The following is a 55482-nucleotide window of genomic DNA, read 5'->3' on the forward strand; positions in this document are numbered from 1 at the left end:
TTGGCAAAGGTCAGCTTCACCGCGCTCTTATAGGTCTCGCCGGTGCAGATGATGCCGGAACGTTCCCACACCGGAACCCCTCGCCACTTCCATTCCTCCACCACCTCCGGCTCGGCCTGCTTGATGAGCGCACGGACCCGGGCGAGCAGCTCGCCGCGCCAATCGCCGAGTTCCGTGATCCTCATGTCGATCAGCTGAGACGGGGAGGCTCCCGCGTTTGCTTCCCCGGAATCGTTCTTCTTCATGGCTGCTGTCGCTTTCTTCATGGTTCCTCCCGCCCGTCATTCGAGGGTCATTGGTTGCTACATCCGTTCGCCGGGCAATTGGCTTGCCTGCTCCACCCAGGCGGCAAGCTGGGCTTCATCGATTTCGTCGTCCTCGCGGATGTCGAGGTAGCGGACTTCCTTCTGCTTGGAATGGCCGGGCGGCAGAGGCTGCAGCGACGCACCCCGGAAGAATGCCACCTTGACGTATTTGGTGAAGCAATGAATGCCGAGGAACCAGCCCTCCCCTTCGATGCCGTAGAAGGGCGAGTTCCATTTGACCGCCTTGTACACATTGGGCACGGTGCGCGTGATCAGTACATCGAGGCGGCGCCCGACGTCGCTTTTCCAGCCCGGCATCGCGGCGATATAGGCCTGCACCGGAGCGTCGCCGTAGCCCTTGGGGATTTGCGGGTTGCCGCCCGAGAGAAGCTTCGCCTCTGCCGCGGTCGGCTCGGCGGCTATCTTCTGTCCGACCTTCGCTGCGGTCTTGGAGGTCTTGCCGGCCATTGCCTTCACTCCTATCTCCCGCCCCACCTGACGGCATAGCGCAGCGCCTCGGTAGACCGGTCGCGAGAAGCACGCCGAGCGGCAGCAGCGCCAAGAGGCCTGCCCAGACGGCCAATTGCTATAGCACCGCGATCATATTGAGAATGACCGCCATGGTAAAGGCAAGGGACGGCCAGTGGATCTGCCGCGACCCTTTGTTGAAGTTCAATCGGACCTTCCCGTTAAAGTCAGTCCGGGCGTGGGCAGGCTCACTCTATCCGCGCCAACACCTGCTCCAGATTTGCAAAGAACCGCGGCCACCCGGCCTTGGCGCCACCGTAAGCCAGCCGCTGACCGGGCTGGAAGCCCGACTGCTCCATCCGCAAATGCGTGCCCTCGCTGGTCGGGGTGAGTGTCCAGGTGACGACACTTTCGAGGCCATGGGCTCCCCACGTGTAGGACAGTGTCCTATTCGGCTCGACCTCCAGGACCTGGCACTCGACGGAGCCCCAGTCGGCGCTGAAATTGAAGCGATGGTCGACCGCAGGCTTGAAGTCGTTCTTCATCAGCCACTCCTCGATCAGGTGTGGTTGGGTAAGCGCGCGCCAGATCTTTTCCGTGGGATAGGCGATCTCGCGCTCGACGACTACGGAGCGCATTTCGGTCGGGGTATCAGTCATTGATCCATCCTTTTCAGCAAATCTTCGAGGTCGTCGAAGCGGCTTTGCCAGAAGTGTGCCATCTCTCTCGTCCAGTCGATCAGCGGGGCAAGCGCGCCGAGCTGCGCACTATAATGCGTCTGCCGCCCCTCATGACGATCGCGCACCAAGCCGGCTTGCTTCAATATTCCGAGATGTTTCGATACAACCGGTTGCGAAACCCCGGCCCGAGCCGTCAAAGCCCCGACCGTCTTTTCCCCTTCCCGGCACAACCGCTCGAACAAAGCCCGCCGCGTCGGATCGGCGAGTGTTTTGAAGAGCGCGTCTTGGGCGTCGGACATTCGGTATTCATACCCCATTGACTATGGATCTACGTATAGCCACAGAGGTATACGTACGTCAAGCGGCGAACGGATGGTGAAAGGACAAGTTTGCCCAGGCATTGGCGAACGAGGAACGTGCGTCGCTCTCGCGAGGTCCTTGCTTGAAGTCAGCATAGCTCATTGGCTATGCATGGATGCGTTTCCGTCTCGATGGTCGCAGGGGCAAGATTGTGATCAAAGCCCACCAACGGCTTGGATCAATGCCCGCCGTCGGTACCGAGGATTGCAGCAAGCAGGCGGCCTTCTAGCTCGGCCAGGCCGGGATGGCCGTGCCGGCGTGGATGCGGATAGGGAATGGAAAGATCGAGCGCGATCCGTCCCTCGTCGAGCACGATGACCCGGTCCGCGAGATGCACCGCCTCGCTGACATCGTGGGTGACGAGCACGGCGGTGAAGCCAAGTTCACGCCAGACGCGGTTGATGAGTTCCTGCATGCTGATCCGCGTCAGCGCATCGAGCGCGCCTAGCGGCTCATCGAGCGCCAGCACGCCCGGACGGCTCACCAACGCGCGCGCCAGCGCCACCCGCTGCCGCTGCCCGCCGGACAGCCGCGCCGGCCATTCGCCAGCCTTTTCGCCAAGCTGGACTTCGGAAAGCACGGCCTCGGCCGCCTTCATTGCGCTTCGCCTGTCGATGCCGTCGCCGAGGCCGACCACGACATTGTCGGCGACGCTGAGCCAGGGCAGCAGCCGCGGCTCCTGGAAAACGATGCGCGCATTCGGGCTGGCCTCAACACCGTCGGCATCCTCGAAACGCAGGTCGCCGGCGTTCGGCTCGTCGAGGCCCATCACGATGCGCAACAGCGTGCTCTTGCCGCAGCCGCTCTTGCCGATCACGGCGACGAACTGGCCGGCTGGAATATGCAGGTTGATGCCGCGGAGCACGCGGTTGGCGCCGAAGCTCTTTTCGAGCCCGGTCAGGCTGATTGCCGCAGCGCCCGCTCCGGCCGTCGGCGCGGTGTCGCGCTCGTAAACGAGTTCCTCAGCGACGGCGTGAAAACGCTCACGGGTGTTCACGGTCATGCGCGTCTCTCCTATTTCTGGTAGACCGGGTTCCAGGCGAGCAGCCGCTGCTCCAGAACCCTGGCGATGACATCGGCAAGCTTGCCGAGCACGGCATAGATGACGAGCGCGAGCACGACTATGTCAGTCATCATGAATTCGCGGGCATTGTTGGCCATGTGGCCGATGCCTGAGGACGCGGCGATCGATTCCGATACGATCAAGGTCAGCCACATGATACCGAGCGCATAGCGGAGGCCGACGAAGATCGACGGCAGCGCACCCGGAAAGATCACCTTGCGGAACAGCGTCCAGTTCCCCATGCCATAGACTCTTCCCATCTCGATAAGATCGCGGTCGACATTGCGCACGCCGTGATAGGTGTTGAGATAAACGGGAAAGAGCACACCGAGCGAGGTCAGGAACAGCTTCGATTCCTCGCCGATCCCAAACCACAGGATGACGAGCGGGATCATCGCCAGATGTGGAATGGTGCGCAGCATTTGCAGCGTCGTATCTGTCAGCTGCTCCGAAATGCGCGACACGCCATTGGCGATACCGAGCAGGAATCCGATCGAGCCGCCGACGAGAAGGCCGGCAAAAGCGCGGCCGGCGCTGACCAGCACGTCGTTCGGCAGCTGGCCGGAAACGGTCGTCGACCAGAAGGCGAGAGCGACATCGGCCGGTGATGGCATGATGCGCGAGGAGATCAATCCGGCCGAGGAGGCAAGCTGCCAGAACGCCACGATCGCCATCGGCACCAGATAGGGTATCAGCTTCTCCCGGCGGGGCAGCGGCAGGCGGAAACCCGTCTTTGCGGCCTCCTCGGCAGCGACCGATCGTACGAACGGAGTATCGAAAGTCGACATGCATTGTCCTCGCGCTTATCAGGAGCAGGATACCGAAAGCCGTGTACGGCTTTCGGCGGTTTCACGCTCTTTGCTCGGGCTTAGGAGCCGGAGACGACTTTCAGATTGCCGCCATGGCTGCCGCCCGCAAAGACCTGCTTGCGGCCGAACTCGTTGTGGAAGCCCAGGCGCTGCTGCTCACGAGTGATGCCTAGTTCGGGGAAAAGCAGTTCGGCGACGCGATAGGCCTCTTCGAGATGCGGATAGCCGGAGCCGATCACGGTATCGATGCCGATCTCCTGATATTCGCGAAGGCGCGCAGCCACCGTCTGCGGCGAACCGACCAGCGCCGTGCCAGCGCCGGCGCGCACCAGGCCGACGCCGGCCCAGAGGTTCGGCGAAACTTCGAGCTTGTCGCGACGGCCGCCGTGAAGGGCAGCCATACGCTTCTGACCAACCGAGTCGGATTCGTGGACGAAACGCTCCTGCGCCTCACGGATCGTATCGTCGTCGAGATGGCGGATCAGCCGTTCGGCGGCCTCCCATGCTTCCTCGTCAGTCTCGCGCACGATGAAGTGCAGGCGGATGCCGAAGCTCACTTCGCGGTCGCGCTCGGCAGCGGCATTGCGCACCTTGGCGATCTTTTCGGCCACCTGCGCCGGCGGTTCACCCCAGGTCAGGTACTTGTCGACGCGGCCGACCGAGAAATCGATGCCGGCATCCGACGAGCCGCCGAAATAGAGCGGCGGGCGCGGGTTCTGCACGGAGGGAAAGCCGAGCCGCGCATTGGTCGCCTTGATGTATTTGCCGTCGAAGCTCGCCCTGCCCTTCTCCAGCAGTTCCTCGAAGACTGTGAAGAATTCCTCGGCATGGGCGTAACGTTCGTCATGCTCGAGATGGATGCCGTCCCCGGCAAGCTCCGCCGGGCTGCCGCCGACGACGATGTTGAGTAGCAGACGGCCGTTGGAGATCCGGTCCAGCGTCGTTGCCAGACGCGCGTAGTAGGCAGGCGAGGCCGTGCCGGGGCGGATCGCCACCAGGAACTGCAGCTTCTCGGTCTTGGCCGCGAGCGCCGCCGCAGTCACGAAAGACTCCTCGCAGGCAACGCCCGTCGGCAGCAGCACTCCGGAATAACCGAGCCGGTCGACCGCCTGGGCGATCTGCGTGAGATAGCCGATTTCCGGCGCGCGATTGAGATCGGCTGAGCCGAGATAGGTGCCATCGCCCGAGGTCGGGATGAACCAGAGGAAGTTGATGGGATCGGAAGTGGCGGTCATGGAAGACGGTCCTTTGCTGCGGAATTCAAAAATCTGAGTAGCTCGGGTAGCTGACAACGTCAGCTTTTCCAGAACTAGCTGGCCTTGGGGTGCCAGACGATGTCGCTGATCTTGAGTTTCTTCGGCACGATGCCGTGCGCGTGGAAATCGTCGGCAAGTCCCTGCTGGTAGGTGAGTGCCTGGTCGGGGAAGAGCGAGATTTTGCCGAGATCGGCCTGGCTACGCGTCAGTGTCACCCGCGTGATGGTTTCCGGCACGCCCGTTATCTCGGACAGCGCTTTCACAGTGCCGTCGAGATCGGCCTGGGCAGCGGCGCCTACCTTGGCGAGTTCGTCGATCACCTCGGCGATCACCTCAGGATTGGCTCCGGTGTAGGCACCATTGCCGAGGAAATAACCCCAATTATCGAGCAGGCCTTCGGAAGTCGTCAGTAGCCGCGTCTGAGGATCTGCCTCGGCGACGGCAAAGAACGGATCCCAGATCGCCCAGGCATCGATGCTGCCGGTCTTGAAGGCGGCACCCGCATCCGGCGGAGGCAGATCGATCTCGGAAATGTCGGAGCGCGACAGCCCGGCCTTAGCGAGAACCTTCAGGGCGAAATTATGCGCACTCGAACCGCGCTTGTAGGCCAATTTTTTGCCCTTCAGATCCTGAAGCGTCTGGATCGGCGAATCCTTCTGCACCAGCAGTCCATGGAAAGCCGCCGGGCCTCGATAGGCCCCGACATAGAGCAGGTCGCCGCCGGCCGCCTGGGCAAAAAGCGGCGGTACGTCACCGGAAACGCCGAAATCAAGCGCGCCGGCGCCGACCGCCTCGAGCAAAGGTGGGCCTGATGTGAACTCGTTCCATTCGACACTGACACCCTTGGCTGAAAGCCGTTTCTCCAGCGCGCCCGATGCCTTGGCAAGCGGCAGCACCCCGAACTTCTGCCAGCCGATACGCAGCGTCGTCGCTGCTCGTGCCGGGCGAATGCTTGGGAGGATCGCGGTGGCGGCGGAGGCTGTAAGAAGGCCGAGTGTCTGTCTGCGCGTGAACATCTGAAATATCCCTGTCGATCGAATGGCGATTGGTGTCCGCCTCCTGTTGAGGATATTGACATAGACTACCAATTAGATCGACAATATCAATTTGCCATTCTAATCCGCTTCGGAGAATAATTTTTCGCGCGAGGCGGCATGGAGGCCCTCCCCATGCCGCCTCGCGCAAATCATGGCCCAAGCTGAAAAATCAACTTGCCCCGGCAACTAATGCATGTCGCCCGGAAGTGTGCAGCGTTTCCGGGGTTACAACATGCATCAGAACAAGAAGCTAAAATGCGTCGCATGGATCAAGTTTGATGCGACGCGCTTTAGCTGGCCTTGGGACGCCAGATGATATCGCCGGTCACCAGCTTCTTCGGCACGATGCCGAGATTATAGAATTCGTCGGCGAGACCCTGCTGATAGGCGGCGGCAGCGTCGGTGATCGTCGAGACGCTACCAAGATCGGTGCCCTTGCGCGTCGCCGTCACGCGCGTCACTTCGACCGGCACGCCGGTGATCTCGGAAAGTTCCTTCACCGTCTCGTCGAGATTGCTCTGTGCCGACTTGCCGACCTTGGCAAGCTCGTCGATGACATCGACAATCACCTGACCGTTGGCATCGGTGAAATTGCGGTTGGCGAGGAAGAAACTGTAGGAGTCGACGATGCCTTCGGCGGTCGTAAGGACACGCGTCTCCGGATCGGCTTCTGCAATCGCCAGATAGGGGTCCCAGATCGACCATGCATCGATGCTGCCGTTCTTGAATGCGGCCGCCGCATCCGGGGGTGAAAGATCGATCTGCTCGACATCCTCGGGCTTGAGACCCGCGTGGCGTAAGACCTTGATTGCAACGTTGTGGGCGCTCGAGCCGCGCTTGAAGACGACCTTCTTGCCCTTGAGGTCCTCAAGTGTCTTGATGGGCGAATCCTTGCGCACCAGGATGGCCGACGCCGCAGGGCTGCCGCGGTAGAGGCCGACATAATAGAGCTGCGCCCCCGCGGCCTGGGCAAAGAGCGGCGGCACATCGCCGGTCGCGCCGAAATCGAGAGCGCCGGCGCCGAGCGCTTCGAGAAGCGGTGGGCCTGAGGTGAATTCCGACCAACTGACGGTAATGCCGCGATCGGCAAGCCGCTTTTCAAGGGCGCCGCGACGCTTGGCAAGCGCCAGCACACCGTTCTTCTGCCAGCCGATACGAAATTCCGTGGCGGCGGCGCGTGCCGGCTTCATGGCGGGCAACAACCCTACGGCGGCGGCCGCACCGAAAAGTCCAAGCGTCTGTCGACGTGAAATCATGATTATCCCCTACTTGAACGGTGCCGGAACTGCTTTCGGTTGGCCGGTTTGTCCGTTGTGACAATTCATGATGATGAAATCTATATTTTATATCGACAATTTTATTTGTGAGATTCCGCCTTTGATGAAATTTTGCCGACCGGAAATTGCCCCTTAAGCGGAATTTTTTTCCACGCGGCCACTATTCTGTCTTCACCGTCCCTGCCGGGGCTCGGCGGCCAGCCGCTCCGGGATGCGGCTGGGGCCGCCAGCGAGCCGCGTCGCAAGCGGATCGACCATGCGCCAATAGGGCGTCACCGTCGACACAGGCTCCCCCTTCTCCAACACGCCAAAGGCAAGCTCGACGATCGCGCGCAAATGCCGCTGCACGGTCACCGGGCAGCAGGCGCCAGCTCCGTATTGAACAGCGAGACGGCGGCGGAGAACGCCAAGTTCCGTGCTGCCCCTGCCGGTGCCGATCGAATCAGCTCGGTGACCATCTGCTGCGATGTAATAAGCTTCGACTGCATTCCACTGCGGCCCTTGCGCCGCGGCTCGATCGTCGGAACGTCGCGCACATCACCCCCCCGGAAACATTTGCCTGGTTCTCATCTAGGGTTGAGGCCAACGGTGACCAGCCTCATATCCATCTGTCGCAAGGAAGTCCGTCTTCACGGCTTTTCTGCCCCGGCCGTTTCGGTTAATCCTCAGGGCCTCGCACTCCGGATAAGGACAGGACATATGGCTAAAGTCGCATTCATCGGTCTCGGCGTCATGGGCTTTCCCATGGCCGGTCATCTGAAGACGAAGGGCGGCCACGACGTCACCGTCTACAATCGTACGGCCGAAAAAGCCGCTGCCTGGGCGGAGAAATTCTCCGGCAAATCCGCCCCCACCCCGGCCGAAGCCGCCGCGGGCGCCGATTTCGTCTTCGTCTGCGTCGGCAATGACGAAGATCTCCGGTCCGTGACATCGGGCAAGGGCGGCGCTTTGCATGGCATGAAGCCGGGTTCGGTGCTGATCGACAACACCACCGCTAGCGCCGAGGTCGCCCGCGAACTTTATGCCGCGGCAAAAGAAAAAGGCGTCGACTTCATCGATGCTCCGGTCTCGGGCGGCCAGGCCGGTGCTGAAAACGGCGCCCTGACCGTGATGTGCGGCGGCGACGAGACCGTTTTCGAACGCGCCAGGCCAGTCATCGACGCCTATGCCCGAATGGTCGGTTTGATGGGGCCGGCAGGTTCTGGCCAACTGACCAAGATGGTCAACCAGATCTGCATCGCCGGGCTCGTCCAGGGGCTTGCCGAAGGGCTGCATTTCGGCAAGCGCGCCGGTCTCGATATCGAAAAGGTCGTCGAGGTGATTTCCAAGGGGGCCGCCGGCTCCTGGCAGATGGAAAACCGCCACAAGACCATGAACGCCGGAAAATATGATTTCGGCTTCGCGGTCGACTGGATGCGCAAGGATCTCGGTATCGTGCTCACCGAAGCCCGCCGCAACGGCGCCAAGCTGCCGGTCACCGCGGTCGTTGACCAGTTCTACGGCGACGTCCAGGCGATGGGAGGCAACCGCTGGGATACATCCTCGTTGCTCGCCCGCCTCGAAAAATGATCACGTCAGCCTCCGACGCAGCCGAACTGATCGCCCATCTCGAAACGCTGCGTTCAGAGGAAAATGTCGCCGGCATGGCGCGCTTCGGCATTGTCACGAACCGCGCCCTCGGAATCTCCAATTCCGATATCAGGGCAATCGCCCGACTGGCGAAGAAGAATCACGCCAGAGCGGTCGAACTCTGGCAAAGCGATATCCGTGAAGCCCGCCTGCTCGCACTCTGCACTGCCGAGCCGAAGCGGTTGACGGCGGAAGAAGCCCGCAATTGGGCCAATGATTTCAGTTCGTGGGAGATCGTCGATTGCGCCGCCGATCTCTTCGTCGAGGCCCGGCTGGACGATCTCATCTCAGAATTCGCCGCCGACGAGCGCGAATTTGTCAGGCGCACTGCCTTCGCCATGATTGCCGGCGCCGCCGTGCATCGGAAGAAGGAGCCCGACGCAACCATCTTTGCGTGGCTGCCGCTGATCAAGGCCTATTCCCGCGACCCGCGAAACTTCGTGCGCAAGGCGGTCAATTGGGCGCTGCGCAGTATCGGCAAGCGCAATCTCGCCTGCCATGCACCGGCGCTCGCCCTCGCAAGAGCTCTGGCCGAAAGCCCCGACAAAACGGCCCGCTGGATCGGCAAGGATGCAGTCAAGGAACTGGCCGGCGAAAAGCTGCTGGCACGGCTGAAATAAACGCATGCCCGGTTCCCTTCTCCGTCTATGCTGCTTCTTCAATGCTGCCGGGATTTTTCGACCAGGAAATCGATCAGCACCCGCACTGCCGGCGGCATGCCCTTGGCTGTGGTGAAGACGATATAGAACTGGCTCTCCTCCGACTGCCAATCCGGCAGCACCCGCACCAGCTTGCCGGCCTGGAGATCGGCTTCGCAGGCGCTTTCGAGCAAAAGCCCGAAGCCGAGACCGGCACGGGCCGCGTCGAGGATGGCGGTCATGCTGCGGCAGGTGAGCCGCGGCTGATGCCGAATGACTCGTTTGGCGTCATTCGGACCGATCAATTCCCAGCTGTGAAAAGACACCCATGAAGTCATCGCCAGCGTCGGAAGGTCGGCCAGTTCGTCCACACAATTCAGGCCACCGGTGCGCTCCACCAGCGCCGGACTTGCGACGAGAATACGCCGTACCCGGTCGAGCTTGCGCATCGTCAGGCTCGTCTGCGTCTCCGGCTCATTGGTCGCTCTCACTTCAAGATCGATCCGTTCATTGATGAGGTCGGCGCGCCGGTCGGAGCCGATGATCTGCAATTTGATCTTCGGATAACGCTCCAGGAATTCAGGCAGGATTCCGCCGACCGAGATGTCGACGAGACCGAGCGGGCAGCCCATCCGCACGACGCCTTGCGGATCGGATTGAGCCTCGCTGACGATTGACTTGGCGCGATCGGCCTCCTGCAAGATGGTCTGGCATCTTTCGTAGAAAGCCTGGCCGATCTCCGTCACCCGGAAGTGACGAGTCGAGCGTTCTATGAGCCTTGCGCCAAGCCCGTCCTCAAGCCGGCTGACCCGCCTGCTCAACTTCGAACGCGGTATCTTGAGATCGCGACTTGCAGAAGCAAAACCGCCGCTGGAGACGACAGCGGCGAAATAATAGTAATCGTTGAGATCGTCCATAAGAACAACCTGTCCGCGAGAAGGAATGAAAGCCCAGCCCCTGCAAGGGTTGTATCCCCTCTCCAAAAAAGCTGTAATCACATTGTCGGCATTGGATTTGCTTTTCGCACCCTGTTGCGACAAAGCCAGCCGGCGGCAAATACGGCTCGCGCGACGCAGCTGATCGACAGACAAGCTCGCTTGAAAATAGAAATAGGGGTGCCTCGATAACAAGGCTGGCAAGAAGCCCGGGTGCGATCAGCAACGAACCGGTTCGGTTACCTGAAAAGGTTTTTGAGAGACTGCCCGGAGGACTGTGCGTTAAAAACGCTGCAAGGACGGTCCGGCAGGGAAGACCGGACCCGTCCCCGTAGCTGATCGGAGGTCACTCGGATCAGAAACTGATTTGAAGCGCCCCCGGTCCGAAGACCGGGAGCATCCAGTATTTGGATTAGAACGAACGCTGCAGACGGAAGTAGCCCGTCGTGGAGTCGTCGCCATCATCCGGATCGAGGTACTGAACCGAAGCCTTGGCGTAGAAGTTGTCGACGATCTGGTAATCAACCGTCAGACCGACCTTCCAAGCATCGCCGAGACCGTCGAAGTCATCCGGAACAGCCTTGCCACCGCCGAAGTAGTTGCCGTAGTACTGAACGGCCGGGGTGATCTTCAGCTTGTCGGTTGCCTTGATGGCGTATTCGGCAGCGATAGCCCATTCAGCCGACGAGTAGTAGGAGTTCGGGCCGGAAGAATATACGCCAGCGAGGCCGAGCGTGCCGGGGCCGATGTCAACCGTACCCATTGCGCGGATTGCGCCGTCTTCATTGTCGAAGTCCCAGCCGCCGGTAACCTGGTAGCTGAATGCACCTGCCGTGCCGCCGACGCCGAAGGCAACGCCAACGTTGTTGGCTTCTTCATCAGCCTTGTAAACGCCGTCTTCCAGTTCGTCGACGCTGAGGCCAGCGTAGAAGGTGCCGCTTTCATACTGATAGCGCATGGAGTTGTGCAGCGTTACAACCGAGCCGATGTCGTCGGTTTCGCCGGAGAGGCCATCGTCCCACCAGCTGTAGAAGAGACCAGCGCGGAAGCCCGCGATGTCGAGGTAAGCGGAGTCGAGAATGGCTTCCTGATCGGTGGCATTGTCAGCATTGAACTGCATGACGATGACGCCGGTCAGCGGACCATACTCGGTGTCGCTCTTGGCCGTGAACTGAACCTGACCGCGGGTAACTGCATCCCAATCAGAATCGTTGTCACCACCTGGCTGGTCGCCAACGTTGACCTGGAAACGGATGTAGCCTTCGATCTTGAGGCAGGTTTCGGTGCCCGGGATGTAGAAGTAGCCGGTGCCGTAAGCGTCGCAGACGCGAACATATTCAACCGGTTCCGGCTCGGCAGCAACGATAGCGTCAGCTGCAAGAACCGGCGTCGATGCAGCAAATGCTGCTGCTGATGCAAGCAAAACCATTCTGATGTTCATTTACCAATCCATTCCTTTGTCGATCGGGGCTGGCTTCCAATCGGGTAGTCGATTTGAAGCCGGCCCAGTTTGAACAGCCATCTCGGCGTGCGGATCGATCGAACCGCCAAACCGTCATCCCATACACCGGCTTATCAAGCAATTCTCGATACACGTGAGATGGGCCCACCGAAGCTACTTTCCCCGTAGGCGTGATTTTTATACAACAATTTCAATTATCTAGGCCAAAAACAAGCCAAGCGGCCCCGCGACGGAAATCCTCCACCGCAAGCCGCAAACGCTATACCCCATCTGTCGAATTCTCCACCGTTCGACCCCCGTCGAACATTATTGGTGAAGTGTATAAACTCTACCGCCGGCCAATCAACACATACAAGGCAGCGGTTTAGAACATAGTGTCCTGAATTCGATACCAATGAGACGAAATGATGACACAACGCTCACGGGTTCTCGGTCAACATAGCCCCGCATTCGTTACCAGGCTATTTATTTTTTTGAATTTGGTGAGATTCGAGCGTTTTTTCGCTATTTCCAGGGCCTTTCTGCAGTTGCGACCACTTTCGCCCACTCCACGCGCCGCGATCGGCGCACTCAAATGTGGCCGGATTGCCTCAGACACTCAATCCTGGCGCGATTTGCGTGCGGCTGCAGGCCGCACGGCGGTTCAGTCCTCGTTGGATTTGGCGTTGTCGAGAATCATGTAGTCGAGCGGCAGTTGCGTCGAATACTTGATTTGCTCCATCGCAAAGGCGGAGGAGACGTCGCGAATCTCGATCTTGGCGATCATCCGCTTATAAAAAGCGTCATAGGCGGCGATATCGGGCACGACGACTCGCAGGAGATAGTCGACATCACCGCTCATCCGGTAGAATTCCACCACTTCGGGGAACTCGGCAACCACCTCGGAAAAGCGGCGCAGCCATTCGATCGAGTGGGTGGCAGTGCGAATCGACACGAAGACGGTGACTTTCGTGTTGACCTTCTCCGGATCAAGGATGGCGACTCGCCGCTTGATGACGCCGTCTTCTTCCATTTTCTGGATACGCCGCCAGCATGGCGTCGTCGAAAGCCCCACTTTCTTGGCAAGATCGGCAACGGCAAGGGTCGAATCTTCTTGCAGCAGACGCAGTATTTTGCGGTCGAGGCGGTCCATGCGCACAACAGTCCTTTCGAATTATTTTTCTTTGTATAGCGCGATTCCGCGCAACGAAAAGAATTTTGTTTCAGGAAAGCAGTATTTTCGTCCGCTCTCGCAGGACCGGGAGCAGTTCCTTTTCGAACCAGGGATTACGCTTCAGCCAGCCGCTGTTGCGCCAGCTCGGATGCGGCAGCGGCAGCACCGCCGGCGACCGGTTCGACAGAAGGCTGTCCCGCCATGCCCGTACCGTCTCTGTCATATTATCCAACCGCTCGCCCGCCATATGCCAGGCCTGCGCATATTGGCCGATGACCAGCAGCAGTTCGATCTGCGGCATGGCGGCAATCACCCTTTGCCGCCAGAACGGCGCGCATTCGCGACGCGGCGGCAGATCCGCACCCTTGTCGTCATAGCCGGGAAAGCAGAACCCCATCGGCACGATGGCGAATCGGTCGCGGTCATAGAAGCTTTCCCTGTCAACGCCGAGCCAGGACCGCAGCCGGTCGCCTGAAGTATCGTCGAACGGCAGGCCGCTCTCATGCACCCGAAGCCCGGGCGCCTGCCCGGCGATCAGGATGCGCGCGGTGGACGAAATCACGGCCACCGGCCGCGGCTCGTGCGGCAGCCGATATGCGAGACCTTTCGCCGGCGCGTCACGACAGATGCGGCAGGCGGCGATCTCCAGTCGCAACATCTCCAGCGTGGCTTCGTCGGTCATGGCTTCACTCCCATCCGACGATTCGTCTGATGAAGCGCAACGGGCCGCCGGAGTCGGAACTCTGGCGCGCATGGTCGCGCACATCGCGCGGCCGCTCGAAAGTGCCGGCCCAGAGGCCCGCCTTCGCAGCCCTCGCCTCGGCCTCCTCCCTGCCATAACCGCCATAGGAGATCGCCATGCCCCGGCGCACCATGGCGGCGTTGATGTCGCCGGCCATCCCGCTCCGGCAGATGACAAGCAGCCTGTCGTAGCGGTCGCGCCGGCTGCCCTGGCAAAGCGTTCCCGATGCCAGGACCATGCCCTGCAGCGCCTCGCGCGCCGCGCGCCCGCAGGCCCAGGCATGTCCCGCCCGCTCGCAGCTCTGGTTAAGTTCCGGTGCATCGATACCTTCGAGGCGCAAGCGTGCGGCTCCCAACGTCAGACTGTCGCCATCGGCAGCATGGAAAGCGCCCGCATGCTCAATTCTTGCTGCATCGTTGAATTTGGCGGCAATCAGCGCCAGGAGCACCAGCAGGGCAAAAGCGGTCACGCCGTCGCGAATCAGGCGCAGGCTCCGTGTCACGCTTTCGCCTCCTTAAAAAACAAATCCTTGGCAAAGATGGCAAACATCTTCTTAAGAATTGCCGGTTAAGCTCTTATCCACCCTGGGATGAAGTTTCAACGTGCACATGAGTACCGGCGTAAGCACATCGACCGACAAGATTATCGTCGACAGGTCGCGCAGCCACCGCAACAAGGCCGTTTCCAAGGCCGTGCGGCAAACGCGCGAACGTCTGCAGTCCGGCCATGCCTCCAATTCCTCCTTTGATCGTGACGTGCTCAAGATGTATGTGGCGTCGATGCTGCAGGGCGCGACGATCATGCCGCTCTTCATTGTCATCATCACCGCGCTTGGCGTTTATTTCACTCAAGATACGCGATTGCTTTTCTGGGCGCTGCTGACGCTCACCTGCCACACCGGCAATATCCTGCTTGCGCGGCGGGCCCGCAGGCAGGAAATCACCGCCGAGAGCGCCCGCAAATGGCGCCGCCTGTTGCTGCTCGGCCAGTTCATGATCGGCTGCTGCTGGGCGGTGTTCGCGCTGCAGGGCTGCGACACCTGCGAGCCTTCGAGCTTCATCCTTTATAAGGGTGCGACGCTGCTGATCGCGCTCTCCGTCACGGCGATGTCCAATTTCATGCTGACGCCGGCCGTGCTCGTCGCCTTCGCGCCGGCGATCCTGGCGCTCGCCGCCAAGAGCGGCCTGTCGCGCGACCTGCTCGAAATCAGCCTGACGGGCCTCTTCACCAGCACCCTTGTCTTCTTCAACTATATCAGCGACCGGCTGTTCAAGTCGAACCTCAAGATCCTTTCCTACCAGTCGGAGAAGGACGACCTGATCGCCGAGCTTGAAGTGGCGAAATCGATGTCGGACGAGGCGCGCCGCCGCGCCGAAGAGGCAAACCTCGCCAAGTCCCGCTTCCTCGCCTCCATGTCGCACGAGCTCAGGACCCCGCTCAACGCCATCCTCGGCTTCTCCGAGGTTATGTCAGCCGAAGTCATGGGGCCGCTCGCCAATCCGACTTATAAGGAATATGCCGGCGACATTCACCGCTCCGGCCAGCATCTGCTCGATCTCATCAACGAGATCCTCGACCTCTCCCGCATCGAGGCCGGCAAATACGAACTGAGCGAGGAAGCGATTTCGCTGCTCGATATCACCGAAGATTGCATCGGCATGGTCCAACTGCGCGCCCGCGCCAAGAACATCGCCATTTCGGATCAATTCGAGCGGCAGTTGCCGGCCATCTGGGCGGACGAGAAATCGATGCGCCAAGTGGTGCTCAACCTTCTCTCCAATGCCGTCAAGTTCACGCCGCAGGGCGGCGAAATTCACGTCAAGGTCGGCTGGACTGCCGGCGGCGGTCAGTACATCTCTATCAAGGACAATGGCCCCGGCATTCCGGAAGAGGAAATTCCCGTCGTCCTGTCGGCCTTCGGCCAGGGCTCGATCGCCATCAAGAGCGCTGAACAGGGCACCGGTCTCGGGCTGCCAATTGTCCAGGCGATCCTTGCCAAGCATGACGGACAATTCCTGCTGAAATCGAAGCTGCGCGAGGGCACTGAGGTCATCGCAATCCTGCCAGCCAAACGCGTGCTGCAGAGCCTGCCGGCTGTGGAAGAGGCTCAGGCGGTCGCGCGCAAGCGTAAGAGTTTTGCCTGATTCAGCGCAAGCAGGCTGACATCATGCTTCAATTTGTTGGAGCCGTGGCTGAGCCGGATCGGCCTAAGTCATGCGAGGGTGAAAAACAGGTGCTTGGCGAGGACGAAGCCCAGATAGAGGCAGCAGGCGGCAATCATGCAGCTCACCGCGAAAGAGCCGAGATCCTTGGCATGTTTGCCGACGATCGAAATCTCCGGCGAAATCCGGTCGATGACCTCCTCGACGGCGGTATTCATCGCCTCCATCGAAAACAGCCCGAGAAACAGGACCACCGCAACGACGATCTCGCCGGCGCTCGCCCCCACTAACGCCAGCGCTGCGATCGAAACGACGAAGAAACCAAGTTCCTGGCGGAAGGCTGCCTCTCTCAGAACGCGCAGGAAGCCTGCCCAGGAATAGCTGGCGGCGGCGGTGAAATGCCGAAATCCGGTCTCTTTCGTCACCGCAGGCTTCGTCAAGGCGCCCTCCCTCTTGCAGACCGGGAAAGGCTTTGCCGCCCCGTTTGATGACCGAATACGCAGATACCGAATCCACCCGGGCGGCGCAAGCAAAGCCGCGCGGGCTCAGTCTTTGTTGGTCACACCGGCCTGGGCGAAGGTCGCCATGCCGGAATGGCAGGCGGCGGCGGCTTTGACGATGCCGGCGGCGAGCGCCGCCCCGGTGCCTTCGCCGAGCCGCATGCCAAGCGCCAGAAGCGGCGTCTTGCCGAGCATCTCGATTGCGCGCAGATGTCCGGGCTCGGCCGAAACGTGGCCGATCAGGCAATGGTCGAGCGCAGAGGGATTGGCAGCCTTGAGGATCGCCGCCGCGGCGGTCGCGACATAACCATCGATCAGCACCGGGATCCGCTCCATGCGGGCGGCAAGCATGGCTCCGGCCATCGCCGCAATCTCGCGGCCGCCGAGCCGGCGCATGATTTCCAGGGGATCGTCGAGATGGTCGCTATGCAGCGCCACCGCCTTTTCCACCGCCGCGACCTTGCGCTCCAGCATCTCGCCTTCCGAACCGGTGCCGGGTCCGACCCAGTCGCGCGCCGAACCGCCGTAGAGCGCGTAGTTGATCGCAGCCGCAATCGTCGTATTGCCGATGCCCATTTCGCCGATGCAGAGCAGGTCGGTGCCGCCGGCGATCGCCTCCATGCCGAAGGCCATGGTCGCGGCGCAATCGCGCTCGGAAAGCGCTGCTTCCTCGGTAATGTCGCCGGTGGGGTAATCGAGCGCCAGATCGAAGACTTTCAGCCCGAGATCATAGGCGACACAAATCTGGTTGATCGCGGCCCCCCCGGCGGCAAAATTCTCGACCATCTGCTGCGTTACCGCCGGCGGAAAAGGCGTAATGCCTTGCCTGGTGACGCCGTGATTGCCGGCAAAGATCGCCACCAGCGGCCGGTTGACGGCAGGTGTGCGGCCCGTCCAGGCGGCAAGCCAGAAGGCGATTTCCTCGAGCCGTCCGAGCGCGCCCGGCGGCTTGGTCAGTTGCGCGTCGCGTTCGCGCGCCGCCACCAGCGCAAGGGCATCCGGCCCCGGCAGATCGCGGAGCAGGGTACGGAAATCGTCGAACGGCAGGCCTGAAACGCTCATCTGTGCGGTTTTCCTATGAATCCGGGTATTCTTGTTTTCACGCAAACCACTTGTTTGCGTCGAGCAAATCAGCTTCTTTGCGGGTCGCACTCTCTTAAAGCGGGCCGACGGGGCGAACAACACCAAAAGCGCCGCCGCGACCATAAGCCGGGCCGTAAGCGGAAACCTTGGGCAGAACGAAGCAGAATGAAGATCAAGGACCATGCGGTCGATACCGCCCGCGCCGTCGCCTTCCTCAGCCGCATTCCCATGCCGCACTCGCTGTTCAAAACCTATGACGGCCGGCTCGGCCGGCTGGTGCGCGCCTTTCCTTTCGCCGGCATCGTCATCGGCTTTGTTCCCGCGCTCGCCTTGCTCCTGCTTTTGGGGCTGCGCGCCGATCCGCTGATGGCGGCCCTCATCGCCCTTTGCATCCAGGTTGTCGTCACCGGCGCGCTGCACGAGGACGGCCTGGCCGATACCGCCGACGGCATCGGCGGCGGCAAGAGCCGCGAGCAGAGCCTCGACATCATGAAGGACAGCCGGATCGGCACCTATGGCGCGATAGCGCTGATCCTCTCCTTCGCGATCCGAGCCGCAGCACTTGCCGCCATCGCCCGCCACGCCTCGCCGCTCACGTCAGCCCTTGCCATTCCGGCCGTCGCAGCACTCAGCCGCGGCGCCATCGCCTGGCACTGGCAGCGGCTGCCGCCGGCCAAGGCCGATGGCGTCGCCGCCTCGACCGGCCAGCCGGACGAGGCGGCGATGCAGTTTGCGCTCGCCGCGGCCGGGCTCGTCGCAGCGCTTCTGATCTGGCCGGCCTTCGGCCTGCGGCCGCTGGTCGCAAGCCTGCTCGCCGCCGGCATCACAGCACTTGCCTTTACCGCCTTCATCCGCCGCAAGCTTGCCGGCCACACCGGCGACACGCTGGGCGCGACGCAGCAAATTTGCGAGATTGCCGCGCTTTGCGCCCTTGCCACGGCTCTTTGAAACTCCGATATGTCCTGCATGCAAACACCCTGCATTCACCTCTGCTCGCTGGTTTCAGCCACCGGATTTTGCGCCGGATGCGGCCGGACTCTTGAGGAAATCGGCAGCTGGGTGAGCTACTCCGACATTGAACGAAGACGGATCATGGCCCTGCTGCCGGCAAGGCTTGCAAGCGCTGTAGCGGTATCGAACCACATGGAAACAGGCTCCGCCAGCGGGCCGGAGCAGGCTTTATGATCCGTTTGACCGTCTTCCTCGTCGTGATCGGCATCGGCCTTGCGGTGCTGATCGTCAACCATGACAAAGGCAGTATCCTCGGCCTGCAGAGCGACGACTTCGTCCGCGTCGTCTATCTGCTGCCGATCGCGCTGATGCTGTCGGCCGGCATCTGGGCGAGCCGGCGCAGCCCTGGTGAGACGATGCGCCAGATGATGATCTGGCTGGTGATCATCCTGGCGCTCGTGACCGTCTATCTCTATCGTCAGGACGCGCTCGGCGTCGGCAACCGGCTGCTTGCCGGCCTCGTTCCCGGCCGCGCCATCGTCGTCACCACAAGCGAAGGCGGCCAGGAGATCATCCTGCACAAACTGCTGAACGGCCATTTCGAGGCCGATGTCGCCGTCAACGGTCAGACGATCGAAATGCTCGTCGATACCGGCGCCAGCATGGTGGCGCTGTCCCGCGAAGACGCCGAGCGGATCGGCATCGACCTCTCCCGCCTCACCTATTCCATGACCGTCATGACCGCCAACGGCCGCGGCCGCGCAGCACCCGTCACGCTCGACCAGGTGGCGATCGGCCCGATCGTCCGCAACAATGTCGCAGCCAGCGTCGCCGAGGACGGCCGGCTCGACCAGAGTCTACTCGGCATGAGCTTCCTGGAAACGCTGGGTTCGCTGCAGATGCAGACCGACGAACTGCGCATACGCGATTGAACCCGGCGCAGCTTTACGCCGGCATTCGGATCTGTCACCTTCAAGCGCAAAAACAAGACCACAAAGAGCAAAAAGAAACTCCTAGTCTGGTGGCACCGCATGTTCGACCGGCTTTCGCCCAAGGCGAAGCCTTGCCCCATGGGTGCGACAGGAGTTTCGCGATGAATTCACTCTGGCCGATCGTCATCGGCGGCATTTTGCCCGCCATGTTCTGGGGCATCACCGCCATCTTCCAGAAGCAGAGCGCCACGGCTGCCACCGGCTCTGCCATCTATCTGATCGCCTTCGGCGCCGCCTGTGCGCTGGCCGGCCTGATCGTCGCACTGATCTGGCGCCCGGCCCCCTGGACGGCCGAAGGTATCGGATTTGCCGCCACCGCAGGCGCCTGCTTCGCTCTCGGCACCGGCCTGATCAGCTTCGCGCTTTTCGCCTATGGCGTCCCGGTCTCCAAACTCGCCCCGATCTGGAGCTGCAACGTGCTGGTGACGCTGGCAATCAGCGCTGTCTTCCTCGGCGAAGCCTCCGAGGTCAACCTGATGCAGCTTGCCGCGGGCACCCTCCTCATCCTGTCGGGCGCCCTGCTCGTCAGCAGTGCATGAGGGGGGAAACTGGCCCAACACAGACTGGCCCTTCGTCGCCAAACGCTCCTGCATTGCAGCACGTTCTGCTTTGTTGATATCCTGCGTCAAGGCGCCTGCGCGCCCACCGGAGCTCGAGATGAATCCACGACAATTGAAGACATTCCTTGCGGTCATCCGGCATGAAAATCTCACGCGCGCCGCGGCCGAGGTCAATCTCGCCCAGTCGAGCCTCAGCGATCAGATACAGGCGCTGGAAGAAGAGCTTGGCGCAGAACTCTTCCTCCGCTCCCGGCAGGGCGTTGCCCTGACAGCGGCGGGTGCGGCGCTGAAGACCTATGCGGAAGAAATCCTGGCGCTGAACGACGAGGCGAAGGGCGCCGTTCGTGCCGCCGCCGGCAACGCCGACCAGTCCGTCAGCGTGGGCACGCTTGAAACCATCGCCGCCGAAACTCTGGCGCCCTGGCTGTCGCTCTTTGGCAAGCAGAACCCGGGTCTTGGCCTGAAGCTCAAGATCGGCGGCAGCGGCGAATTGCGTACCCAATTGCATGACGGCTCGATCGACGTCGCCTTCACCTTCGATCGCGGGCAACAGGATGAGCGCTTCGCCACGCGCCGTGTCTCCAGCGAGCCGCTGGTGCTGATCGCCGGCCGTAATGCGCACGCCCGGCCACCCGAAAGCCTCGCGGCATTGAGCACTGCGCCCTTCATCGCCACCGAATCCGGCTGCGTTTACCGCCACTTGTTTGAGACTGCCTTTGCCGAGGCGGGTGTGCCCGCACCGCCTATCGTTACGGAAGCCGACAGTATCGCGACGATCATCCGGCTCGTTGCCTCAGGCGCCGGTTACGGGCTGGTCCCGGGTCTTGCTCTCGGGCCGTCCACGGCACGCGGCGATGTCATCGCGCTGCCATGGCCGGGTGAACCACCCACCGCCGCGCTGCTGATGATGTGGCGGCGCCGGCGCGTGCAGCCGCCGGCGCTCGCCCTCCTGCTGCAATCGGCAAGCAACAAACTCTTGCCGGCGGCAAGCGACGAACTGTCGCCGGTCAGACCAGCCGATGCCCGCCTTCGACATGCAGGATAGTGCCGGTGGTGAAGCCGTTGCCGATCAGGAAACGGATCGCGTCGGCAATATCCTCCGGCTGGCCGACACGGCCGGCCGGCAGGCGCTGCGCCATCGCCTCCAGTGTCGCCTGCTTGGCATCCCCGGCAACAAAGTTCCAGATCGATGTATCCACCCACCCCGGCGATACGGCATTGATGCGGATCGGCGCCAGTTCGACGGCAAGCGCCCTGACCAGGCCTTCGAGCGCCGCATTGACGGCTGCGACCACCGATCCGCGTGCCGCCGGCCGATAGGCCGCGACACCCGAGGTAAAGGTGATCGATCCTGATGGCGGCAGACGGGCCGCACCATATTTTGCGAGCAGCAGTGGCCCGTAGAACTTGCTCTCGACCACCCGTTGCGCTGCCGCGAGTTCGATCGATGGCAGCAACTGGTAGGCGCCTTCGATATCGGCCGCCGTACTGACGATATGGTCGACCGATCCGCTCTCTCGAAACAGCGCCGCCACGTCTTCCTCCCGCGCTATATCGACGACATGGGTTGCAAGCTTCGGATGCCCGCCGAGGTGACGGCACGCCGCAGCAAGCCTGTCTTCGCTGCGTCCCGCAATCGTCACCGATGCCCCCTCCTCAAGCAGGCGCATGGCAAGCGCCAGCCCCATGCCGGAGCTGCCGCCGACGATTACCACCTTCGCACCTTCGATCCCGATACCAGTCATCTCGCTTCTCCTTTTGGCTGGGGAGAGCAGATGCCGCGAACCGAAGCGGAAGAAAAACGGAAGAAACCGATAGCATCATCGGATTTTCCGATGATGCTATCGGAGCGATCAGTTGCGCAGCCGGTAACCGGTCTTGAATATCCAGGCGAGCGTTCCCAGGCAGATCGCCAGGAACACCGTGATCATCGCCAGGCTGATCGCCGGGTTAACGTCGGCGATCCCGTAGAAGCTCCAGCGAAAGCCGCTGACGAGATAGAGCACCGGATTGAGGTGGCTGACACCCTGCCAGAAGGGCGGTAGCATATTGACCGAATAAAAACTGCCGCCGAGGAAGGTCAGCGGCGGCACGACCAGCATGGGAATGAGGTTCAGCTGTTCGAAATTGCCGGCCCAGATGCCGATCATGAAGCCGAACAGGCTGAAGGTGATCGCCGTCAGCAAGAAGAACAGCACCATCATGAAGGGATGCTCGATCCTGACGTCGACGAAGAGATTGGCGGTCAAAAGGATGATGAAGCCGATGATCATGCCCTTGGTGGCGGCGGCTCCGACATAACCGAGCAGGATTTCGGTCATCGCCACCGGCGCCGACAACACCTCGTAGATCGTGCCGGTGAATTTCGGGAAATAGATGCCGAAGGAGCCGTTGCTGATGCACTGGCCAAGCAGCGTCAGCATGATCAGGCCGGGCGTGATGAAGGCGCCGTAGGATACGCCCTCCACCTCCTGGATGCGCGAGCCGACTGCTGCACCGAAGACGATGAAATAAAGCGAGGTCGAGATAACCGGCGAGATGACGCTCTGCAGCAGCGTGCGGCGCGTGCGGGCCATCTCGAAGAAATAGATGGATTTGATCGCCTCGACGTTCATTTGCCTGCTCCTACCAGCGCCACGAAGATATCTTCGAGCGAGCTCTGTCGCGTCGACAGATCCTTGAAATGGATATTGTTTTCACCCAGCCGCGTCAGGAGTGTCGCGATGCTTTCCTGCTCATTGTCGGCGTCGAAATCGTAAGTCAGCCGGCTGCCCTCCGCCTCCAGCGTCAGTCCGTTGCCGGCAAAACAATCCGGCAGGCGCTCGAGCGGCTCTGTGAGATCGAGAATGAGCTGCTTGCGGCCGAGCTTGGCCATTAGCGCCGCCTTGTCCTCAACGAGAAGCAATTGCCCGCCATTGATGACGCCGACACGGTCGGCAATTTCCTCGGCTTCCTCGATATAGTGGGTGGTCAGGATGATGGTGACGCCCGAGGCCCGAAGCTCCTGAACGACGTTCCACATATCCTTGCGCAGCGTCACGTCGACACCGGCTGTGGGCTCGTCGAGGAAGAGGATATCCGGCTCATGCGAAAGCGCCTTGGCGATCAACACCCGCCGCTTCATCCCGCCCGAGAGCTGGCGCAGCATATTGTCCTTCTTGTCCCAGAGCGAAAGCGCGCGCAGGACCTTCTCGATATGGGCAGGATTGGCCTTCTTGCCATGCAGGCCGCGCGAAAAGCTCACCGTATTGAACACCGTTTCGAACTGATCGGTTGTCAGCTCTTGCGGCACAAGGCCGATCATCCCGCGCGTGGCGCGGAAATCCTTCACGACATCATGGCCGGCGACCAATACCTTGCCGCCGCTCGGATTGGCAATGCCGCAGATGATCGAGATCAGCGTCGTCTTGCCCGCACCGTTCGGCCCGAGCAGCGCCAGGATCTCACCCTTTTCGACGTCGAGGTTGATGCCTTTCAGGGCCTCGAACCCATTGGCGTAGGTCTTGGTAAGATTCTGAACAGAAATGATGGGGGTCATGCGTTACTCTTGATATTATCGAAGTATTTGGCTCGCTATATAGTCCCTTCATGACGCATTAACATCCGTGGGAACGTGAACACTGCATTCGCCTTGCTAACACAGTTGCCTTGCGCAAGCGGATGACCCGCTGTTGCAAGTGGGCCCGCCGGCGCAGGCGAAGTAGCCGCATCGGTCTTCGCGACGACACCGATCTGTCCGGGACAAAGCAAGGCAGCAGTCGGCTCGGATGTCATCATCCGGTGATCTTCATGACCGATAAGAAGGCCGAGGCCAGCACCGGCATCCGCCCCGCCGCCCACCCCTTTGCGGAGCCGTCTCCGGGTGTTCTCGTTGCACCCTTTTTCGCTGCCTCGGCATGTAGTCAAAGTTATTGTTCAGTCACGAAGTGTTTGGAACCGGCTAGCATCCCCTGTCCAGCCGCGTTCGTCTTAGCCGGCCCTGCGCCGGCTTTCTTTTTGTTCGGAAAGAGGTCGCGTCTCGCGCCTATCGATCCGTCGCCAACGCAAGGCACACCGGTGAAAACCCAGATGCCCACCCCTCACAACTCATCGTAATTAAACCAATCAAAATCCGCGACCTTGCCCCTCCCCGACGTGTCGAAGGCAAACACACCAGCGAAGGCGCCGGTGAAGGAACCGTGTTCGCCGCGGCCGCCTTCGTCGGAAATCATCCCGGCATCGAGGATCGGGCCGATCGGCTGCCAGGCGCCCTTGCCTTCGGTCTGCCAGAAGAATTGCAGATCGTTCTCGCGGATTTCCATGGCGAGCTGGACACGCCCCTCGGCGGGAATGGCGATGCCGCTTTCGACGGGAAAACTGAGGCGTCCATTCGGATAGTCGCCATTGCAGGAAAGGATCGTCACGCAGCGGCCGAGTGTTTCGTGCAGCGTCACCGCGACGGCGTGGAACTTGTGGCGGTTGTAATAATGCGTCAGCCCGGCGACCTGCTGATAGGTGTCGGGTGAGAACTCGACCACGGTTTCGGCGCGGAAGCTGTGATGTTCCTGCCGGCGAGCGACCAGCGCCTGTTCGAACCACGAGCCAATGCTTTCACGCCCGATCAGGCGCAGATGGCCTGGGCGGTCCGTCAGGTTGAAGATGCGGTTGGGTTCGGGCGTGCGCAGCCATTGGAAATCAGCTGGCAGCGTACCGCCGTCGAAGCTATATTCACTGCGCATCGGCTTTTCCACCGGCACGGCGCCAAAGAGGCCCGGCACATCGATATCGGGCACTGAGGTGCCGTTTTCGAGGTAGAGCCAGTCGTCGTCGCGCCAGAGGCATTTCTGTAACGATGTCTCGCGCCCCAGCGTGCAGCGCCGCTTCGGCGGCAGCGGCCGGCCGCAGAGATGGGTGTGATAGGCCTCACCCTCCGGCGTCTCGACATATTGGCCGTGCCCCGCCCGCTGCAGCGCCGCGCCCGGATGATCTTTGGAGGTGATCAGATGCATGTTCGGATGCATCTCATAAGGCCCATCGATCCGGTGCGAACGCGCCATGGTGACGGCGTGGTCGTAGCCGGTGCCGCCCTCGGCGGTCGTCAGATAATACCAGCCGTTGCGCTTGAAGAGATGCGGTCCCTCGACAAGGCCGAGCGGACTGCCGGCAAAGATGTTCTGGATCGGCCCCTTCAACGCCTTTGTCGCCGGGTCCCATTCCTGCAGCAGGATGCCGTCGAAGGCCGGCGATTTCGGCGAGCCGCCATAGCTCTCGGTACGGTGGTTCCATTGCATGTTGAGGAACCACTTGCGGCCGTCATCGTCGTGGAACAGCGAAGGATCGAAGCCGGAGGAATTGACATAGACGGGGTCGGACCATTCGGCTTCGATCGAGGGCGCGGTGACGATGTAGTTCGGGGCATCCTTGAAACTGCCGTCGAAGCGTTTGACGTCGGTATAGACGAGCCAGAACTGGCCGTCGGCATGGGAAAGACACGGCGCCCAGATGCCGCAGCTATCGGGATTGCCCCGCATGTCGAGCTGCGATCGGCGTTCCAGCGGCCGGCGCACCAGCGTCCAGTTCACCAGATCGCGCGAATGGTGGATCTGCACACCCGGATACCATTCGAAGGTGGAGGTGGCGATATAATAATCCGCGCCGACGCGGCAGATTGACGGATCGGGATTGAATCCGGGCAGGATGGGGTTGCGGATCATGGCGGCTCCTCCGAAATTATTGTTGTGGTACGTACATCACATAGGAACGGCGGTTACTGCACCAAGTTGCCAAATCCAGCCGCGCGTCCGCGCGGCGAAAAGAGTCTATTCGGCCCAAGGGATTTGGGCTGGCTGGATCTCTGTGACATCCCTCGGGTCAAGTCCGAGGACAGAGACGAGGGAGGATGTGGCAGCGCGCTGCCCCAAACGCCCAGTCTGCCTTCCCTATTCCCGCTCCGCCGACTTCGCCCAGAGATTGATATCCGCCTCCTTGGCATAGACGTCAACCTCGGCAAGCTCCTCGGCCGAAAATTCGAGATTATCCAACGCCTTGACGCAGTCGACGATCTGCGACGAGCGGCTGGCGCCGATCAGCGCCGAGGTTACCCGTCCGCCGCGCAGCACCCAGGCGATCGCCATCTGCGCCAGCGTCTGGCTGCGCTTCTCGGCGATCTCGTTGAGCTTGCGGATATTGTCGATGATCGAGGGGCGGATGTAGTCTCTCTTGAGAAAATGGTTCTGCGCCGCGCGGCTATCTTCGGGAATGCCGCCGAGATATTTCGTCGTTAGCATGCCCTGGGCCAGCGGCGAGAATACGATCGAGCCCATGCCGACCTCGTCGAGCGTATCGAGCAGCCGGTCGTCCTCGACCCAGCGATTGAGCATCGAATAGCTCGGCTGGTGGATCAGGCACGGCGTGCCGAGTTCCTTCAGAATCTTTGCGGCTTCGCGCGAGCGCTGCGAGTTGTAAGAGGAAATGCCGACATAGAGCGCCCGACCGGAGCGGACGATATGGTCGAGCGCGCCGCAGGTTTCTTCCAGTGGCGTCTCCGGGTCGAAGCGGTGCGAATAAAAGATGTCGACATAATCGAGGCCCATGCGCTTCAGGCTCTGGTCGCAGGAGGCGATCAGATACTTGCGGCTGCCCCACTCGCCATAGGGACCCGGCCACATGTCGTAGCCGGCCTTGGAAGAGATGATCAGTTCGTCGCGAAGCCCGGAAAATTCGCTGCGCAGGATCTCGCCGAAAGCGGTCTCGGCGCTGCCGGGAGGCGGGCCGTAATTGTTGGCGAGGTCGAAATGGGTGATGCCGAGGTCGAAGGCCGTGCGGCACATGTCGATCTTGCGGTCATGCGGCGTGTCACCGCCGAAATTGTGCCAGAGGCCAAGGGAAACGGCCGGCAGCTTCAGGCCGGAACGGCCGACGCGATTATATTTCATCTTCGAATAACGGTCTGCAGCCGGTTGCCAGCTCATCTGAATAACTCCTTTAAAGTATCTCTATGATCGTCACGCGGTATCTTCGGCCCAAGAGATCGCCGACACCTGCCCCTCATCCGCCTGCCGGCACCTTCTCACCGCATGCGGGGCGTAGGGAATATGCCGTAACCTCTCCGTCACTCGCCAGCGTTTCGCGTGGCAAGTCCCCTCGCCCCGTTTTTACGGGGAGAGGGTGAGGGGCAGCCATCGGCGCGAACCGGACAGCCGCAGGACAGGCCCGATGAAGACCGAACTATTGAGACAAACGCGCCGATACGGCAAGCGCACCGCGCTATTTCTACTATCTCAACAGCGCCTGCGCCTCTTCGATGCCGAGCGCAGCCGGCTGCGTGCAGGTCGTCGTCAGCTCGATGAAACGGCCCTCCTCGCCCGATTTCAGGATCGAAGTCATGACGTCGACGCCGTGCAGTGTGCGATCGAGCGAGCAGCGTGCGTCGCGGCCTTCGATCAACGCCATCGCCATGTCGGCAAGACCGGCGGTGCGGTAGTTGGCACGCGCCCCGTTCGGGTTTTCCTGGTTGATCTTGCCGAAGGGATGGTCCCAATCGTCAAGCGGCTTGATGTCCTTGTCGCGACCGCTTGCCTCAACGGTGCCGCCGAAGAAGTTCGGGTCCGGCACATAGAGCGAGCCGTCGGTGCCATAGATCTCCATATTCGCATGGCGGTGCGACCACACATCCCAGCTTGCCGACAGCGTCACGGTGGCGCCGCTGACGAATTCGAGCAGCGCCTGGATCGTTGTCGGCGTCTTGACCGGGATGATCTCGCCGTTGCGCGGCTGGCTGGTGATCGTCCGGGTCGGCGATGCCATCGAGGTCATGGCACCGACGCGTTTGACCGGACCGATCAGGTTGATCAGGTTGGCGATGTAATAGGGGCCGAGATCGAGGATCGGGCCGCCGCCCGGCAGGAAGAAGAAATCCGGGTTCGGATGCCACATCTCCATGCCCGGGCTCATCACGTAGCAGGCGCCCGAGGTCACCCGGCCGATGCCGCCATCGTCGATGAATTTGCGGGCGAGCTGGTGGGCGCCGCCGAGGAAGGTGTCGGGCGCACAGCCGACGGCGAGGTTCTTCGCCTTGGCGAGACGGCGAAGCTCCTCGCCCTGCTCCAGCGAAAGCACCAGCGGTTTTTCCGAATAGACGTGTTTTCCGGCTTCAAGGATCGCCTTCGACACCGGAAAATGCGCATCCGGGATCGTCAGATTGACGACGACGTCGATCTCGTCATTGGCGAGAAGCTCCTCGATTGTCTGCGCCTTGACGCCATATTCCTTGGCACGCGCCTCGGCCGCCTGCACGTTGATATCGGCGCAGGCCAGCACCTTCAGCCCCTTGAAGAGCGGTGAAAGCGAAAAGTAAGTGGTGGAGATATTGCCGCATCCGATGATGCCTACGCCAAGTTCCCTGGTCATGATATGCCTCAATAAGTCTGGAAGGATGCGATCGAACGGCTGATATTGCGGTCGATATCTTTTGGATTGTCATGTTCGACGACGAAGTGTTTCGCCTTGGTGGCGCGCAGCGCCGTCATCAGCCTGCCCCACTCGACCTTGCCATGACCGACATCGGCCCAGCCGTCTTCGTCCTTCGCCTCGCCGGCAGGCGCGATGTCCTTGACATGTACCGCGGTGATACGCGGCCCGAGCTTTTCGATCCAGGCGAAAGGATCGGCGTTGCCGCGAATGACCCAGGCGATATCGGCTTCCCAGGAAATATCAGGCGCGCCCTCGAAGATGCGCTCGATCGGCAGCGAGCCGTCGGCCAGCTTGACGAATTCGAAATCGTGATTGTGCCAGCCGAATTCATAGCCGGCTTCCTTGTAGGGCTTGCTCATTTCCTGCAAGCGCTTGCCGAAGGCGACCCAGCCGGCGGCGTCGGAGGGGCGCTGCTCAGCTGCCAGATGCGGCGCATAGATCGAATCCATGCCGAGAATTTTGGCAATGTTCAACGACTTCTGCACGTCCTTCTCGAGGAAATCCGGGCTGAAATGGCCGGTCGCCATCACCAAGCCGTTCTTGTCGAGATCGGCGCGAAGGCTCTTCAGGCCGTCATCGTCGAGATCGGCATAGATGCCGCCGAAGCCTTCGACCTCGGCATAACCTGCCTTGCCGAGCTTTTCGAAAATTGCCGAATAGGGCTGGAAGTTGCGGGCGCTATAGAGCTGGTAGCTGAGTTTCGTCATCATCGTCTCCTTGGGCCTCGTGCCCATTTCTTGGAAGGATCAATCCGCCGATTGGCAGGAATGCAGGTCGTAAAAGCGGAAATCCGGCAGCTTGCCGCGTTCGAGCGGATGTGCCGGGGTGAAGGTGATGCGGCGGCTCTCGCCGGCTGCAAGATCGAAGGCGTTGTCGGAATATTTGCCGTCCGCCTCGGTCTCGATCATTACGAAGAGCGCAAGTCCCGCTGCGGTGACATTGATATCGATCGCGCCACTCGCCTCGACATATTCGTGAGTGACGGTCAGGCCAGAAGGCTCCAATTCCAGCGCCTTATAGGTGCCGTTGACATAGTGCCCCTCGCCTCCCATGCCGTTCGACGCGGTGAAATGCCAGGCAAGCAGCGTGCCCTCAGCAATGTCGGACACATCAATCGCCGCGGCCGTCACCGCCGCATCCGGCGAGCACATGGCCTGCACGTTTTTCAGGTGCCGCCGCTCGCCATTCATCGTCAGAAGCGAGATCGAAAGATCGACGCTGACATCATTGAGCGTATCGTTGACGAGCGAGAAGCGGATCGTCTTGCCGTCCTCGGCGGGAATGGCGGCAACCGCCACCGGCTGGAAGAAGCGCTTGACGAGATAATGCATCGCCTTCCAGCGGCCGCCGTAGTCGAGGCTCGACCAGGAGGCGACCGGCCAGGTGTCGTTGAGTTGCCAGTAGATCGTGCCCATGCAATGGGGCTTCAACGAGCGCCAATATTCCACCGCCGTCTTGATCGCCAGACCCTGCTGGATCTGGGAGAGATAGACGAAATTCGGGAAATCCTTGGGGAAGCGGAAATAGCGGAACATCGTGCCGGCGATGCGTTCGTTGCCGCCGGCATTCTTCTGGTGCAGCTCCATAACGGGAGAAGCGATGTTCATGTCCTTCTCCTCGGCATAAGTTTTGATGACGGGCAGCGAGGTGTAGGACTGGAAGCCGAACTCCGAACAGAAGCGCGGCCGCACCGAACGGTAATTGTCGAACGACTTGTTCTCGTGCCAGACTGACCAGTAATGCATGTCGCCCGACCCGTCGGCATGCCAGGCATCGCCGAAATCGAGATAGCCGGATGCCGGGCTCGACGGCCACCAGAGCGCGCCCGGCAGCGCCTTCTTCACCGCCTGTTCGATCGTCCGGTTGAGGCGGTCGTAGGAGACGAGATAGCGGTCGCGATCCTTCCTCGATTCCTCGAACCAGGTCAGCGCTCCGACAAGCTCGTTGTCGCCGCACCAGAGCGCGATCGAAGGATGCGAGGAGAGCCGCTTGACCTGGTAATCCACCTCGATCGCCACATTGTCGAGGAAGTCTTCGGTCGAGGGATAGAGGTTGCAGGCGAACATGAAGTCCTGCCAGACCATCAGGCCCAGCCGGTCGCAGAGGTCGTAGAAATGATCCTGCTCGTAGAAACCGCCACCCCAGACACGGATCATGTTCATGTTGGCGGCTTTCGCCGATTGCAGCAGGTCCTCTGTCTTTTCAGGCGAAGAGAGTGAATAGAGCGCGTCGGCCGGGATCCAATTGGCGCCGCGGCAGAAGATCTCGCGGCCGTTGACCTTGAAGGCGAAGCGGCTGCCTGATGCATCCGGCGTGGTGATCAGTTCGACAGTGCGCAGGCCGATCTGCTTGCTCACCTCATCCGTCGGCAATTCGACGGACAGCGTATAAAGCGCCTGCTCGCCGCTGCCGGAGGGCCACCAGAGACGCGGATTGTCGATATGGAAGAGATGGTGGACCTCCGTCTCGCCCTTGACGCCGACATCGAGACGCACGCGCTCGCCATCGAGGTCGAAATAGACCTGGGCGATGCCGGCATGCTTGGCAAACAGGCTCGCCGTCACCAGGAGATCGACCGAGCCGTCGCTATTGTGGGTTTGGCGGGTGACGACATGTTCGATGCGCGCCGTCTCGAGCTGCTGTAGCGCGATCGCGCCGTAGAGGCCAAATGGCGCAATGGCGATGTTCCAGTCCCAGCCGAAATGGCATTGCGGCTTGCGCAGCATGTTGCCGTCGGGAATCGGCGAATTGCCCGTGCTGTAAGGAATATAGAAAGGCTGCTTCTTCTGCCGTTCGGCCCCGACGGCGGGGTTGGAGGCAAAGACGATCCGGATGGAGTTGTCGCCTGGTTTCAGCATGCTCGACACGTCGGGCCGATAGCGGCGGAAGCTGTTGTCGGCTTCAAGCGCCAGGAAGCCGTTGACGTGGACGCTGGCGACCGTATCGAGATAATCGATATCCAGATACCAGTCGCCTTCGACCTCCGGCAGCGCGAAGCTGCGCTCGACCGCCCATTCGCGCTCGGCGACCCACTGCACCTTTTCCTCGTTCCGTCCGAAATAGGGATCTGGGATCAGCCCTGCCCGGTGCAATGCGGTGTGCACGTCGCCCGGCAGGCTGATGACACTTTTGATCTCGCCGTCGACGGAAGTCAGCTGCCACGAACCGGAAAGGTCGATGTTGGGGGGTGTCGACGGATGTGTCACGATATCATTTCCGAATTACGTTTTAGATATGGACGGCGGATGATCGCCGTCCGGTAGTTGTCGTTGGTCAGGGGCCTGGCTTGGCTCCCTCTTCTCCCCGCTGGGGAAAAGAGATGTGTAGCAGCGCCTTGGTCGCCTTCCGTCCGCCCCGCTTTCCGTCATCCTCGGGCTTGACCCGAGGATCCACATGGCATCCACCAGCAAGCCCGAGAATGACGGAGAGCGGATTGGGCTTCTCGCCAAACTCGCCCCGGCCTATCGGCCCCAGCTCAGGCAGGCGGCACCATCTCCGGCCCCGCCCGCCCAACTGTCTAAAGACGCAGCTCGCTCTCGGCATCGAACACCGAAGCCAATGCCATGTCGAAGCTGAGCTTCACCTTGGCTCCGACGTTAAAACGGCGTGCGCCGTTGACGCGGACCGACATCGTGTGACCGGCATGTTTCAGCCACAGAAGATTGTCGGCACCCATCGGCTCCTCGATATCGACGGTGGCGTCATGTTCTTCGCCGCCGGCATTCTCGTTGACCTTGATGTGCTCCGGGCGGACGCCGAGCACAACCTTGCGGCCGGGCTGCAATGTCTCGCTGGCGTCGTAGGCAGCGAGCGAGAAAATGACGCCGTTGGCCGAAAAGGCAATGCCGTCGCCCGAGCTGACCAGCTCGCCGCGCAGGAAATTCATCGACGGCGAGCCGATGAAGCCGGCGACGAAGAGATTGCGCGGCCTGTTGTAGATCGTCGTCGGGTCGTCGAGCTGCTGGATGATGCCGCTCTTCATGATGGCGATGCGGTCGGCCAGCGTCAGCGCCTCGATCTGGTCGTGGGTGACGTAGATCATCGTGTTCTTCAGTGACTGGTGCAGCCGCTTGATCTCGACGCGCAGCTCCGAGCGGAGTTTGGCGTCGAGGTTGGACAGCGGCTCGTCGAACAGGAAGACGTCGACATCGCGCACCAGCGCCCGGCCGATCGCTACGCGCTGACGCTGGCCGCCGGACAGTTCGGCGGGCTTGCGCTTCAAGAGCGGCTGGATCTGCAGGATCTCGGCTGCCCGCGCCACGCGCTTGTCGATCTCGGCTTGCGGTATCTTGGCGACGCGTAGGCCGAAAGAGAGGTTCTTCTCGACGGTCATCTGCGGATAGAGCGCATAGGACTGGAAGACCATGCCGATGCCACGGTCCTTCGGCTCTTCCCAAGTGACATTCTTGCCCTTGATGAAGATCTGGCCTTCCGAGGCGTCGAGCAGGCCGGCGATGCAGTTCAGCAAGGTCGACTTGCCGCAGCCGGACGACCCGAGCAGCACCAGGAATTCGCCGTCGTTGATATCAAGGTTCAGATCCTTCAGCACGCTGACGGCGCCGAAGTTCAGCGACAGATCCTTGATCGAGACGCTTGCATTGGAGACACTTGAATTCATGTTCATGGGATCAACCCTTCACTGCGCCGGCGGCGATGCCACGGACGAAAAGCCGCCCCGAGACGAAATAGACGATCAGCGGCACGAGACCGGTGAGGATCGTTGCCGCCATGTTGACGTTGTATTCCTTCACGCCCTGGACGGAATTGACGATGTTGTTGAGCTGCACGGTCATCGGATAGGTATCCGGACGGGTGAAAACCACGCCGAACAGGAAGTCGTTCCAGATGCCGGTCACCTGGAGGATCATCGCCACGACGAAGATCGGCAGCGACATCGGCAGCATGATCTTCAGAAAGATCTGCCAGAAGCCCGCCCCGTCGACACGCGCCGCCTTGAACAGCTCCTCCGGAAGCGACACGAAATAATTGCGGAAGAGCAGCGTCAGGATCGGCATGCCGAAGATCGAATGGACGATGACGAGACCGGTCAGCGTGCCGTAAATGCCGATTTCGCGCAGAATGATGACGATCGGATAGATCATCACCTGGTAGGGAATGAACGCCCCGATGATCAGGATCGAGAAGAAAAGCTCGGATCCCTTGAAGCGCCAGTTGGCGAGCGCATAACCGTTCACCGACGCGATCGCGATCGAGATGATGACCGATGGCACGGTGATACGCACCGAATTCCAGAAGCCGCGCGACAGGCCATCGCAGTTGAGGCCGGTGCAGGCCTCGGCCCAGGCCTTCACCCAGGGTTCGAAGGTGATCTCCAGCGGCGGCGAAAAGATATTGCCGAGCCGGATTTCCGGCATGCCCTTCAGCGACGTCACGACCATCACGTAGAGCGGCAGCAAATAGTAGAGCGCCGCCACACCAAGCGTGCCGTAGAGTATGATGTTGCGCGACGACAGCGCCGGGCGCGGCTTGGCGCCGCTCGGGCCTTCGCCAAGTCTCGGCGCAACGGCGTCGATACCGGCGGCTGTGGTGTTGAGAGTTTCGATATTAGCCACGCTTGCGCCCTCCTCCGAATTCCAGATAGGCCCACGGAACGATGATGATCGCGACGGTGACGAGCATCATGGTCGAGGCGGCAAAGCCCTGCCCCAGGTTCTGCGCCTGGAACATGTAGTCGTAGACATATTTCGCCGGCACTTCCGAGGAGATGCCCGGCCCGCCCGAGGTCTGTGCGACGACGAGGTCGTAGACCTTGACGATGCCGGAGGCGATGATGACGATGGTGGTGATGAACACCGGCCGCATCATCGGAATGACGATGAAGAGATAGGTCTTCCACATCGGGATGCCGTCGACGCGCGCCGCCTTCCAGATGTCCTCGTCGATGCCGCGCAGGCCGGCGAGCATCAGGCACATGACGAGGCCCGTTCCCTGCCACAGCGCCGCGATCAAAATGCCGTAGATGACGATTTCAGGCGTATAGAGCGGATTGAAGGTGAAGCTCGTCCAGCCCATCGAACGCACGACCGACTGGATGCCGAAATCCGGGTTGAGAACCCATTGCCAAACGAGACCTGTCACGATGAAGGACAGCGCGAAGGGATAAAGGAAGATGGTGCGGAAGGTGTTTTCGAAACGGATTTTTTGATCCATCAGGGCGGCGAGCATGAAACCGATCACCAGGCTGAAGATCAGCGAAAGCACGCCATAGAGGGCGAGATTTTCGATCGCCGTCACCCATCGGGGCGCCGCCCAGAGGCGCTCATACTGATCGATGCCGACAAAGCTCAACCGCGGAAGGAGCTTGGAATTGGTAAAGGAATAAAAGACCGTCCAGAATGTGCCGCCGACAAAGATCACCACGGCTGTCAGGATCATCGGAATGGACGCAATCTTGGCATTCAGATTGCGTAGTAACTTGTTTGGCCGGCCTGCTTGCGCTTGACCCGTCATGAATACTCCTCCTCAAATCGCAATTGCGACCTGTGACGAAACGGCATGGCGCCGCCTCTCGTCCCACGTCCGAAATCTGCTGAAGATAGCGGAGAGAAGCTGCCGCCGGCCGGACCATCAAAGTCGTCCGGAGAGGATCCGGCCCCATGGGAGCCGGATCGCAAAGGCAGCAAATCTACCGATCAATCAGCCGAAGCGATGATCCCGGCGAAACGCTTCTGCGCGTCCTCCGGCGTCATCGACGGATTGGCGAAGAATTCGGAGAAGAGGTCTTCCTTTTGCTTCTGGCTGTCGGCCGAAAGCAGCTGGTCGGTGCCTTGGATCACGTTGCCCTTCGCCAGGATGTCGAGACCCTTCTTCATGCAATCATTGGCGGCGGCGAGATCGACGTCGCCGCGCACCGGCAGCGAGCCCTTCTTCAGGTTGAAGGCAACCTGGGTCTTGGGATCGAGCAGGGTCTTGGCAAGCACTGCCTGCGCCTTGGACTTTTCTTCGTCCTTCAGCAGCGGGAAGTAGAAGGCGTCGCCGCCGGTCGAGATGATCTCGTTCACGCCGAGGCCGGGCAGGCAGGTATAATCCGTGCCGGCTTTCTGGCCGGCGAGTGCGAATTCGCCCTGTGCCCAGTCACCCATGATCTGGCCACCGGCCTTGCCTGTGATGACCAGGTTGGTTGCCTGGTTCCAATCCTGGACGTTGCTGCCCTTGGACATTTTGCGGGCATCGTCGGCAGCCTTGAAGACCTTGGCGATCTCCGGACCGGCAGCGACTTCCGCATCCTTGTCCTTGAAGACCTTGTTGAAGACGTCCTTGCCGGCAACCGCGACCATCAACACGTCGAAGGCGCCTGTCGCCTGCCACGGCTGACCGCCGACGGCGAGCGGAATGATGCCGGCCTTTTCGAGAGCCGGAGCGGCAGCGACGAACTCGTCCCAGTTCTTCGGCACTTCGACGCCGGCCTTCTTGAAGGCTGCGTTCGAAAGCCACAGCCACTGCCAGGAGTGGATGTTGACCGGAGCGCAGTAGATCTTGCCGTCGATGGTGCAGGAATCGAGCAGGCTCGACGGACGAATAATGTCCTTCCAGTGCTCGGCAGTGGCCACATCCGTCAGGTCGCGCATCAGGCCGGCCTGGACGAGTTCTTCGGCCTGGCGGCCGTGGTTGAACTGGGTGGCGCCCATCGGGTCGCCGCCGGTGATGCGGCTGATCATGATCGGGCGTGCCGTGCCGCCGGAACCGGCGATTGCACCGTCGACCCAGTGGTTGCCGGTGGCGTCGAACGCCTTTGCCAGCTCGGCGACAGCAGCGGATTCGCCGCCGGATGTCCACCAATGGGTGACTTCGAGATCGGTGGCGCTGGCGCTAAACGGAAGCGCCGCGGAAGCGGCAAGCATAGCCGCCATCAGACGAATTTTCATGAGTTCTCCTCCCTCACTGAAACGTTGCCGGAAAAACTTAGTTCAATCGATTTCCACGCGCAACTGTCAGCTGGCAAATTTTTCCCGAGCAACCGCAATTGCAGCTTCTGACTGTTTTCCATCGAAGCGCCTCGCCCTCGTTAGCGACACCAAATCAACTCTTCTCGCAAATGCGTCTTCAGGTCATCTATTTGAATATATTATATTAATTTAATTATTAGATTCACAGCCCATATCGCCGGTTTCGCAACTGCAAAAAAGCCGCGGAATAATTGCCGATTCAACCTTAGAGCGTGATGCTGCGGTGCACATAAGAAAAAGCGCTCGACATTTCTACTGTATCGTTACAGATTTGCTTTTCTTAGGGAGGCGCGATTTTGGCAAGCGCGGGCTTACGGCGCTTGAAAAAGCCTCTATAAGCGACACCAATTCGCGCGAGGCAGGCCTACAGGGATGGAAAACAAGGGAAATTTCGGGCAAGCGGCGCCGGCGGCGCGCGAGCGTCCGACATTGAAGACGATCGCCTTCATGACTGGCCTTGGCGTCACGACGGTGTCGCGCGCGCTGAAAGATGCGCCTGACATCGGGGCGGAAACCAAAGAGCGGGTGCGTATGGTCGCCCGCCAGCTTGGCTACCAGCCGAACAGGGCGGGCGTGCGCCTGCGCACCGGCAAGACCAACGTCATCGCCCTTGTCCTCAGCATAGATGAGGAGATCATGGGCTTTTCCAGCCAGATGGTCTTCGGAATTTCCGAAGTACTGTCCGGCACGCCCTATCATATCGTCGTCACGCCGCACTCCCACAGCAAGGACCCGATGCTGCCGGTGCGCTACATCCTCGAGACCGGCTCGGCCGACGGCGTCATCATCTCACGCATCGAGCCGGACGATCCGCGCGTGCGGCTCTTGACCGAGCGCGGCATGCCCTTTGCCACGCATGGGCGCACCGATGCGGGTCTCACTCATCCGTTCCACGATTTCGACAACGAAGCCTTCGCCCACGAGGCTGTGGAAAAGCTCGTTAAGCGTGGCCGGCGCCGCATCGCCCTGCTGCAGCCGCCGAGCAAGCTCACCTACTACGCCCATATCCGCATCGGCTTCCAGACCGGACTGCACGATTACGGCGCCGAGGAAGTGCCGCTGCGCATCAACACCGACGCACCGCTCGCCGACATCCGCGACGTCGTCGAGGTGATGATGCGCTCGGCCAACGCGCCCGACGGCATCGTCTGTTCGGCCGGCAGCGCCGCGATCGCCGTCAATGCCGGCATCGAAGCTGCCGGCAAGACGCTCGGCCGTGATCTCGATATGGTCTCAAAGCAGTCGGTGCCGATCCTGAACTGGATCCGCCCGGAAATCATCACTGCCCAGGAAGACGTGCGCCAGGCCGGCCGCGAAATGGCCAAAGCCGTCATCGCCCGCATCGACGGCGTCGAACCGGAACTGCTGCAGAGCATCAGCCAGCCGATCTGGCCCGAGAGCGGCAGGTAAGGCGGATTGAGAAGCGCGACCCGTCGGACTTACCGGCAGCCGAGAAACTCATCTTCGGCGGTCCAAGGTTTGGGTGGCTCAAATCGCTTCCAGCGACGTAGTGACCTCAGTCGCCCCGACTTCGCCGCGCTAACCGCAAGCGCGGCATCGGCTCGAAAAAAGCCAAGATTGCTCGCCATCTCATGAGCGAGCGACGGGGAGATCGACAGAATGCAAGAAAGTGGCGTGCCCTATTTCAGCCAATGGGAAACACCCGGCATGACGCTGCCGGTGCTTGCCGCGGGATCGCAGGCTCTGCTCAGCGATCCGCTCTGGCGCCATTCGGGAGCCGCAACGATCGAGGAATATGCGCATTGGGCCGTGAACGTCTGCGGCATGGCCTGCCTGAAGATGGTCCTAGCCGCGCGCGGCGAGATCCATCCCACCCTCGAACTCGCCCGCGCCTGCACTCGTTATGGCGGTTATGTCGTCGACGAGATCGACGCTTCGATCAAGGGGCTGATCTACGCGCCCTTCGTCCGCTTCGCCGCCGACCGATTCGCGCTCGATGCGAAGACCATCACCGGCTTGGACACATCGGCCATTCCGGAGCTGCTGTCGAAGCGCAGGTTCTTCATCGCCTCGGTGCATTCGGCCATCCGCTGGCCGGAGCACGAGCCGCCGTCGAAGGGCGGTCATCTGGTGCTGGTGACGGCGGCCAGCGATAAGACGATCCGCTTCCACAATCCGTCCGGCCACGACGCGGCAAGCCAGGCCGATGTCACGCTGCCGCTTGCCGTCTTCGATCGTTTCTTTGCCAATCGCGGCATATCGGTCGAGGCCTGATCTTTCCGATATCCCATCGCTTCGGAGGCTTTCATGACCCCTTCCCCCAACAGGCTGCGCATCGCCGTGCTTTTCGGTGGCCGTTCGGCCGAGCACGAGGTTTCCATCCTCTCGGCGACCAACGTCATGGCTGCGCTGGAGCCCGAGAAATATGACGCCGTTCCCATCTTCGTCACCCGTGAGGGACAATGGCTGCTGAGCGGCTTCGGGGACGGCCGGCTGGCGACACCCTCGTCAGGGACGGAAATCTGCCTCGTGCCGGGCGGCCGCGGGCGCATGCTGGCCATGCCGGCCCATGGCGCGCCGCATGAATTGCCAAGGATCGACATCCTGTTTCCCGTGCTGCACGGCCCGCATGGCGAGGACGGATCGGTGCAGGGCGCAGTTGAAGTGGCACGCGTGCCGCTCGCCGGCTGCGGCATCCTCGGCTCGGCCGCGGCACTGGACAAGGATATCGCCAAGCGTCTGCTGCAGGCGGCGGGCCTGCCGGTGGCGCGCGCCGTGACGATCCATGAGGGTGCGGCTCCTTCGCTTGCCGCGCTCGAAGACGAGCTCGGCCTGCCGCTCTTTGTCAAGCCGGCGCGGCAGGGATCCTCCGTCGGCGTTGCCAAGGTCCATGCCAGCCAGGAATTTGCAGCAGCCCTTGCCGGAGGCTTCCGCCACGACCGGACGCTGCTCGCCGAGGAATTCATCGCCGGCCGCGAGATCGAATTCAGTGTGCTGGAGGATGTGGACGGAGAGCTTTTTGTCTCCCGGCCGGGTGAGATCGTGCCGGCGGAAAGCCACGGCTTCTACAATTACGACGCCAAATATGTCGATGAAAACGGCGCGGCGCTGAAAGTCCCGGCCGAGTTGCCGCTGGAGGTCGAGACCGCCATGCGCGATATGGCCGCCCAAGCTTTCCGGGCTGTCGGTTGCGATGGCATGGCGCGCATCGACTTTTTCCTGACATCGGACATGCACTTCGTCATCAACGAACTCAACACCATTCCCGGCTTCACCGATATCAGCATGTATTCCAAGGCGTTGGCAGCAAGCGGCGTCAGCTATGCCGAAATCATCGACCGGCTGGTGGAGCACGGCATGGCGCGCTTCCGCCGGACAGGCTAGATGATGAACGGATCGGTCCTGATTTCGGGATGTTCCGGCGGCGGAAAATCGACGCTGCTTGCGGAGCTTGGCCGCCGTGGCCATACGATCGTCGAGGAGCCCGGCCGCCGGATCGTCAAGCAGGAGCTGGAGAGCAATGGAACCGCCCTGCCCTGGGTCGACATGGTTGCCTTCGCCCGCCGCGCGATCGAGATGGCGATCGTCGACCACGCGGCGGCGCGCGAAGAGCAGGGCTGGACATTCTTCGACCGCGGGCTGATCGATGCCGCCTCGGCGCTTCAGCACCTGACGGGAGAACCGATCCTGGAAAGATTGAGCGCCGCCCATCGCTATAACAGAAGCGTTTTTCTCACGCCGCCATGGCTGGAGATTTACACGACCGACCCCGAGCGCCGCCATGGCTTCGAAAAGGCCGTCGCGGAATATGAGCGACTCGCCGCGACCTATCCGACAATCGGCTACGACGTCGTCGTGCTGCCGAAAATCACGGTCGCCGACCGGGCGGATTTCATCCTCGATCGCCTGAAGGCAAAGGAGTAGTCTTTCGGCAGCCGGCCGATCTCAGCGCCGGCGAAAGACGCACCACTGAAACGACTGCCGGCCGCCGCCGGGCGTCGCGTGCTCCTCGCTCCATTCGCGCTCCAAGGCAAAGGCGGAGCCGAATTCTGCCGCCAGCGCAGCGGCATCATAACGTTGGACCGGCAAGCCGCTGCACCGCTCCGGCCCGTCGGATGCGAAGGTCGCGATAATCACGACGCCGCCCGCCGCCGTGCCGGCTTCAAGCGCATTGCGATAGGACAGCCGCTGCTGCGGCGCGGTCAGGAAGTGAAAGACGGCGCGATCGTGCCATACGTCGTAGCGGCGCTTCGGTCTCCATACGGTGATATCGGCCACCATCCATGCGACCCGAGCCGCGTCATCCCGCAGCCGCGCCTTGGCGACGTCAAGTGCCGGCGCAGCAATATCGAGAACGGTGAGGTCGGACCAGCCGCGCTCGACGAGTCGGTCGACGAGGCTGGACGCGCCGGCACCGATATCGATCAGGGCGGCCGTCACCGGCAGTTGTAGCTCGTCAAGCGCCCGCAGCGAAGGCTCGGGCGTCGGTTGATACCAGCTGACGCTGTCGGCAGCTTTCGTGCGGTAGACCTCGTCCCAGTGCTCCTGATTCGCTTCCGTCATCCGGCATCCCCGTTTTGGCAGCGTCCGATCCTGACCCATCAACATGTAGGGATTGAGACGTCAGGCCCCAAACCTCCTGCACCCGCAATCATATGCGCGCTTCAGGGAGGAATGTGACGATAAACACGATCCTTAGGATCGTCTCGGGGCGCTACGCGATCAAGACACGCGCCCAGCCGTTCTGCAACGGCAATGGAAGCGACATTGCCGGAGCGATATAGCTGACGAGCGACGGCAGCTTGAGTGTCTCGAAAGCCCAGCCACGCAACGCCAAGGCCGCCTCGGTCGCATAGCCCCTGCCCTCATGCCCTTCGTAGACGAACCATCCGAGTTCCTTTTCCGGAAAGAGCGGCCCGTGGTTGATCCCCACCTGGCCGACACATTCGCCGGTTTCGGCCAGATCGATCATCAGCGCCCCATGCCCGAAGAACTGCCACAGAGCAATGTCGTGGCAGAACATCCCCCACGCCGCCCGCAGATCGAAGGGGCCGCCCATTCCGGCAGAGCGCGGCGAGGCCATCAACCGAGCGTAAGCCTCGAAGTCGCCGATATCGGGCAGGCGGAGCGCCAGACGCTCTGTCCGGATGCTGATGGCGCCGGTTTTGGTCATGTCGTCGCCTTTCTGCTAACTTTCGAACGCCGGAGCGAACCGAAGCGCCCCGCTCGGCGCTGGCCCTCGAAAAACGATCCGCTGCACCAGCCGCGTATCGAGATCATGATATGACAGCCGCCCGTCGCTGCTGAATCCCGCGCTGCCATAGACGTCCGGATTGCCGATCAGCGCGCATCCGCTAGCGCCCATCTCCTTCAGCAATTCGAGCCCCCTGGCGATCAGAGCCCCGCCGATACCCTGCCGCTGTCTCGCCGGCGTGACCGATATCGGCCCCAGCCCGAACCAGTCGTCATGGACACCTTCGATCGTCACCGGCGAAAACGCGACATGCCCCAGGATCTCGCGGTCCTCCTCAGCGACGAGCGATATCGCCAGATCGCCGCTCATACGAAGTTTTCGGATAATCTCCGCTTCCGTACCGTCACTGTAGGCCATCGGCCTGAAGGCGGTGGAAGTCAGATCGTGGATCGCGTCGATATCATCAGGTGTCTCGTATCGGATATGCATCTCTGTCAGGTCCTCATGCCCCAGCGGTCCTCAAACGCTATGTAGAGAAAATCGAAGAGCAGCAAGCCGGGTTCCTCCAACGGGAGTTGCGCCACGACGTGGCCTTCCGGGTCGAGCACAGCCGTCGGCCCCCAGGAGATACGCCCGTCACGCTCTCCGGTCACATCGGACGATATCAGCCACAGTCCCGTTTCGCGGCACCTCTCGCCGCGGACCGCGTTATGCTGCTCCTTAAATGCTTCCGCCTTGTCCCGCGGCATCATATTGTTGGCGAGGCACAGGATCAGGGTCGCGCCGGACGCTCTGATCTTCGCCGCAGCTTCCGGAAAATTGGTGTCGTAGCAGATGTTGATCCCGAAACGCATATCGCCAATCGCAAAGAGCGGGCTCTCCTCTCCCGCCGAGAAAATCCGTTCACCACGCAGCAGGTGGGCTTTCCGATAGCGGCCGATGAGAACGCCGCGCTCGATGATGACAGCGGTGTTGAACAATCGCCCATCATCGATCTCGATCAGCCCCACCACCAACACCGGCCCCGACTTCGGCAGCCGATCCAGGACTGCCGAAAACTCGGCCGATGCGAGATCGAACGCAACGCGGCGCGCCGATGGTTCATCGATCAGGTAGCCCTGGAGAAAACCTTCGGGAAAGAGCAGCAAGGCAACGTCATCGACTTCGGCTCGTGCTGCGACTTCAATAGCATGGTCCAAGGCCGCATCGACATTCTCCCGAAATTCCGGCGTCTGCGCCGCGGCTATCCGAATACTCTTCACCTTCAACTCCGCGTTCGCGACATACCTCACGAAAAAGCCCGGCGCGACGGCCGGGCTTCTCCTTGATCTCTTCTCCGCAAACCTCAGAAGGTCGCCGCACCGCTGCCCCAGGGGCCGTGGTGGAAATCCTTGCCATCAAGGCGGTCGAAACCGTGGGCGCCGAAGAAGTCGCGCTGCGCCTGGATGAGGTTTGCCGTCCCCCGGCCCTGGCGGTAGGCGTCGAAATAGGTGAGCGCCGAGGTCAGCGCCGGCACCGGCAGGCCGGCGGAAATCGCAGCACCGACGACGCGGCGCAGCGCCGGAATCGATTCCTTGACCATGTCGGAGAAGGCCGGCGTGACGATCAGGTTTGCGGCGTCGGGCGCCTTTGTGAAGGCCGAGGTGATCTCGTCGAGGAACTGCGAGCGGATGATGCAGCCGGCGCGCCAGATTCTGGCGATCGTTGGCATCGGCAGCGACCAGTTGAACTCGCGCGATGCTTCCGCCATTACTGCGAAGCCCTGCGCATAGGCGCCGATCTTGGCGGCAAACAGCGCCAGTTCCAGATCCTTGTTGAGCTCGGGACCATAGGCGATCGGGAAGGATACGGCCTGCGTGCCGAAGATCTTTTCAGCGGCTTCGCGCTGCGATTTCATCGAAGAGAGGCTGCGGGCGGCGACCGCGGCTTCGATCGCCGTTGCCGGAATGCCCATGTTCTGCGCCTCGATCGCCGACCATTTGCCAGTGCCCTTCTGGCCTGCCTTATCGAGGATCATGTCGACCATCGGCCCACCGGAGACGGGATCGTTGGCGGCCAGCACCTTTTCGGAGATCTCGATCAGATAGGAGTTCAGCCGGCCCTTGTTCCACTCGCCGAAAATGCCGGAGATGTCGGAGGCGCTCTTGCCGAGGCCGTCGCGCAGGATACCGTAGATTTCGGCGATCATCTGCATATCGGCATATTCGATGCCGTTATGGATGGTCTTGACGAAATGGCCGGCGCCGTCGTTGCCGAGCCAGGCGACGCAGGGCTCGTCATTGTAGCGAGCGGCAATCGAGGTCAGCACCTTCTCGACGCGCTTCCAGGAGTCTTCCGTGCCGCCGACCATGATCGACGGGCCGTGGCGCGCACCTTCCTCGCCGCCTGACACACCCATGCCGATAAAGGTAAGATCGGTGTTCTTGAGGCGGTCGAAGCGGGCGACGGTGTCGCGGAAGTTGGCGTTGCCGGCATCGATCATGATGTCGCCCTTGGCGAGATGCGGGCGCAACGCCTCCATCTGCTGATCGACGGCATCGCCCGCCTTGATCATGATGATGATCGGGCGCGGCGGCCGGATCGCATCGACGAACTCTTCGATCGTCTTGCAAGGAATGATCTGCTTTTTCAGATCGCCGGCGCTTTCGTAGAATTCCTCGGTTTTCTCAGGCGTACGGTTGAAGACCGCAATTTTATTGCCTTTCTCCGCGATGTTGAGCGCCAGGTTGGAGCCCATGACCGCAAGACCGATCAGTCCGATTTCTGCCTTTTCCACGACAAACCTCCGATGTGTCATTTGGACCGGTGTTGTGGCACTGTCTCGGTCAAACGGCAAGTCTCGCAAGGGTCTAATCGGTTCGCAAAAGCAATGAAATGAAGCTTGCAATATCCCGACTTGTCCGACAACCGCTTGCGTCGGTTCATCGACAACCAAGTTTTCGTGCGACCTGCCCTTGATGCCCTATCTGGTGGTATCATCGGCGTTTCGGGAGATATCGCCTTGGCACCGGAAAGACGAAAAGATACGGCGCTGCTTGCTGCCCGTGCCGGGCGCTACCGCGAATATGCGCCGCCGCCGGCGCTGCGACGCCATTTCAGCCGGTTCTGGTCGCATGCGCTGCATGACGGACCGCCGGCACTGGTGGCGATCGTGCCGGACGGCTATTGCGACCTGCTCTGGATCGACGGCCGGCTGGCAGTCGCCGGGCCCGACAGGACGGCGGCCTTTCCCGTTCTCCGGCCGGGCACGACGATCATCGGCGCCCGTTTTGCGCCGGGCGCCGCAGCACCCTGGCTGAAGACGCGGCTCTCGGCTCTGGTCGGCCGCTCGGTGCCGCTTGTCGACATCGGCTGGAAGGACACGGCCGAATTCGAGGCGCGGCTTGGCGATTGTCCCGATCCTTCGGCAGCCATGGCGCTGTTTCGCCGCCTGTTGGAAGAAGCCGCCAGCGACGAGGAGGATCCCGCCCAGGACGCTGCCGTGATCTTCGCCGCCGCAGACAGCGGTCGCCCGGCGTCCGGGCTGCTCGGCCGGCTCGACATGAGCGAAAGGCAGTTGCGCCGCCGCTGCCACCATCATTTCGGCTATGGCGCCAAGACGCTGGAACGGATCCGCCGGTTCCAGCGTTTCCTCGACCTCTGCCGCAGCTCGGGCACGATGCCGCTCGCCCGCCTTGCGCTCGAAGCGGGCTTTGCCGACCAGGCCCACATGACGCGCGAGGTCGGCGAGCTCTCGAGCCTGACACCCGCCGCCATTCTTGACCAACTCTGCATGCCGGAAAGGCCGGGCTGACCGTTTTGTTCAAGACGCCGCTGATTGGCCTGCTACGACAGCGAGACCCAATATCAAGGACCTGCAAGCCATGTCGACGACGCCCGCGAAAATTATCCACCAATCGATCGAGCGTGACTGGCGCGACGTCTACGACTTCGCCGGCAAGCCGGAGAACATGCCGCTCTGGGCCTCCGGCCTTGCAAGCGGTCTCGAGCCGCACGGCGCTGACTGGATCGCCCGCGGCCCGCTTGGAACCATCAAGGTGAGCTTCGTGCCTGCCAATGAATTCGGCGTAATCGACCACACGGTGACGATCGAATCCGGTCTCAGGGTCTATAATGCGCTGCGCATCGTGCCGAACGGCGATGGCTGCGAGGTCATGTTCACGCTGCTGCGCCTGCCCGGCATGACCGACGCGCAGTTTTTTGCCGATGCCGCCCATGTCGAGAAAGATCTCGCCATGCTGAAAGCCCTGATGGAGAGATAGATGGCCGACAATTCAGAAAACCACGACCGCCGCATTGACTATGTCGAATTCAACGTCGCCGACATCGCCGCCGCCAAAGCCTTTTACGGCTCGGCCTTCGGCTGGCGTTTCACCGACTACGGCCCGAACTATTGCGAATTCGACGATGGCCGGCTGAAGGGCGGTTTCACCGATTTCGGACCTGTGCGGCCGGGCGGCCCGCTTGTTGTCGTCTATGCCAGAGATCTGGAGGAGGTGCTGACCTCGGTCGAGAGGGCCGGCGGCACGATCGTCCGGCCGATCACCGATTTTCCCGGCGGCCGCCGCTTCCATTTCCTCGACCGCGACGGGTACGAGCTCGCCGTTTGGGCGACCGCCTGAGGCTACCGGTCGAGCATCCTGCCGTCCGGCCAGGGGGTCAGGCAGAGTTGGGCTGCTGATCGAGGTCGTGCATGACAATCAGCGCGCCGATCACCGTGCCGCCCGCATCGCGCAGCGGCGACATGCGACAGCGCACCTGCCGTGATCCCTCGCTGCCCGCCGAGCGCTCATAGGTGTAATCGATCTGGCCGCCGGCAAAACAGGCGTCGAGCTTGTGCTTGGCGCATTCGGCAAACCGCTCTTCACCGATGAATTCGCAAAGATGACGGCCGATCAGTTCCATCGGCTTCCTGTTGAGATGAGCGCTGTTGGCCGGATTGGAATAGAGGTAGCGATAATCTCTTGTCAGCACCGCCACCCGGTCCGGCATGCTGTCGAGGATCACCGCATTGAGGAACTGGCCATTGTCGGTATCAGGCACATAGGCCGGCGGCGGCTCGATGCGCACATCCTGCGGCGAAGGCATACGCCAGTCCGGCCCATGCGTCCCGAAATAGCGGTCGAGCAGGAAGGAAAGCACCGTCGTGTGCTCGGTGACGCTGGCGCTGTCGTCAGCGTCCTGGGCGATCAGATGAGTCACAAACTGCAGTTGCATGTAGACTTCGAGCAGATTAACCGCCCGATGAGCGAGGATTGCCTCGACCAGCGGCTCGACATAGCGGTCAAGCGCCGTGACGCGCTGGTCGTCGCCCAGGCGTATGGCTTCCTCTATCTGCGTGCAACGCAAGGAAAAAGCTCGAAAAAGCTCCAACAAGACGCCTCCAACTACGATTACCCCAAGAGACGAGTCCAAAACCGGATCTGGTTTACACCTCTAAAATGCGCCTAGCGGTAGACATTATTCGCGCCTTAGTGGTGACGGGTAACATGAAGTGTGCTCTCTTTCAATCCGAGCGCACCTGCCGCTTTTCACCGCTGATAATTGAGGGTGGACCTTTTTAAGCAGGTTCGGATCTGAGGCCGAGGCAGCATTAAATTATTGGCGTCTAAGGTGCGAGTGTGTTCTTGATCTGCCAGCGATCGTGATACCAGAGCCACTGTTCCGGGTATTCCCGCACCCAGCTTTCCACCTTGTCGTTGAGCAGCTGGGCGGCTGCCGGTAGGTCGAGATTGCCCTTGGCGTCGCGCGGCATGTCCAGCCGCGGCTCGATTTCCAGCCGATAGCGGTTGCCGGGCAGCCGGATGCAGCGCGCCGGATAGACCTCGCAATCGAACTGGCGCACCAGCTTCGGCAGCAGCGGATTGGTCTTGACCTCGCGCCCGAAGAAGGTCCCCTTCAGCCCCTTGCGGAACTTCTGGTCGACGAGCACCCCGACCCCCTGGCCGGCTTCGAGCTGACGGGCGAGCGCGAAGGAGGAGCCGGCATGAGACGGCACCAGCTTGCCCATCCGCGCGCTTCTGAAATCGAAGACCTTCTTCGCGACATAGGGATTGTTCGGCGGCCGAAAGAGCACGGTTACATGGAGCCCGAAGGCGGCACCCGCTACCGGCAGCAGCTCGAAATTGGCTGTATGGCCGGTAAAGACGATGAAGGGGCGCGGATTGTCGCGCAGATCGAGAAAGATCGGGATGCCCGACACCTCCACCCTGCCCGGCTCCGCGTTCTCGGGATCATAATCGAACAACTGGTCGAGGAAGACGTATTCGGCTGCAAGCCGGCCCATATTGCCCCAGCTTGCGAGCGCGATCTCTTCGATCTCGGCCTGGCTCTTCTCAGGGAAGGCGTTGCGCAGATTGACGAGCATCAGTCTGTGGCGGCGCGTCCGCCGGCCAAGGCGGCGCATTATCCTGTCGGCGAAGCGAATCGCGCCATCGGCCGGAAACAGCTTCAGCACGTTCAGAAAGCCGAACATCACCTGCGCCACCAGCCATTGCTGGAAGTGCCTGAGCGCCAGAACGATCCGGGTGACGAAGAGCTTCACTTCGGGCTCAATCCATTTTCAGAATGATCTTGCCGAAGATCTGGCGCGATTCCATCCGCTCCAGCGCCCGGTCGATATCGCTGAAGCTGACCTCGGTGTCGATGACGGGATGGACGAGCCCACGGCCCATCTTCTGCATCGCATCCGCCATGTTCTCCATGCGGCAGCCGAAGGAGCCGAACAACTTCAGCTGCTGCTGGAACAGCATCATCAGGTTCATCTCTGTCGAAACACCCGAGGTCGAACCGCAGGTGACGAGCCGCCCGCCGCGCTTCATGCAGAGCATCGAGCCCGCCCAGGTATCCTTGCCGACATGTTCGAAGACAACGTCGACGCCCTTCTTCTTGGTGAGCTTGCGCACCACGCCTTCGAAACGATCGGTGCGGTAGTTGATGACGTGATCGGCGCCGAGCGCCTTGGCCTTTTCGATCTTGTCATCGGAACCGACGGTGGTGATGACGGTGCAGCCGATCTTCTTGGCGAGCTGGATCGCCGCCGTGCCGATGCCGGAGCCGCCGGCATGGACGAGGATCGTTTCGCCGGGCTCGAGCTTGGCATTGTCGAATAGCATGTGCTCCACGGTACCGAAGGTGACGGGAGCAAGCGCTGCACCGATCGCATCGACGCCGGGAGGGGCTGGCACCAGCAGCCGCGCGGGAAGATTTACCTTCTCTTGCGCGAAGCCATCGAGATGGAAGCCGTGCACGCCGGAGACATGTTCGCAGAGATTGTCACGACCTCCGCGACAGGGACGGCAAAGGCCGCAGGTGCGCGCGCCATAGATGGAAACGAGCTGGCCCGGCAGCACATTGGCGACACCCGGGCCGATCGCTTCAACCACGCCCGAGGCTTCCGCACCGATGACCAGCGGCATCTTGCGCTTGGCGAATGCCATACCGCGCCAGCCCCAGACATCGATATGGTTGAGCGCCACCGCCTTGACGCGCAGCGTCACCTCGCCGGCAGCAGGCGCGTCCGGTTCCGGCAGGTCGGTGATCTCAAGCTTGCGGTCATCGATCAGTTGCAAAGCGCGCATGGCAAAATCCCTCGCCTTGAAGGCGTCATCTCATCTCAAAAATGTGTCGGGAACCGCTTAAGCCGGTTCGAGCGCCATGACAAGGCTGGCATTCTGCCCGCCGAAGCCGAAGGAGTTGGAAAGCACGGCGGAAACCTGCGCTTCCCGTTTCTTGTTCGGCACGACATCGAGAACGATCGACGGATCGGGATTGGCATAGTTGATCGTCGGCGGCAGCGTGCCGGTCAGCATCGTCTGCAGCGAGAACACCGCTTCGACGGCGCCCGCCGCCGTCAGCGTATGGCCGATCATCGACTTGTTCGAGGAAACCGGAATGCCGACGAGCCGTTCGCCGAAGACGGCCGACATCGCCCCATATTCCATCTTGTCGTTCTCAGGCGTCGAAGTGCCGTGGGCATTGATATAGCCGATGCCGCTCTCGTCGATGCCGGCATCGACAAGCGCCGCGCGGATCGTCGCGATTGCCGGCCCACCATCGGGTGAGGAGCGCGTGCGGTGGAAGCTGTCGGCCTTGTCTCCGGCGCCCTTCATGATGCCGAGCACCTTGGCACCGCGGGCGACCGCCGCTTCCAGCGATTCCAGCACCAGCGTCGCCGCACCTTCGGCAATGACGAAGCCGTCGCGATCCTTGCTAAACGGCTTGGAGGCCTTGGTCGGCGGATCGTTCTGAGTCGAAAGCGCCGACAGCAGCGAGAAGCGGATCAGCGCTTCGGCGCTGAGAGAGCCATCGGTCGCAACCGTCAGGGCGCGATCGGTGCGGCCCTGGCGGATCGCCTCGATGCCGAGCTGGATCGCCGTGACACCGGAGGCACAGGCCGTCGACAGCGTGACGGGAAGGCCGCGCGTGCCAAACCGGTCGGCAAGGCGCTCGGAAATCGCGCCGAACAGGGCCGCCTCATGGAAGGCTGGGTCTGGCCGCTGGCGCAGCGCCGTCAAAAAGCGCTCATAGGCGTCACCAGGATGCTCGGAGGCCGGCGAACGGTCGGCAAGTTCGAAACGCGCGCTCCATTCCGGCTCGATCGGCGGGGCAGCGAGAAACAGCGGGCCGTTGAAATCGCCTGAAAGACCGGCATTGGCCAGGGCCTCGATCGTCGTTTCCCGGGCGAAGGCATAGGAGCGCTCGACGGCGTTCGGGGCCGGGATGCCGATGAAATCGACGGTGCCGGCGATCCGCGTCGACAGTCCCTCAGTCGGGAAACGGTTGATCTCGTGAATGCCCGACGTGCCTGACGTTAGGGCCGCCCAGTTGTCATTGAGACCCTGGCCGAGTGAGGTGATGATGCCCATGCCGGTGACGGCGACGATTGGACGGCCGAGATGATCTCTGTAAGCGGAAGCTGTCATATCTCTCACTCCTCACGCATCTGCGGAAAGAACCGCGACGCCCTCGCCGCGCTGGTGGCCGACCGTGGTCACGACAGCGGCGGTTGTGCCTGTGCGCATCGGCGCCTCATGGGCGGCATCGAAAGGCGGCACTTTGGCCTTGCCGTCGACGGCAAGGGCTGCAAGCGCCAGACCCAGCGTGAACTGCGTCTCGATCGTGTGGCCGGTGATGCCGCCAAAACCGCGGATTGCAACACCAGGCAATTGATGTTCGAGAACCGCCCGCTCGCGGGCGGCAATATCGTGCATGCCGGTCGAGCCGGAAAAAATCGCCGTGCTTTCGGCGGAAAGCCCAGCGGCGGGCGCCAGAAGCCGCTCCAGGCGGACTTCGAGATTGCCGGCATTGCGGTTGCCACGGTCGCCCTCGACCGCGTCGATGACGGCATAGATATGGGCGCCGCGGGCCTCCGCGTGCTGGCGCGATTCGAGCACCAGGAAGGCGCCTGCCGAACCGGTGATCATGCCGCCGCCGTCGCTAGGTCGGCGTGACCAGAGCGGCACCCAATCGCCGCGCGCATGGGCGCCGATCGCCTCGGTGAGCAGGATCATGTCGGGCCGTTCGGCAGCGAAGGCGCCGCCAACAAGCGCATGCGAGGATTCGCCTGACTTGATGCGGTAGAAGGCGGTCTCGACGGCTGAAATCCCTGCCGCTTCCTCGCCCATGAAGGTGCGCGACGAGCCGGTGACCTTGTGCACGATCGAAATGTTGCCAGCGAGCAGGTTGGAAAGCTGGGCGAGGAAAAGCGTCGGCCTCAGCTCCGTCGTCAGCTTCTCGTTCAAGAGCAGCTCACGGTCGTTCCGCTTCAGCGCCTCGTCGACGATCAGCGTATCGACATTGATGTCGCGCTCGCCGCCGCCGGCTGCCACGATCATGTCCATCGTGCCGCAGGCCTCGAGATTCTCCTTGAAGCCGGCATCGTCGAGCGCAAGCCCGGCGGCAAAGACGCCGATACGTTGCCAGTTCTCCATCTGGCGCTGATCGCCGCGCTTGGCGATCTGCTGCGACCAGTCGATCTCGGGCAGCGGATGCACCGGATAAGGCTTGAACTTCTCGGTCTCGACGATCGCCTTCGGCGCGCTGCCGGCCTTGAGAAGCGCGATATGCGCATCCTTGCCGACGCCTTGACAGGTGACGATGCCGATGCCCGAAATGACGACGTCGTTTGCAGCCTTGCTCATCCAATCACCCCCTGCGCCGCGATCGCTTCGAGAAGCCCGATCTCGCCGGCACGTTTTTTCACGATATCGCCGAGCGGCACCTCGGAAAACGGCATGGTGCGAAGCTTCAGCTGCGCATCGCAGACCTTTTTGCCGGCGCTGGTGATTTTAGCCTTGGTAACCGCGAAACCCGAACCGTCGTGCTCGAGCACCGCCTCGATGTCGAGCACGGCTTCCGGCTCGACGAAGGTGCGCATCTTGGCGCCGTCGACCGTCATCAGGAAGGGCATGGCGGCAAAATCGGTGACGGCAAGCACCAGCATGCCGGAGGCCTGCGCCATGGTCTCGATCAAGAGCACGCCGGGAACCAGCGGCATTCCGGGAAAATGACCCTCGAAGACGGGACTCTTGGCCGGCACGACGGATCGCGCCTTCAGCGTGCCCTTCTTCAGGTCCACCGCTTCGACGCGGTCAATCATCTGGAAATATTCCAGCAGCATTCGGATCCTCCGGCCCGACAGGCCAGATCCGCCCGCCGGTGACGCCTAGTTAGGAACGAAACCGCCCAGCCGCCATAGTCAGGCGGCAGGGCGCTCAAAAAAAGACGGTTATGTCCTCAGGCCTTGGCTGCTTTGAGCTCGTCGATCTTGGCGCAGAGGTTCTTCAGCACGAAATATTCTTCGGTGGAAACCTTGCCTTCGTTGACTTCCTGCGTCCACTTTTCGAGCGGAATCTTGATGCCGAATTCCTTGTCGATCGCAAAGACAATGTCGAGGAAGTCGAGGCTGTCGATACCGAGGTCGTCGATCGTATGGCTCTCCGGCGTGATCGTCGCGCGGTCGATCTCGCTGGTTTCTGCAATAATGTCGGCAACTTTATCGAATGTAGCGGTCACGCGCTGTACCTCATGAAATGACGATTTAAACCCCCTCATAGGCAAATCCATTTCAAAAGCCAATGCTTTCGTCCGGGCGTTGCGGCAATTTGCCGATTGGGTGTTGCCTAAACAGCAATGGAATGCGGGCCATTGCCGTCACCCGAGGCGGGGCGATGCCGCCGCAGGCAGCCCCGCTGCGCCGGCAGCGCCAACGGGTCGTCCGAATCAAAACCGCGCACGGCCTCGCCTCGCCTTCCACGCGCGGAGCCGCAGGCACGGACATTTGATCTGGATCAAATCGCGAGCCCGGCGAATTTGATAGTCATCAAGCGGCGCTCAAAGAAATCGGGATAGCCGAAGCCGCAATCGGGGCGTAATCGTCTCGATTATGCCGAGCATGCAAGCCATGCTGGGATGCATCAGGATTGCGAAGGATCAGGAAATGGACGTCGCACGCAGTGAGCTTTCCGAGGCCGGCACTCCTGTCGCTTGCCGATCCTGCCAGGCGCGGCACGGCGTCGTCTGCGGCGCCTTGTCTCGCCACCAGCTGAGAGAACTCGGCCGCCATTCGCTGCGCCGCAAGGTCGATGCGGGCTCGCAGATCGTCGCTCAAGGGGCGGAAAGCTCTTTCTATTCGAACATCATGCGCGGGGTGGTGAAACTCTGCAAGGTGATGCCGGACGGGCGCCAGCAGATCGTCGGCCTGCAATTCGCTCCCGATTTCGTCGGAAGGCCCTTCGTGCGCGAGAGCACGCTGTCGGCAGAGGCTGCGACCGATGCCGAAATCTGTGTCTTCCCCCGCAATCTGCTCGACCGCATGATATCGGAGACGCCGGAATTGCAGCGCAGCCTGCACGATCAGGCGCTGAAGGAGCTGGATGCCGCGCGCGAATGGATGCTGACGCTCGGCCGGCGCACCGCCGAGGAGAAGGTCGCAAGCCTTCTCCACCTCATCGCCACGCATGCCGAGCCGCAAACGGCCACCAGCACCGCCTTCGATCTGCCGCTATCGCGCGCCGAGATCGCCGATTTTCTCGGATTGACGATCGAGACCGTCAGCCGTCAGTTGACCCGGCTGCGCAAAGGCGGCGTCATCCGCATCGAGAACGTCCGGCATATCGTCGTCCCAGACATGGATGAGTTGGAAAAGAAAATCAGCGCGTAATCACCACGCGGGTATTGGCAAGGCCGGCTTGACGCGTCAGCGAGAAGAACTGAGCCGCATTGTCAGGATGCAGGCGAACACAGCCATGCGACGCCGGCCGGCCCAGGCGCTTCAGGTCGAAAGTGGCGTGAACGGCATAACCGCCGTTGAAGAACACGGCGTAGGGCATCGGCGCATTGTCGTATTTGCGCGAGCGATGATCGCGCGACAGCCACTTGGCGCTCCACGAACCGGTCGGCGTGACATAGCCGTTGCGCGCGGTCGAAACCTTCCAGCGATACTTGACGAAGCCGTTCTCGGTGACAGTCATCGTCTGCTTGCCGATGCTGATATTGGCGACCAGCGTTGCTGCCTCGGCGGCAACGGGAGAAAACTGCAGCAATAAACTTGCGGCCGCAGCCGCCAAAATCGTCTTCATCATAGCCCCTCTTCGCACCCGCGCGGTTTAATCGCGCCCTCACGATAGGGAGACTAAGGCAATACTTATTAGATTGCTTTAACCCGAATGGTAATCACAATTTTAACACGTCTAACCGACAGCGGCTCGCCTACTGGAGCTTGCGCCCAGCCGCAGGCCGGTTGAGCCTCTGGTAGGCCTTGTTCATCTTCTCGCGGATAGAGGCCATCGTACCGAGATTATGACCGCACGCGGCACAGGTGATGATGTCCGTCTCCCGGATCTCCGGCCGCTCGAACTTCATCTTGGTGCTCTTGCACTTCGGGCACGGTAATTCAACCTGAACTGTCATCGCTCTGCTTCCGGTCTGATGAGATATGAGGCGGTTCAAATAGACGTTTGAGCAGAGCATGTCCACTGGCGGGTGTATGCCGTGCGGCACCCCTACAGAAAACACAAGAACAACCCGAAGACCACACCGGTGAACACCATACAGCTGGCATAAAACACCGACACGCCGTCTTCGATATCGCCAGCGGTGGCAATGTCGCGGCCGGCGTTGTTGATCATTGGCTCCGTCACGATAACACCACCATAGATGCGCGGCCCGGCGAGCTGGACGTTAAGAGCGCCGGCCATTGCCGCCTCCGGCCGGCCGGAATTCGGCGAGCGGTGCAGGCCTCCGTCGCGCATCGCCACCCGGATCGCCTCGCGGCAGGGGCTGATGCCCCGCCGGATCCAGGCGCCGGCAGCGATCAGCAGGATGGAGAGCCGGGCGGCCGGCCAATTGGCGATATCGTCGAGCCGGGCGGCGGCCCAGCCGAAATCGATGTATTTTTCCGACCTGTGGCCGATCATCGAATCCGCCGTGTTCAGCATCTTATAGGCGAGCAAGCCCGGCAGGCCGAAGACGGCATAACAGAGCGCCGGCGCGACGACGCCGTCGGAAAAGTTTTCAGCAAGGCTTTCGATCGCCGCGCGGCAGACGGCCGGCTCATCGAGCGTCTCCGGATCGCGCCCGACGATCCGGGAAACAGCGGTTCGTCCGCCGGCAAGCCCGTGGTCGCGCAGAGCTGTCGCGACGGCCGCAACATGATCGGCAAGGCTCTTCTGCGCCAGGAAGATCGCCACCAGACCGGCCTTCAGCACCAGGCCGGCAAGGCCGAAGAGCGCAAAAAAACGGTCGAACACGAAGCCCGCGGCGATCGACAGCAGCAGCAGCGCCAGGATCGCGGCAACGCCGTTCATCCGGCGTTGGGAGCCCGTAAGGCTCGAGGGATTGAGCTG

At 61.6% G+C, this 55482-nt stretch carries 58 protein-coding genes and 2 pseudogenes (2 of these 60 running past the window's edge); 16 read left to right on the plus strand and 44 right to left on the minus strand.

Annotation, left to right across the window (positions count from 1 at the left end; all coding sequences use genetic code 11):
* The 10 genes and pseudogenes from ATY29_RS11005 to ATY29_RS11050 all read right to left on the minus strand — a co-directional run.
* Positions 1–266, minus strand: the 5' portion of a protein-coding gene (locus ATY29_RS11005; RefSeq protein ID WP_097532723.1) for a DUF1801 domain-containing protein. It extends 187 nt beyond the left edge of the window; only the first 266 of its 453 coding nucleotides appear in the window; it begins with the start codon at positions 264–266; its stop codon lies off the left edge, out of view.
* A gap of 36 nt (positions 267–302) precedes the next feature.
* A complete protein-coding gene (locus ATY29_RS11010) occupies positions 303–773 on the minus strand; it encodes a DUF1801 domain-containing protein (protein WP_025416370.1) in 471 nt (156 codons plus the stop codon).
* A gap of 248 nt (positions 774–1021) precedes the next feature.
* The gene (locus ATY29_RS11015; protein ID WP_025416371.1) at positions 1022–1432 is read right to left on the minus strand and encodes an SRPBCC family protein; all 411 of its coding nucleotides are present in this window, start codon (positions 1430–1432) and stop codon (positions 1022–1024) included.
* Positions 1429–1752, minus strand: coding sequence for an ArsR/SmtB family transcription factor (locus ATY29_RS11020; RefSeq protein WP_003569176.1), 324 nt, complete (start codon positions 1750–1752; stop codon positions 1429–1431). The genes ATY29_RS11015 and ATY29_RS11020 overlap by 4 nt, the downstream gene beginning before the upstream one ends.
* A 239-nt stretch (positions 1753–1991) precedes the next feature.
* Complete coding sequence (locus tag ATY29_RS11025) at positions 1992–2816, minus strand: ATP-binding cassette domain-containing protein (RefSeq protein ID WP_097532724.1); 825 nt, start codon at positions 2814–2816, stop codon at positions 1992–1994.
* An 11-nt stretch (positions 2817–2827) separates the two neighbouring features.
* Positions 2828–3664, minus strand: coding sequence for an ABC transporter permease subunit (locus ATY29_RS11030; protein ID WP_003569180.1), 837 nt, complete (start codon positions 3662–3664; stop codon positions 2828–2830).
* 80 nt (positions 3665–3744) lie between these two features.
* Positions 3745–4920, minus strand: a complete 1176-nt coding sequence (ssuD, locus tag ATY29_RS11035) for an FMNH2-dependent alkanesulfonate monooxygenase (protein WP_097532725.1) — start codon at positions 4918–4920, stop codon at positions 3745–3747.
* Between the two features lie 74 nt (positions 4921–4994).
* Positions 4995–5957: an aliphatic sulfonate ABC transporter substrate-binding protein gene (locus tag ATY29_RS11040; RefSeq protein WP_097532726.1), complete on the minus strand. Its 963-nt coding sequence runs from the start codon at positions 5955–5957 to the stop codon at positions 4995–4997.
* Positions 5958–6268: 311 nt separating this feature from the next.
* Positions 6269–7234 carry an aliphatic sulfonate ABC transporter substrate-binding protein gene (locus ATY29_RS11045; RefSeq protein ID WP_097532727.1) on the minus strand — a complete coding sequence of 322 codons (966 nt, stop codon included), beginning with the start codon at positions 7232–7234 and terminating at the stop codon, positions 6269–6271.
* 192 nt (positions 7235–7426) lie between these two features.
* Positions 7427–7791 (minus strand): annotated as a pseudogene (locus ATY29_RS11050) (hypothetical protein).
* Positions 7792–7954: 163 nt separating this feature from the next.
* On the opposite strand from ATY29_RS11050, the gene ATY29_RS11055 reads away from it, so the two are divergent.
* Positions 7955–8824, plus strand: coding sequence for an NAD(P)-dependent oxidoreductase (locus tag ATY29_RS11055; protein WP_003569190.1), 870 nt, complete (start codon positions 7955–7957; stop codon positions 8822–8824).
* Positions 8821–9504 (plus strand): DNA alkylation repair protein, encoded by a 684-nt coding sequence (locus ATY29_RS11060; protein ID WP_003569191.1) that lies wholly within the window; start codon positions 8821–8823, stop codon positions 9502–9504. Before ATY29_RS11055 ends, ATY29_RS11060 begins: the two co-directional genes overlap by 4 nt.
* Positions 9505–9542: 38 nt before the next feature.
* Here ATY29_RS11060 and ATY29_RS11065 read toward each other — a convergent pair whose 3' ends face one another.
* The 5 genes from ATY29_RS11065 to ATY29_RS11090 all read right to left on the minus strand — a co-directional run bounded on the left by ATY29_RS11065 (position 9543) and on the right by ATY29_RS11090 (position 14316).
* The gene (locus ATY29_RS11065) at positions 9543–10439 is read right to left on the minus strand and encodes a LysR substrate-binding domain-containing protein (RefSeq protein WP_003569193.1); all 897 of its coding nucleotides are present in this window, start codon (positions 10437–10439) and stop codon (positions 9543–9545) included.
* A gap of 430 nt (positions 10440–10869) precedes the next feature.
* Positions 10870–11898, minus strand: coding sequence for a porin (locus tag ATY29_RS11070; RefSeq protein ID WP_025416377.1), 1029 nt, complete (start codon positions 11896–11898; stop codon positions 10870–10872).
* A 664-nt stretch (positions 11899–12562) separates the two neighbouring features.
* Entirely contained in the window at positions 12563–13051 is a 489-nt protein-coding gene (locus tag ATY29_RS11080; RefSeq protein WP_003540387.1) for an Lrp/AsnC family transcriptional regulator, read from the minus strand.
* Positions 13052–13121: 70 nt separating this feature from the next.
* Positions 13122–13754, minus strand: a complete 633-nt coding sequence (locus tag ATY29_RS11085; protein WP_003564160.1) for a uracil-DNA glycosylase family protein — start codon at positions 13752–13754, stop codon at positions 13122–13124.
* A 4-nt stretch (positions 13755–13758) separates the two neighbouring features.
* A complete protein-coding gene (locus ATY29_RS11090; RefSeq protein ID WP_003564162.1) occupies positions 13759–14316 on the minus strand; it encodes a thermonuclease family protein in 558 nt (185 codons plus the stop codon).
* A 106-nt stretch (positions 14317–14422) separates the two neighbouring features.
* Here ATY29_RS11090 and ATY29_RS11095 point away from each other — a divergent pair, with 106 nt between their 5' ends.
* Positions 14423–15958, plus strand: a complete 1536-nt coding sequence (locus tag ATY29_RS11095) for a sensor histidine kinase (RefSeq protein ID WP_003564164.1) — start codon at positions 14423–14425, stop codon at positions 15956–15958.
* Between the two features lie 68 nt (positions 15959–16026).
* Here ATY29_RS11095 and ATY29_RS11100 read toward each other — a convergent pair whose 3' ends face one another.
* Complete coding sequence (locus ATY29_RS11100) at positions 16027–16416, minus strand: diacylglycerol kinase (RefSeq protein WP_003564166.1); 390 nt, start codon at positions 16414–16416, stop codon at positions 16027–16029.
* A 105-nt stretch (positions 16417–16521) separates the two neighbouring features.
* Positions 16522–17538, minus strand: coding sequence for a nicotinate-nucleotide--dimethylbenzimidazole phosphoribosyltransferase (cobT, locus tag ATY29_RS11105; RefSeq protein WP_097532728.1), 1017 nt, complete (start codon positions 17536–17538; stop codon positions 16522–16524).
* A gap of 186 nt (positions 17539–17724) precedes the next feature.
* Between cobT and ATY29_RS11110 the strand changes: the two genes are divergently transcribed.
* The 5 genes from ATY29_RS11110 (at position 17725) to ATY29_RS11130 (ending at position 21107) form a co-directional block, all read left to right on the plus strand.
* Complete coding sequence (locus ATY29_RS11110; protein ID WP_097532729.1) at positions 17725–18507, plus strand: adenosylcobinamide-GDP ribazoletransferase; 783 nt, start codon at positions 17725–17727, stop codon at positions 18505–18507.
* A gap of 18 nt (positions 18508–18525) precedes the next feature.
* Entirely contained in the window at positions 18526–18744 is a 219-nt protein-coding gene (locus tag ATY29_RS11115) for a DUF1289 domain-containing protein (protein ID WP_097532825.1), read from the plus strand.
* A complete protein-coding gene (locus ATY29_RS11120; RefSeq protein ID WP_097532730.1) occupies positions 18741–19442 on the plus strand; it encodes a TIGR02281 family clan AA aspartic protease in 702 nt (233 codons plus the stop codon). Before ATY29_RS11115 ends, ATY29_RS11120 begins: the two co-directional genes overlap by 4 nt.
* Positions 19443–19603: 161 nt before the next feature.
* A complete protein-coding gene (locus tag ATY29_RS11125; RefSeq protein WP_097532731.1) occupies positions 19604–20041 on the plus strand; it encodes a DMT family transporter in 438 nt (145 codons plus the stop codon).
* 118 nt (positions 20042–20159) lie between these two features.
* Positions 20160–21107, plus strand: coding sequence for a LysR family transcriptional regulator (locus ATY29_RS11130; RefSeq protein WP_097532732.1), 948 nt, complete (start codon positions 20160–20162; stop codon positions 21105–21107).
* Here ATY29_RS11130 and ATY29_RS11135 read toward each other — a convergent pair.
* The 12 genes from ATY29_RS11135 to ATY29_RS11190 form a co-directional block, all read right to left on the minus strand.
* Entirely contained in the window at positions 21070–21807 is a 738-nt protein-coding gene (locus ATY29_RS11135) for an SDR family oxidoreductase (RefSeq protein WP_097532733.1), read from the minus strand. The genes ATY29_RS11130 and ATY29_RS11135 overlap by 38 nt on opposite strands.
* 108 nt (positions 21808–21915) lie before the next feature.
* On the minus strand, positions 21916–22677 hold the full coding sequence (locus tag ATY29_RS11140; protein ID WP_003564182.1) for an ABC transporter permease: 762 nt from the start codon (positions 22675–22677) through the stop codon (positions 21916–21918).
* On the minus strand, positions 22674–23600 hold the full coding sequence (locus ATY29_RS11145) for an ABC transporter ATP-binding protein (protein ID WP_003564184.1): 927 nt from the start codon (positions 23598–23600) through the stop codon (positions 22674–22676). The genes ATY29_RS11140 and ATY29_RS11145 overlap by 4 nt, the downstream gene beginning before the upstream one ends.
* Before the next feature lie 541 nt (positions 23601–24141).
* A complete protein-coding gene (locus ATY29_RS11150) occupies positions 24142–25755 on the minus strand; it encodes a glycoside hydrolase family 43 protein (protein ID WP_003564186.1) in 1614 nt (537 codons plus the stop codon).
* A gap of 225 nt (positions 25756–25980) precedes the next feature.
* Positions 25981–27012, minus strand: coding sequence for an L-glyceraldehyde 3-phosphate reductase (gene mgrA / locus ATY29_RS11155; protein WP_003564188.1), 1032 nt, complete (start codon positions 27010–27012; stop codon positions 25981–25983).
* A 304-nt stretch (positions 27013–27316) separates the two neighbouring features.
* Positions 27317–28450 (minus strand): Gfo/Idh/MocA family protein, encoded by a 1134-nt coding sequence (locus ATY29_RS11160; RefSeq protein WP_097532734.1) that lies wholly within the window; start codon positions 28448–28450, stop codon positions 27317–27319.
* Between the two features lie 8 nt (positions 28451–28458).
* Positions 28459–29220, minus strand: a complete 762-nt coding sequence (locus tag ATY29_RS11165; RefSeq protein ID WP_003564192.1) for a sugar phosphate isomerase/epimerase family protein — start codon at positions 29218–29220, stop codon at positions 28459–28461.
* A 39-nt stretch (positions 29221–29259) separates the two neighbouring features.
* Positions 29260–31719, minus strand: coding sequence for a beta-mannosidase (locus tag ATY29_RS11170; protein ID WP_003564194.1), 2460 nt, complete (start codon positions 31717–31719; stop codon positions 29260–29262).
* Between the two features lie 311 nt (positions 31720–32030).
* Entirely contained in the window at positions 32031–33137 is a 1107-nt protein-coding gene (locus ATY29_RS11175) for an ABC transporter ATP-binding protein (protein ID WP_003564195.1), read from the minus strand.
* Positions 33138–33141: 4 nt separating this feature from the next.
* Positions 33142–34086 (minus strand): carbohydrate ABC transporter permease, encoded by a 945-nt coding sequence (locus ATY29_RS11180; protein ID WP_003564198.1) that lies wholly within the window; start codon positions 34084–34086, stop codon positions 33142–33144.
* Complete coding sequence (locus ATY29_RS11185; RefSeq protein WP_003564200.1) at positions 34079–34984, minus strand: carbohydrate ABC transporter permease; 906 nt, start codon at positions 34982–34984, stop codon at positions 34079–34081. The genes ATY29_RS11180 and ATY29_RS11185 overlap by 8 nt, the downstream gene beginning before the upstream one ends.
* Positions 34985–35166: 182 nt before the next feature.
* On the minus strand, positions 35167–36399 hold the full coding sequence (locus ATY29_RS11190; protein WP_003564202.1) for an ABC transporter substrate-binding protein: 1233 nt from the start codon (positions 36397–36399) through the stop codon (positions 35167–35169).
* A 453-nt stretch (positions 36400–36852) separates the two neighbouring features.
* Here ATY29_RS11190 and ATY29_RS11195 point away from each other — a divergent pair, with 453 nt between their 5' ends.
* The 4 genes from ATY29_RS11195 (at position 36853) to ATY29_RS11210 (ending at position 40365) form a co-directional block, all read left to right on the plus strand.
* Complete coding sequence (locus tag ATY29_RS11195; protein ID WP_003564204.1) at positions 36853–37890, plus strand: LacI family transcriptional regulator; 1038 nt, start codon at positions 36853–36855, stop codon at positions 37888–37890.
* Positions 37891–38100: 210 nt separating this feature from the next.
* The gene (locus ATY29_RS11200) at positions 38101–38715 is read left to right on the plus strand and encodes a cysteine peptidase family C39 domain-containing protein (protein ID WP_097532735.1); all 615 of its coding nucleotides are present in this window, start codon (positions 38101–38103) and stop codon (positions 38713–38715) included.
* A gap of 33 nt (positions 38716–38748) precedes the next feature.
* Positions 38749–39825 (plus strand): D-alanine--D-alanine ligase family protein, encoded by a 1077-nt coding sequence (locus tag ATY29_RS11205; RefSeq protein WP_025416390.1) that lies wholly within the window; start codon positions 38749–38751, stop codon positions 39823–39825.
* Between the two features lie 3 nt (positions 39826–39828).
* A complete protein-coding gene (locus tag ATY29_RS11210; RefSeq protein ID WP_097532826.1) occupies positions 39829–40365 on the plus strand; it encodes an AAA family ATPase in 537 nt (178 codons plus the stop codon).
* A 21-nt stretch (positions 40366–40386) separates the two neighbouring features.
* On the opposite strand, the gene ATY29_RS11215 is transcribed toward ATY29_RS11210, so the two are convergent.
* The 5 genes and pseudogenes from ATY29_RS11215 to gnd form a co-directional block, all read right to left on the minus strand.
* Entirely contained in the window at positions 40387–41004 is a 618-nt protein-coding gene (locus tag ATY29_RS11215; RefSeq protein ID WP_097532736.1) for a class I SAM-dependent methyltransferase, read from the minus strand.
* Between the two features lie 101 nt (positions 41005–41105).
* A pseudogene (locus ATY29_RS11220) lies at positions 41106–41614 on the minus strand (GNAT family N-acetyltransferase).
* A 15-nt stretch (positions 41615–41629) separates the two neighbouring features.
* Positions 41630–42124 carry a GNAT family N-acetyltransferase gene (locus tag ATY29_RS11225; RefSeq protein ID WP_003564215.1) on the minus strand — a complete coding sequence of 165 codons (495 nt, stop codon included), beginning with the start codon at positions 42122–42124 and terminating at the stop codon, positions 41630–41632.
* 5 nt (positions 42125–42129) lie between these two features.
* On the minus strand, positions 42130–42897 hold the full coding sequence (locus ATY29_RS11230) for a carbon-nitrogen hydrolase family protein (protein ID WP_097532827.1): 768 nt from the start codon (positions 42895–42897) through the stop codon (positions 42130–42132).
* Between the two features lie 83 nt (positions 42898–42980).
* Positions 42981–44432 (minus strand): NADP-dependent phosphogluconate dehydrogenase, encoded by a 1452-nt coding sequence (gene gnd, locus ATY29_RS11235; RefSeq protein ID WP_193550353.1) that lies wholly within the window; start codon positions 44430–44432, stop codon positions 42981–42983.
* Positions 44433–44636: 204 nt separating this feature from the next.
* Between gnd and ATY29_RS11240 the strand changes: the two genes are divergently transcribed.
* From ATY29_RS11240 to ATY29_RS11250, 3 genes are all read left to right on the plus strand, one after another.
* A complete protein-coding gene (locus tag ATY29_RS11240) occupies positions 44637–45428 on the plus strand; it encodes a helix-turn-helix domain-containing protein (protein ID WP_097532828.1) in 792 nt (263 codons plus the stop codon).
* Positions 45429–45498: 70 nt separating this feature from the next.
* The gene (locus ATY29_RS11245; RefSeq protein WP_097532738.1) at positions 45499–45897 is read left to right on the plus strand and encodes an SRPBCC family protein; all 399 of its coding nucleotides are present in this window, start codon (positions 45499–45501) and stop codon (positions 45895–45897) included.
* Entirely contained in the window at positions 45898–46257 is a 360-nt protein-coding gene (locus ATY29_RS11250; protein ID WP_003564223.1) for a VOC family protein, read from the plus strand. It begins immediately after the preceding gene.
* Positions 46258–46294: 37 nt separating this feature from the next.
* Here ATY29_RS11250 and ATY29_RS11255 read toward each other — a convergent pair whose 3' ends face one another.
* The 7 genes from ATY29_RS11255 to ATY29_RS11285 all read right to left on the minus strand — a co-directional run bounded on the left by ATY29_RS11255 (position 46295) and on the right by ATY29_RS11285 (position 52651).
* Positions 46295–47011, minus strand: coding sequence for a PAS domain-containing protein (locus ATY29_RS11255; RefSeq protein ID WP_037091343.1), 717 nt, complete (start codon positions 47009–47011; stop codon positions 46295–46297).
* A 232-nt stretch (positions 47012–47243) separates the two neighbouring features.
* On the minus strand, positions 47244–48179 hold the full coding sequence (locus ATY29_RS11260; RefSeq protein WP_003564227.1) for a lipid A biosynthesis lauroyl acyltransferase: 936 nt from the start codon (positions 48177–48179) through the stop codon (positions 47244–47246).
* A 7-nt stretch (positions 48180–48186) separates the two neighbouring features.
* Entirely contained in the window at positions 48187–49215 is a 1029-nt protein-coding gene (locus tag ATY29_RS11265) for a zinc-binding dehydrogenase (protein WP_097532739.1), read from the minus strand.
* A gap of 57 nt (positions 49216–49272) precedes the next feature.
* Complete coding sequence (locus ATY29_RS11270; RefSeq protein ID WP_097532740.1) at positions 49273–50559, minus strand: beta-ketoacyl-ACP synthase; 1287 nt, start codon at positions 50557–50559, stop codon at positions 49273–49275.
* 12 nt (positions 50560–50571) lie between these two features.
* Positions 50572–51777: a beta-ketoacyl-ACP synthase gene (locus tag ATY29_RS11275; RefSeq protein ID WP_003564233.1), complete on the minus strand. Its 1206-nt coding sequence runs from the start codon at positions 51775–51777 to the stop codon at positions 50572–50574.
* Positions 51774–52256 carry a 3-hydroxyacyl-ACP dehydratase FabZ family protein gene (locus ATY29_RS11280; protein ID WP_003564235.1) on the minus strand — a complete coding sequence of 161 codons (483 nt, stop codon included), beginning with the start codon at positions 52254–52256 and terminating at the stop codon, positions 51774–51776. Before ATY29_RS11280 ends, ATY29_RS11275 begins: the two co-directional genes overlap by 4 nt.
* 116 nt (positions 52257–52372) lie before the next feature.
* Positions 52373–52651, minus strand: a complete 279-nt coding sequence (locus tag ATY29_RS11285) for an acyl carrier protein (protein ID WP_003540486.1) — start codon at positions 52649–52651, stop codon at positions 52373–52375.
* A gap of 424 nt (positions 52652–53075) precedes the next feature.
* Here ATY29_RS11285 and ATY29_RS11290 point away from each other — a divergent pair, with 424 nt between their 5' ends.
* Positions 53076–53798 carry a Crp/Fnr family transcriptional regulator gene (locus ATY29_RS11290; protein ID WP_003564237.1) on the plus strand — a complete coding sequence of 241 codons (723 nt, stop codon included), beginning with the start codon at positions 53076–53078 and terminating at the stop codon, positions 53796–53798.
* Here the strand turns inward: ATY29_RS11290 and ATY29_RS11295 are convergent.
* The 3 genes from ATY29_RS11295 to cbiB all read right to left on the minus strand — a co-directional run.
* Entirely contained in the window at positions 53788–54219 is a 432-nt protein-coding gene (locus tag ATY29_RS11295; protein ID WP_025416400.1) for a L,D-transpeptidase, read from the minus strand. The two genes, ATY29_RS11290 and ATY29_RS11295, sit on opposite strands and share 11 nt — an antisense overlap.
* A gap of 127 nt (positions 54220–54346) precedes the next feature.
* Positions 54347–54547 (minus strand): ECs_2282 family putative zinc-binding protein, encoded by a 201-nt coding sequence (locus tag ATY29_RS11300; RefSeq protein WP_003564241.1) that lies wholly within the window; start codon positions 54545–54547, stop codon positions 54347–54349.
* Between the two features lie 92 nt (positions 54548–54639).
* Positions 54640–55482, minus strand: partial view of an adenosylcobinamide-phosphate synthase CbiB gene (gene cbiB, locus ATY29_RS11305; RefSeq protein WP_097532741.1) — the 3' portion only. Its footprint extends 138 nt past the window's final position; 843 of the gene's 981 nt are visible here — the last part of the coding sequence; its start codon lies beyond the right edge, outside the window — the gene reads right to left on this strand; the stop codon is at positions 54640–54642.

This window comes from Rhizobium hidalgonense, from assembly GCF_002914525.1.
Lineage (GTDB): Bacteria > Pseudomonadota > Alphaproteobacteria > Rhizobiales > Rhizobiaceae > Rhizobium > Rhizobium hidalgonense.

Excerpts from the sequence above, each read along its gene's own strand:
- ATY29_RS11190 (WP_003564202.1), bottom strand. The coding sequence starts at position 36,399 with ATGAAAATTCGTCTGATGGCGGCTATGCTTGCCGCTTCCGCGGCGCTT.
- ATY29_RS11045 (WP_097532727.1), bottom strand. The coding sequence starts at position 7,234 with ATGATTTCACGTCGACAGACGCTTGGACTTTTCGGTGCGGCCGCCGCC.
- ATY29_RS11150 (WP_003564186.1), bottom strand. The coding sequence starts at position 25,755 with ATGATCCGCAACCCCATCCTGCCCGGATTCAATCCCGATCCGTCAATC.
- ATY29_RS11195 (WP_003564204.1), top strand. The coding sequence starts at position 36,853 with ATGGAAAACAAGGGAAATTTCGGGCAAGCGGCGCCGGCGGCGCGCGAG.
- ATY29_RS11205 (WP_025416390.1), top strand. The coding sequence starts at position 38,749 with ATGACCCCTTCCCCCAACAGGCTGCGCATCGCCGTGCTTTTCGGTGGC.
- ATY29_RS11115 (WP_097532825.1), top strand. The coding sequence starts at position 18,526 with ATGCAAACACCCTGCATTCACCTCTGCTCGCTGGTTTCAGCCACCGGA.
- ATY29_RS11300 (WP_003564241.1), bottom strand. The coding sequence starts at position 54,547 with ATGACAGTTCAGGTTGAATTACCGTGCCCGAAGTGCAAGAGCACCAAG.
- ATY29_RS11245 (WP_097532738.1), top strand. The coding sequence starts at position 45,499 with ATGTCGACGACGCCCGCGAAAATTATCCACCAATCGATCGAGCGTGAC.
- ATY29_RS11280 (WP_003564235.1), bottom strand. The coding sequence starts at position 52,256 with ATGCTGCTGGAATATTTCCAGATGATTGACCGCGTCGAAGCGGTGGAC.
- ATY29_RS11275 (WP_003564233.1), bottom strand. The coding sequence starts at position 51,777 with ATGAGCAAGGCTGCAAACGACGTCGTCATTTCGGGCATCGGCATCGTC.
- ATY29_RS11055 (WP_003569190.1), top strand. The coding sequence starts at position 7,955 with ATGGCTAAAGTCGCATTCATCGGTCTCGGCGTCATGGGCTTTCCCATG.
- ATY29_RS11185 (WP_003564200.1), bottom strand. The coding sequence starts at position 34,984 with ATGACGGGTCAAGCGCAAGCAGGCCGGCCAAACAAGTTACTACGCAAT.
- ATY29_RS11210 (WP_097532826.1), top strand. The coding sequence starts at position 39,829 with ATGAACGGATCGGTCCTGATTTCGGGATGTTCCGGCGGCGGAAAATCG.
- ATY29_RS11010 (WP_025416370.1), bottom strand. The coding sequence starts at position 773 with ATGGCCGGCAAGACCTCCAAGACCGCAGCGAAGGTCGGACAGAAGATA.
- ATY29_RS11125 (WP_097532731.1), top strand. The coding sequence starts at position 19,604 with ATGAATTCACTCTGGCCGATCGTCATCGGCGGCATTTTGCCCGCCATG.
- ATY29_RS11030 (WP_003569180.1), bottom strand. The coding sequence starts at position 3,664 with ATGTCGACTTTCGATACTCCGTTCGTACGATCGGTCGCTGCCGAGGAG.
- ATY29_RS11110 (WP_097532729.1), top strand. The coding sequence starts at position 17,725 with ATGAAGATCAAGGACCATGCGGTCGATACCGCCCGCGCCGTCGCCTTC.
- ATY29_RS11215 (WP_097532736.1), bottom strand. The coding sequence starts at position 41,004 with ATGACGGAAGCGAATCAGGAGCACTGGGACGAGGTCTACCGCACGAAA.
- ATY29_RS11250 (WP_003564223.1), top strand. The coding sequence starts at position 45,898 with ATGGCCGACAATTCAGAAAACCACGACCGCCGCATTGACTATGTCGAA.
- ATY29_RS11145 (WP_003564184.1), bottom strand. The coding sequence starts at position 23,600 with ATGACCCCCATCATTTCTGTTCAGAATCTTACCAAGACCTACGCCAAT.
- ATY29_RS11130 (WP_097532732.1), top strand. The coding sequence starts at position 20,160 with ATGAATCCACGACAATTGAAGACATTCCTTGCGGTCATCCGGCATGAA.
- ATY29_RS11060 (WP_003569191.1), top strand. The coding sequence starts at position 8,821 with ATGATCACGTCAGCCTCCGACGCAGCCGAACTGATCGCCCATCTCGAA.
- ATY29_RS11140 (WP_003564182.1), bottom strand. The coding sequence starts at position 22,677 with ATGAACGTCGAGGCGATCAAATCCATCTATTTCTTCGAGATGGCCCGC.
- ATY29_RS11160 (WP_097532734.1), bottom strand. The coding sequence starts at position 28,450 with ATGACCAGGGAACTTGGCGTAGGCATCATCGGATGCGGCAATATCTCC.
- ATY29_RS11070 (WP_025416377.1), bottom strand. The coding sequence starts at position 11,898 with ATGAACATCAGAATGGTTTTGCTTGCATCAGCAGCAGCATTTGCTGCA.
- ATY29_RS11295 (WP_025416400.1), bottom strand. The coding sequence starts at position 54,219 with ATGATGAAGACGATTTTGGCGGCTGCGGCCGCAAGTTTATTGCTGCAG.
- ATY29_RS11080 (WP_003540387.1), bottom strand. The coding sequence starts at position 13,051 with ATGGACCGCCTCGACCGCAAAATACTGCGTCTGCTGCAAGAAGATTCG.
- ATY29_RS11120 (WP_097532730.1), top strand. The coding sequence starts at position 18,741 with ATGATCCGTTTGACCGTCTTCCTCGTCGTGATCGGCATCGGCCTTGCG.
- ATY29_RS11165 (WP_003564192.1), bottom strand. The coding sequence starts at position 29,220 with ATGACGAAACTCAGCTACCAGCTCTATAGCGCCCGCAACTTCCAGCCC.
- mgrA (WP_003564188.1), bottom strand. The coding sequence starts at position 27,012 with ATGAGCTGGCAACCGGCTGCAGACCGTTATTCGAAGATGAAATATAAT.
- ATY29_RS11270 (WP_097532740.1), bottom strand. The coding sequence starts at position 50,559 with ATGACAGCTTCCGCTTACAGAGATCATCTCGGCCGTCCAATCGTCGCC.
- ATY29_RS11265 (WP_097532739.1), bottom strand. The coding sequence starts at position 49,215 with ATGCGCGCTTTGCAACTGATCGATGACCGCAAGCTTGAGATCACCGAC.
- ATY29_RS11015 (WP_025416371.1), bottom strand. The coding sequence starts at position 1,432 with ATGACTGATACCCCGACCGAAATGCGCTCCGTAGTCGTCGAGCGCGAG.
- cobT (WP_097532728.1), bottom strand. The coding sequence starts at position 17,538 with ATGAGCGTTTCAGGCCTGCCGTTCGACGATTTCCGTACCCTGCTCCGC.
- ATY29_RS11225 (WP_003564215.1), bottom strand. The coding sequence starts at position 42,124 with ATGCATATCCGATACGAGACACCTGATGATATCGACGCGATCCACGAT.
- ATY29_RS11200 (WP_097532735.1), top strand. The coding sequence starts at position 38,101 with ATGCAAGAAAGTGGCGTGCCCTATTTCAGCCAATGGGAAACACCCGGC.
- ATY29_RS11290 (WP_003564237.1), top strand. The coding sequence starts at position 53,076 with ATGGACGTCGCACGCAGTGAGCTTTCCGAGGCCGGCACTCCTGTCGCT.
- gnd (WP_193550353.1), bottom strand. The coding sequence starts at position 44,432 with ATGACACATCGGAGGTTTGTCGTGGAAAAGGCAGAAATCGGACTGATC.
- ATY29_RS11040 (WP_097532726.1), bottom strand. The coding sequence starts at position 5,957 with ATGTTCACGCGCAGACAGACACTCGGCCTTCTTACAGCCTCCGCCGCC.
- ATY29_RS11095 (WP_003564164.1), top strand. The coding sequence starts at position 14,423 with ATGAGTACCGGCGTAAGCACATCGACCGACAAGATTATCGTCGACAGG.
- ssuD (WP_097532725.1), bottom strand. The coding sequence starts at position 4,920 with ATGACCGCCACTTCCGATCCCATCAACTTCCTCTGGTTCATCCCGACC.
- ATY29_RS11175 (WP_003564195.1), bottom strand. The coding sequence starts at position 33,137 with ATGAACATGAATTCAAGTGTCTCCAATGCAAGCGTCTCGATCAAGGAT.
- ATY29_RS11025 (WP_097532724.1), bottom strand. The coding sequence starts at position 2,816 with ATGACCGTGAACACCCGTGAGCGTTTTCACGCCGTCGCTGAGGAACTC.
- ATY29_RS11085 (WP_003564160.1), bottom strand. The coding sequence starts at position 13,754 with ATGACCGACGAAGCCACGCTGGAGATGTTGCGACTGGAGATCGCCGCC.
- ATY29_RS11135 (WP_097532733.1), bottom strand. The coding sequence starts at position 21,807 with ATGACTGGTATCGGGATCGAAGGTGCGAAGGTGGTAATCGTCGGCGGC.
- ATY29_RS11020 (WP_003569176.1), bottom strand. The coding sequence starts at position 1,752 with ATGTCCGACGCCCAAGACGCGCTCTTCAAAACACTCGCCGATCCGACG.
- ATY29_RS11065 (WP_003569193.1), bottom strand. The coding sequence starts at position 10,439 with ATGGACGATCTCAACGATTACTATTATTTCGCCGCTGTCGTCTCCAGC.